This is a genomic window from Streptomyces sp. NPDC090442, assembly GCF_044769405.1.
Taxonomy (GTDB): domain Bacteria; phylum Actinomycetota; class Actinomycetes; order Streptomycetales; family Streptomycetaceae; genus Streptomyces.
The window spans coordinates 1-55,682 of the sequence record NZ_JBIVXW010000006.1; the positions used below are offsets into that span (position 1 = coordinate 1).

Consider the following 55,682-nt stretch of genomic DNA (forward strand, 5'->3'; position numbering starts at 1 on the left):
GGCCGGACGAACTCCCACTCAGCATCCGACAGTTCATGGCGACGTATCACCCCACCATGATCCACCACCCAAGATCATTTGAAGACACGACCTAGGCTGCCGCCCATGCGCCCCCTCACGATCAACGAGTCCGACCACGAGACCGTCGTCCTGGATGCCCACGCGCTGGCCGCCGACCCCGAACTGGCCGCGGAATTCCCCCGATCCGCGCACCGGATCCTCGCCGGCCTGGTCGCCGACGGCGCGCCGCTCGGCTGGGTCGATCCGCCCGGGCCCGCGGAGGTCGCCGAATTGATCGACCGGGTACTGACCGCCGCCGCGGCCGGCGACGGGGCGCTGCGCGCCGCCTACGCCGGCCGCACCCTGATCGGCCTGGGCTACTGGCTGCGCTACGCCCGCCCCACCCACCGCCCGCACGCCGACCTGGAGAAGCTGGCGGTGGCCGGCACCGCGCACCGCCGCGGCATCGGTCGGACGCTGGCCGGCGCGCTGATCGCCGACGCCCGGGCCGCCGGCATCGAGGTCCTCACCCTGGACGCCCGGGCCGACAACGCCCACGCGCTGCGGCTGTACCGGTCGTTGGGCTTCCGCGAATACGGCCGCATTCCCGGTTTCGTGGCCATCGGGGAACGCCGTTGGGACAAGGTCTGCTACCTGCTGGACTTCCGCGCGGAGACGGGTCAGGCGCCGGAGGCGACGGAGGCGTCCGAGACGGCATAGCCGGGACATGGTCGGGCCCCGGCGCCCCGTCGTGGACGGGTGCGCCGGGGCCCGGGCCGGCCGCCGCGGTCAGCGGTCAGCCGTGACTGAACTGCCGCTCGAAGGAGGCGAAGGCGGCCTCCTGCCGCCACTCGACGGCCGCCTTGGGGCTGTCCGCGAGCAGCCGCCGGCAGGCCGCGCCGGGGGTTCCGTTGCCGGGGACCTGTCCGCGGCAGGCGGCGACGGGGTGGTAGCCGTGCCGGGTCGGGTTGCCCTGCCACAGGCTGCGGCCGGAGAGGAAGGAGTACTGGAGCGAGGCGCGGGCCAGGTCCTTCAGCTCGCCGTAACCGAGGTGGTACGTCGTGGCGGCGTACTGGTACTCGTGGCTGATGTCGATCCGGGAGACGCCGGGGTCGTCGGTGGCCAGCACGATCGGCACGCCGTACGCGCGGTAGGTGTTGAAGGGGTGCTCGTCACCCTTCACGCCGAGGATCTGGGCGTTGCTGGTGAAGGGCACCTCGACGGCCACCTCACGGGCGGCCATGGTGCGCGCCAACTGCTGCCAGCCGTCCTCGTGGACGAGGTCGACGCCGTGGCCGATGCGCTCGGCGTGGGCGACGTTGACCGCCTCGTTGATGTGGAACTTCAGGTCCTCCGGCTTGACCAGGCCCGGCGCCAACTCACCCGCGTGCAGGGTGATGTGGGCCTTCGGGTAGACCTGGTGCAGATAGTTCAGCATCCGCATCTGGAGGCGGTAGTCGCTCAGCGCGCGCTCGCCGTCCTCGGGCTGGACGAGGTTGACGGCGGTGAACCGCGGGTCCCGCTCGGCCAGTCGCAGCCCGACCTCCATCTGCGTGAAGACCCGCTCGGGGCTGCTGCCGCGGGAGACCTGGGAGTTCCAGCGGACGGTCAGTCGGCAGCCGGGGGCGGCGTGCGCGGTGCCGCAGTGGGAGGTGGCGCGGAACTCGGCGTCCGCGTCGTCGGCCTCCTTGCGGGCCGTGGCGACCAGTCGGTCCAGCTTGCCGTCGGCTGCCAGGTCCCGGTGCATGCGGGCGAAGTCGGGGTGCCAACCCACCTGGTCGGCAACCTTCTTGGCCTCCTCGGAGGCGGGGGTGACCAGGGTCTCCAGATAGAACTGGTTCTGCGCGGCGATGCCGTCGGCGACCTTCGACAGCAGCTTGCCGCGGTGCCGCCAGGTCACCTCACCGAACTTCCCGAACGTGTCGAAGAAGTGGTCGTGGCCCGACCCGCCGGCCGGGAAGTCCTGCATCGACCAGGCCCGCAGCAACGCGTCGTGGAAGGTCCGGTCGGTCTTGGCGTCCGCCGCCGGCCGCTTGCCTTCGCCGCACGGCCCCGGCACCGCCGTCATCGTCTTGGTCTCGATGCACAGCTCGTCCTCGGCGGCCAGCGTGATCAGGTACTCGGTGGGTATCGCGCCGGACAGGTGGTTGTGCAGATCACCCCCCTTGGGGAGCTGCCGGAAGAAGCCGCGCAGTTGCGCCGGGTCGGAGCGGACGGACTCCAGGTAGGCGGCGGTGCGCGCCTCGGCCGGGTTCAGCGGGCGGGCCGAGGGCGACGGGGAGGAAGGGGGGTTGGCCGGCTGGGCGGCAGCCGGCACGGCGGACACTATCGACAGGGTACTGAGGGCGGCCAGACCGGTCCGGAGGACCCGGCGACGGTGCATGGCACGACGACGATCATCAATCACCGAGGTATCTTCGTCACCCGATCGAGGGATTGCGAGGACCTTTTCGGCACATTCTTCCGAACGGGTGTCTCAAGGTTGGCGCAAAGCCGACGAACCCGTTCAGTGGGGGCCGTCGGAGCCCAGGGTCGGCAGGTAGCGCGGGGCTCGCCAGGCGTGCAGGCGGTGTTCCACCGCGGCGCCCAGCGACAGCAGTCGCTCGTCCTGGCGGTTGCCGGCCATCAGCAGCAGGCCGACGGGGAGTTGGTGCACCGTTCCGGCGGGCACCGACAGCGACGGGTAGCCGGACACCGCCGCCGGCGTCGAGGACGGGATGAGGTCGGTGTCGCCCCGTTGGCAGTCCGTCGTCCAGGCGGGCGGGTTGGTCGGCGCGGCGATGGCGTCGAGGTGGTGCGCGGCCATGGTCTCGTCGATGGAGCGCCGGGACAGGTCCTTCAACTCGGCGCGCCCCGCACGGTACTCGGGGTCCGTGGTGGGCGGCGCGGCCAACGCCTTCTCGAAGAGTTCCTGGCCGGCGAAGCAGGTGCGCTCCGCCGGGTGGCTGCGGTTGAACGCGATCAGCTCGGCGAGGTTCTGCGGCCCCTTGCGGGTGGGAAGGTAGGCGTCGATGTCCCGGTGGAACTCGCTGAGCAGCGCCGGGTATTCGAGCTCGGCCAACCGCTTCTGGTAGGGCGGCGTCACCTCGACGACCTCGGCGCCGGCCTGCCGCAGCGCGTTGGCGGTCCGGGACATCACGGCGTCCACGTCCGGCCCGAGCTCGGGCAGTCGCCACAGGCCGATCCGCTTGCCGCGCAACCCGTCGGAGTGCGCCAACGGGGCCTGGACGGCGGCGGGTTCGCGCCCGCTGAGCACCGCGAAGGTGAGCGCGGTGTCGATCACGTTGCGCGCCATCGGGCCGGCGGTGTCCTGCTCCGCGGAGATCGGCACGATCCCGGACTGGCTCACCAGGCCGAGGCTGGGCTTGTGCCCGACCACGCCGTTCATCCCAGACGGGCACACGATGGAGCCGTCCGTCTCGCTGCCGATGGCCACCTGCGCCAGCGACGCGGCGAGCGCGGCGGCCGAACCGGCGGAGGAGCCGCACGGATTACGGTCCAGCACAAAGGGGTTGTGGGTCTGTCCACCCACCGCCGACCAGCCCGAAGTGGGCTTGTCCGCACGGAAGTTGGCCCACTCCGACAGATTGGTCTTGCCGAGGATCACCGCGCCCGCGTCCCGCAGCCGGGTCACCAGGACGGCGTCCCGGTCGGGCGGGCTGCCGGCCAGCGCCAGCGAGCCGGCGGTCGAGGCCAGGCCCCGGGTGTTCACATTGTCCTTGAGCAGGACGGGGATGCCGTCGAGCGGGCCGAGCGGGGCGCCGCGGCGGTGCCGGGCGTCGCTGGCTGCGGCCTGGCGCAGCGCCGTCGGGTCGGTGCGCAACACCGCGTGGATCCTGGGGTCGATGGCCTCGATCCGCGCCAGGTAGGCGGCGGTCAGGGCCGAGGACGTCAGCGAGCCGTCGGTCATCCGTGCCTGGAGTTCCGGGATCGTCACCGTGTCCAGATCGACGCCCGGCAGCGCGGGCGAACCGGCGTGCGGCGACGGGCCGTCGGCGGCCCGGGCGCGCGACTGCGGCACACCGGCACACAGCGAGCCCGCGACCAGCGCGGCGAACAACGTGATGGCGCTCCGCTTCCTCATGTTCCCCCAGCCCCTCCTGTTGCCCATGAGGGTCAGCCGACTACACGCCGGCCGCGGAGCGCAAGGGTCTTTCACGCCCCACCGTCCGGGGACGGACGGACGCGGGGCGCGCGGGCGGGTCCCCCGCGCGCGGGGCACGTACTGCCGGAGGTCTGCAGCCCCCCGACAGCGTGCGTGCGCGATCAGCTCAGCCGGGCACCGGCGTAGACGATCATCGCCGCGCGCAGGTACTCGGCCAGCCCCTCGGCGATCTTCTCGAAGTTGCCCCGCATCTGCGGGTCATCGACGTACCGCTGGGCCAGGCCCTCGTAGGCGGCCTTGTTGGGCGTCCAGAAGCGGCACACGCCCTGGTAGTGGGCCACCACCTCGGTCTGCACGGCGGGGTCGTCCGCCGGTGCGCCGGCCACCATGAACTCCGCCATGCGGATCAGTTGCGCCGTCACCTCGCGCTGCCAGCGCTCGGTGTCCTCCGCGGTCATGCCCTCGACGGCCTGCCGGGACTGCTCCCAGGCCGCCGGCCACCGCTCGCGGACCTCCGCCTCGACCTCGGCCTCGTAACGGGACGGCTCGAACCCCTCGAAGAGGTTCTCCGGCCGGTTGATCTGGACCGTCATGTCCTCGCTCCCCTCGTCCTTCTCCAGGTCGGCGATGGTGCGGGCGACCGTCCGGGCCAGCGTCTGAAGCCGGCTCCGCTCCCCCAGCAACCGCCGGTGGTGCTCGCGCAGCACGGCCACCCGGTCCCGCTGGCTGTCCAGGACCTCACGGATCTCCCGCAGTCCCACGCCCAGCTCCCGCATCAGCAGGATCTGTTGCAACCGCAGCAGATCCGCCTCCGCGTAGTACCGGTGTCCGTTGCTGCCGATCCCCGCGGGCGGCAACAGGCCGATCTCGTCGTAGTGCCGCAGCGTCCGGGACGTCACCCCGGACATCCGGGCCACCTCCGCGATCGACCAGTTCATGGTCGCTGCTCCCCTCGCCGGGCCGGTCGTTCCGGCCACACCCAAGACCGTAGGAGTTGACGCAACGGAAGCCGCAAGTCGAAACGGCGAACGGGCCGCGCGCCGGAGGAAAACGGGAGGGCGACCGGTGCCGGGTGCGGCACCGGTCGCCCTCCCTGGAGCGGTCGGTCGGCGGGTCAGGCCACCGGCGCCGGGTAGGTCGGGTACTCCACGCCGGAGACGTACTGGACGACCCTGATGACCTGGCAGGAGTAGCCGAACTCGTTGTCGTACCAGAGGTAGAGGATCGCGTTGTCGCCCTCGACCTTGGTGGCGCCGGCGTCGACGATCGAGGCGTGCCGCGAGCCGATGAAGTCGCTGGAGACCGCGTCGGGGGCGCTGATGAAGTCGATCTGGCGCTTGAGCGGCGAGGTCAGCGACACGTCGCGGAGGTGGTCCAGGACCTCCTCGCGGGTGGTCTCGCGGGCCAACTGGAGGTTGAGGATGGCGATCGAGACGTCCGGCACCGGGACCCGGATCGAACTGCCGGTGATCTTCGCTTGGAGGTCGGGCAGCGCCTTGGCGACGGCGGAGGCGGCGCCGGTCTCGGTGATGACCATGTTGAGCGGCGCGGAGCGGCCGCGGCGCTCGGACTTGTGGTAATTGTCCAGCAGGTTCTGGTCGTTGGTGAACGAGTGGACGGTCTCCACGTGGCCGCGCAGCACGCCGTACTCGTCGGCCATCGCCTTCAGCGGCGGCACGATCGCGTTGGTGGTACAGGACGCGCAGGACAGGATCTGCTCGTCCGGCTTGATCATGTCGTGGTTGACGCCGTGCACGATGTTGGGCACGTCGCCCTTGCCCGGGGCGGTCAGCACCACCTTGTCGATGCCCGGACGCAGGTGCTTCGACAGGCCCTCGCGGTCGCGCCACTTGCCCGTGTTGTCGATGAGGATGGCGTCCTTGATGCCGTACGCCGTGTAGTCGACCTCGGACGGGTCGTTGGCGTAGATCACCTTGATCTCGTTGCCGTTGGCGATGATCGCGCTGTTGGCCTCGTCGACGGTGATGGTGCCCTGGAACTGGCCGTGGATGGAGTCGCGGCGCAGCAGCGAGGCGCGCTTGACGATGTCCTCCTCGCCGCCGCCGCGGACGACGATGGCGCGCAGCCGCAGGCCGTTGCCGGAGCCGGACTTCTCTATGAGCAGGCGGGCCACCAGGCGGCCGATGCGACCGAAGCCGTAGAGGACGACGTCGCGGCCCTCGCGGCACTCGATCTTGTTGGCGCCGGTGGCGCCGGCGACCGCCTCGGCGGTGAACTCCTCGACGGACAGGCCGCGGTCGTCGGACCGGTAGGTCGCGGCGAGCATGCCGATGTCGATCTGGGCCGGACCGAGGTCGAGCGTGGTGAGCGCCTGGAGGAACGGCAGCGTCTCGGTGACCGAAAGCTCCTCGCCGGCGATCTGGCGGGCGAAGCGGTGCGTCTTGAGGATGCTGACCACCGACTTGTTCACCAGGGAGCGGCTGTGGAGCAGGACGGTGACGTCACGCTCCCGGTGCAGCTTCCCGATGAGCGGGATCATCGACTCCGCGATCTCCTCGCGGATCTTCCAGTTGGTGAACGAGTCGTCGTTGACAGTCACAGGCTTATCTCTCGATCGAGCTAGGCGGTGCTCATATGCTAACCACACGCCGTTTCGACCTTTCACGCGGTGTCCGGGTGGCCGGAATCCCGGCTTCCGGTGGAAGGTGAACCAGCCTGCAGGGCAACGGAGTTGAGGACACGGAGTCGCCCGGGAACCGGGCTTCCGGTCGCTCCGGGCATGACGCACGCCTCACCTCCGCCCGCTTGACAACTCCCCCGCACCCGACCGACCATCCCCGGGTGAACCTGTCAGACAGCCAGACAGCCGGCGACATATCCAGCCCCGCGGTGCCACGGCGCGTGAGCGCCATGGAGGCCGTGCTGAGCCATCTGCGCGGGGCCATCGAGCGCGGCGAGTACGCGGTCGGGGACAAGCTGCCCTCCGAGGCCGAGCTGTGCCGCCGCCTCGAAGTGAGCCGCCCGGTGCTCCGCGAGGCGCTGCGCGCCCTCCAGACGATGGGACTCACGGTCTCCCGCACCGGCAAGGGCACCTTCGTGGTCTCCGACGGCGCGGTGCCGGACCCCACCTTCGGCGACTACGCGGCCAGCGACCTGCTGGAGGTCCGCCGCCATGTCGAGGTCCCGGTGGCCGGCTACGCCGCGGTGCGCCGGACGCCGGAGGACCTCGACCATCTGACGCACCTGCTGGAGCGGATGGAGCGGGAGACCGACACCACCGCCTGGGTCGCCATGGACACGCTGTTCCATCTGGCGATCGCCCAGGCCGCCCGGAACCCGGTGTTCCGGCGGGTGATCGAGGAGATCCGCGACGCCCTGGCCCGCCAGTCGGCCTTCCTCAACGACGTCGGCGGGCGGCGCGAGCAGTCGAACCGGGAGCACCGGGCGATCGTCGAGGCGCTCGTGGACCGCTCCGAGCACGACTCCGTCGAGGCGATGCGGCACCACCTCGCCCGGGTCGAGACCACGCTGTCCACCATCGTGCGGACCGGCCGGGCCGGGGGCGAGGCATGAGCGCGGGGCGGCCGGTGGCCCCGCCGCCGGTACTGCGCACGCCCGGGCACGTCCCGGTCGCCCAGGTCGTCCGCGGCGGCCTCGTGGAGGGCGTCCACCACGGCTCGGTGGTGGTGCTGGCCGCGGACGGCTCGGTGGTATACCAACTCGGCGACGCCGAGGCCGCGTTCTACCCCCGCTCGGCGCTCAAGCCACTGCAGGCCGTCGGGCTGCTGCGGGCCGGACTGCCGCCGCTGGACGACCCGGCGCTGGCCCTGGTCGCGGCCAGCCACTCCGGCGGGGAACGCCACCTGGCCACCGCCCGGCGCATCCTGCGCGACGGCGGAGTGACCGAGGGCGATCTGCGCAACGTGCCCGACCTGCCCTACGGGACGGCCGAGCGGGAGGCGTGGCTCGCCCGCGGCCTGGGCCCCGATCGGCTCGCCCAGAACTGCTCAGGCAAGCACGCCGCGATGCTGGCGGCGGCGCGCGCCCGCGGCTGGCGGCTGGACACCTACCTCGACCCCGAGCACCCGCTCCAGCGCCAACTCGCCGCGACCGTCGAGGAGTTGACCGGTCAGGGCATCGCCCAGACCACCGTCGACGGCTGCGGCGCACCGCTGTTCGCGGTCTCGCTGCGGGGACTCACCCGGGCCGCGGCCCGCCTGGCGACCGCCACACCGGACACCGCCCCGGGCCGGGTGGCACACGCCATGCGGCACCACCCCGAGATGGTCTCCGGCCACGACCGGGACGTCGCCCACCTGGTCCGCGCCGTGCCCGGACTGCTGGCCAAGGACGGCTTCGAGGGCGTCCAGATCGCGGCGCTGCCGGACGGCCGGGCGGTCGGCGTGAAGATCGCCGACGGCGCCGACCGGGCCCGGATGCCGGTCACCGCCGCGGCGCTGGCCCACTGCGGCATCGACCCCGAGGTACTCGCCCCGTTCGCCACCCACCCCGTCCTGGGCGGCGGTTCGGCGGTCGGCGCCGTGCAACCGGTCGCCCCACTGCGCGACGACCGCCTCCTCCCCCGCTCCGCGGCGGCCTGACCCGCGCCGCGCTCCCCCGTACCGCCTCCCACCCCACGAAGGACCCCGTCATGACCTCCGGCCACCGCCGCGAACACGATCTGCTCGGCGAGCGCGAGATACCCGCGGACGCCTACTGGGGCGTGCACACCCTGCGCGCCGTCGAGAACTTCCCCATCACCGGCACCGCGATCTCCGGCTACCCGCACCTGATCGACGCGCTCGCCGCCGTCAAGGAGGCCGCGGCCCGCGCCAACGCCGAACTCGGCCTGCTCGCCCCGGAGAAGGCCGACGCGATCGCCGCCGCCTGCCGGGAGATCCGGGACGGCCACCTGCACGACCAGTTCGTCGTCGACGTCATCCAGGGCGGCGCCGGCACCTCCACCAACATGAACGCCAACGAGGTGATCGCCAACCGGGCGCTGGAGCTGCTCGGCCACGCCAAGGGCGACTACGCCCCGCTGCACCCCAACGAGCACGTCAACCTCAGCCAGTCGACCAACGACGCCTATCCCACCGCGGTGAAGGTCGCCACCGTGATCGCGGTCCGCGAGCTGCTGGCGTCGATGACCGTGCTGCGGGAGGCGTTCGCGGCCAAGGCCGAGGAGTTCCGGGACGTCCTCAAGATGGGCCGCACCCAGCTCCAGGACGCGGTGCCGATGACGCTGGGCCAGGAGTTCTCGGCGTATGCGGTGATGTTGGAGGAGGACCAGGGCCGGCTGGCCGAGGCGGTGACCCTGATCCACGAGATCAACCTCGGCGCCACCGCCATCGGCACCGGTCTCAACGCCCCGAAGGGCTATGCCGAGTCGGTCCGGCGCCATCTGGCGGAGATCACCGGGCTGCCGTTGGTGACCGCGGCCAACCTGGTGGAGGCCACCCAGGACTGCGGGGCCTTCGTCCACCTCTCCGGCGTCCTCAAGCGGATCGCGGTCAAGCTCTCCAAGAGCTGCAACGACCTGCGGCTGCTCTCCTCCGGTCCGCGCGCCGGACTCGCGGAGATCAACCTGCCGCCGGTGCAGGCCGGTTCCAGCATCATGCCGGGCAAGGTCAACCCGGTGATCCCGGAGGTGGTCAACCAGGTCGCCTTCGAGGTGATCGGCAACGACGTCACCATCACCATGGCCGCCGAGGCCGGGCAGCTCCAGCTCAACGCCTTCGAACCGGTCATCCTGCACGCGCTGTCGGAGAGCATCACCCACCTCGGGGCGGCCTGCCGCACCCTCGCCGAACGCTGCGTCAACGGCATCACCGCCAACACCGAGACCCTCCGGGAGAGCGTGCAGAACTCCATCGGCCTGGTCACCGCCCTCAACCCGCACATCGGCTACACCGCGGCGACCGCGATCGCCAAGGAGGCCCTGGCCACCGGGCGCGGGGTCGCCGAACTGGTCCTGGAGCGAGGGCTGTTGCCCGCCGACCGGCTCGCCGCGCTGCTGCGCCCGGAGGAGCTCGCCGGCGCGGACCGGGCCTGACCGGCGGGGCGTCGTCCGAGGCCGAGGCACCGGCGCGACGGCCGGCGTCCCCGAGGGGGAGCTGTGGTGCGGGCGCGGCACGGCGTACCGTCCAAGGCAGGGCGGCCCGCGCGATCTCTTTGTGGGTCGTGGGACCGGAGACGACGGGAGAGAGTGCCGATGCGTATCGCGCTGTGCCAGATGACCTCTTCGACCGAGCCGAAGGAGAACCTCGCACACCTCGCGGAGCTGGTGCGCCGGGCCGCGGCCGAGGGGGCCCGACTGGCGGTGCTGCCGGAGGCCGCGATGGTGCGCTTCGGGGTGCCGCTGGGGCCGGTGGCCGAGCCGTTGGACGGGCCGTGGGCCGAGGGCGTGCGGTCGGTGGCCGAGGAGACCGGGGTGACGGTGGTGGCGGGGATGTTCACCCCGGCACCGGACGGCCGGGTGGCCAACACCCTGCTGGCGACCGGGCCCGGGGTGGAGGCGTCCTACGACAAGATCCACCTCTACGACGCGTTCGGGTTCCGGGAGTCGGACACCGTGGCGCCGGGCGACCGGGTGGTGACGATCGACGTGGACGGCGTCCGGGTGGGCCTGGCGACCTGCTATGACCTGCGGTTCCCCGAGCTGTTCCGGGCGCACGCGGACGCCGGGGCGACGGTGTCGCTGCTGCCCGCGTCCTGGGGCGCGGGCCCCGGCAAGCGGGAGCAGTGGGACCTGCTGGTGCGGGCCAGGGCGCTGGACGCGACGGTGTGGCTGGCGGCGGTTGGCCAGGCGGCGCCGGACCAGGACGCCGACCCGGAGACGCCCACCAAGGCACCCACCGGGGTGGGCCACAGCGCGCTGATCGGCCCGGACGGGACGGTCCGGGCGCGACTGGGCGGCGCCCCCGGGCTGCTGCTCGGCGAGGTGGACCCGGCGGAGGCCGAGCGGGTCCGGCGGGCGGTGGCCGTGCTGGACAACCGCCGTCTGTAGCCGGCCCGTTCGGCCCCCGTCCGTCGCTGGGGTCGGCCCCTCGGGCAGGCCCAAGCGACGGACGGCGCGGGCGCTCCGGTCAGTCGTGCGCCGGGACGGTGAGCGGGGTGCCGGTGTCGTCGCCGTCGGGGTCGGACGGTGGTGCGGCGTGGTCGGCGAGGACGCCGGTGCGGTGGCGCTGGACGCACCAGTAGTAGGCGAAGCCGCCGAGCGCGACCAGGCCGACGAAGAGCACCGCGCCCCAGCGCAGGTACCAGTGGTGCGGCGGGGCGGCGTTGTAGACGGCGTCGCGCGGCCAGGCCAGGTTGACGATCATGGCGGCGCCCCAGAGGACGGCGACGGCGTTGACCGGCAGTCCCCAGCGGCCCAGGCTGAACCGGCCGCCGCCGGCCGGCTGCCATCTGCCGCGCACCCTGGCCACCAGCATCGGCGCGGTGACCAGCAGATACGCCGTGTAGATCATGATGATGCCGAGGCTGGTGACGACCGAGAAGATCTGCGGCTGACGGATGTTGAGGACCAGCACGCCCAGCGACAGCACGCCGATGATCACCGCGGGCAGGACCGGGGTGCGAAAGCGCGGGCTGAGCCTGGCGAGCCGGGCGGCGAACGGGAGGTTGGTGTCCCGGGCCATCGCGAAGGTGAGCCGGATGGCGGCGGTGTGCACGGCCAGCGCGCAGACCGTGACGGCGATCAGCACGCACCACAGCATCGCCTTGCCGACGGTGTCGCCGAGGACGTTCAACACGACGTACTGGAGGCCGTCAGTGGTCAGCCCCTTGCCGTCGAGGCTTCCGACGCTCATCAGGGCGAGCAGCAGGACCAGCCCGCCGAGCAGGAACGAGGCGATCAGCGCGCGCAGGATGGCGCGCGGGGCGTTGCGCGAGGGGTCCAGGGACTCCTCGCCGAGCGAGGCCGCGGTGTCGAAGCCGTACATGACGTAGGCGGAGGCCAGCGAGGCGGTGAGGAACGCGCCAAGATAGCCGAGGTGTTGGCCGGAACCGGTGTGGTGGGTCTGGAGGAGCACGCCGGGGCCGCGGACGACGTGCACCGCGAGCAGCACGATCAGGACGACGGTGGCGATCAACTCGACGAAGACACCGGCGGTGTTGATGCGGGCCATCAGCTTGACGCCGAAGGCGTTGACCAACGTGGTGAAGAGGATCAGCACGGTGGCCAGGACCACCGCGTTGGTCGCGGTGTCGTAGGGGCCGGTGCCGTCGCCGACGAACTGGAAGGCGCGGGATATCTGCGGGAGCGTCAGTTGGTAGGAGAGCGCGACCGCGGCCAGCGAGACGATGGAGGCGACCAGCATCATCCAGCCGGCGAGCCAGCCGACGTGCGGATTGCCCAGCTTCTTGGCCCAGTTGTAGACGGAGCCGGCGACGGGGTGGCGGGCGGCCAGTTCGGCGAAGGAGAGCGCGACCGTCAACTGGCCGACGAAGACCATCGGCCAGGACCACCAGTAGGCCGGGCCGCCATGACCGAATCCGAAGTAGAAGAGCTGGAAGGTGCCGGTGAGGATGGAGATGTAGCTGATACCGGCGGCGAAGGTGTGGAAGTTGCCGAGGGTGCGCTTGAGTTCGGGGCGGTAGCCGAATTCGGCCAGGCCGGTGTCGTCCTCGGGTGCCGGGTCCGTGCCGTGAGTTGGAGTCAAGGGCCGTCCTCCTCCGTACGCCGCCGGTGCGCGAGCTTGGGATGGTAGTCGTTGCTCCGGACGGTGCCCAGGTGCACGGCTGAGGCAGGGGGTGCGAGGCCGACGGCCCTCGACGCGCTCAAACGGACACGCCCGCCAACTGCGCGGTGACCCAGGCGTGGAAGGCCCCGATGTGGTGCTCGCTGGGTACCAGCACGCCGCCGTCGCGGTAGGCGCGGGAGTCCATGGCCGGCTGGGTGCGTTCGCAGGCGTCGAAGTCCTGGGTGTTGACGCGGTGGAACAGCTCGACGGACTTGGCGGTGTCGGCGCCGGACTCCACGACCTCGGGGAGGTACAGCCAGTCGCACTCGACCAGGGTGCGGTCGGCGGCGAGCGGGAACATCCGGTGCAGGATGACGTGGTCGGGGACGAGGTTGAGGAAGACCTGCGGGCGGACGGTCACCGCGTAGTAGCGCCGGTCCTGGCTGTCGTCGATGCCGGGCAGCCGGCCGAAGCCGGCGCTGCCGTCCACGGTGAAGCCGCGGGCCTCCTCGGCGAACTCGGCGCCGTGCCCGACGTAGTACTGGGCGGCCAGGCCGTCCGCGAACTCCGGGAGCACTTCGGTGAGTTCGGGGTGGATGGTGGCGCAGTGGTAGCACTCCATGAAGTTCTCGACGATCAGCTTCCAGTTGGCCCGCACGTCATAGCTGATGCGGCGGCCCAGGGCCAGGCTCTCGGTGCGGTAGCGGTCCAGGGCGGCGATCTCGCCCAGCCGCTCGACGGCCGCGCCGATCACGGTGTCCTCGAACGACGGCGGTTCGTCGGCCAGGCACACCCAGGCGTAGCCGAGCCATTCCCGCACCGGGACGCTGACCAGGCCGCGTTCGGTGCGGTCCAGGTCCGGCATCTTCTGGAGGTTGGGGGCGGCCACCAGACGGCCGTCCAGGTCGTAGGTCCAGGCGTGGTACGGGCATTGGAGGTTGCGGCGGACCTGGCCGGACTCCTCGGTGCACAGCCGGGCGCCGCGGTGCCGGCAGATGTTGAGGAAGGCGCGGAGCGCGCCGGCGCGGTTGCGGGTGACCAGCACGCTCTCCCGGCCGACCTGCACGGTGCGGAAGGCGCCGGGCCGGGCGAGGTCGGCGCCGCGGACGGCGCAGAACCACAACCGCTCGAAGATCAGCTCCTGTTCGCGGCGGAAGTGGTCCGGGTCGGTGTAGGCGCGGCCGGGGAGGGTGGCGATCAGGCTGGGCGCGGCGGGGGTCGGGGCGGGCGTGGGGCGGGTTTCGGCGGGCGAGGTCGTCATGGCTGCTCTCCTCGGGCGACCGGGGCGACGGAGCGGCGGGAAGGGACGAGCGGGGCGGTCCGGGGCGGTGCGCGGTGATGGCGTGACCCATCGGTCAGAGGCGCCCTAGCGGCGGATGCGGGTCATCTGCGGGTCGAAGAGCGGTTCTTGGGCGACGGTCGCGGCGAACCGCTGCCCGAAGTAGTCGAGGTGGAGGGCAGTGCCGGGCACCGCGGCGGTCGCCGGCAGCCAGGCGTAGGCGATGCACCGGCCGAGGGTGTAGCCGTAGGCGGCGGAGGTGACATAGCCGACCGGGACGCCGTCGCGGAGGACGGGTTCCTTGCCGAGGACGTTGGCGGTGGGGTCGTCGAGGGTGAGGCAGGCGAGCTTGCGGGTGGCCGTCTCCTCGCTGCGGCCCTCCAGGGCGGCCCGGCCGAGGAAGTCGCCCTTGGCGGGGCGGACGGCGAAGCCGAGGCCGGCCTCGTAGGGGTCGTGTTCGGTGGTCATGTCGTGGCCCCAGGAGCGGTAACCCTTCTCCAGGCGGAGGCTGTTGAAGGCGCTGCGGCCGGCGGCGATCACGCCGTGCTCCCGGCCGGCGGCCCAGAGCGTGTCCCAGAGCCGGAGCCCGAGGTCGGCGGTGGTGTAGAGCTCCCAGCCGAGCTCGCCGACGTAGCTCAGGCGCAGCGCGGTGACCGGGACGTGGCCGATATGGGTCCGCTTGGCCCTGAAGTAGCCGAAGGCCCCGTGCGAGAAGTCGTCGCGGGTCAGCGGCTGGACGAGGGCGCGGGCGAGCGGGCCCCAGACACCGATGCAGCAGGTGCCGGAGGTGATGTCGCGGACATGGACGTCCCCGGGGGCGTGCCGGAGCAGCCAGTCGAGGTCGGCGGGGCTGTTGGCGCCGAGTTGGAAGTGGTCGGGGGCGAGCCGGGCCACGGTGAGGTCGGAGCGGATGCCGCCGGTCTCGTCGAGGAGCAGGGTGTAGGTCACCGCGCCGGGTTTCTTGGCCAGTTGGTTGGTGGTCATGCGCTGGAGGAAGTCCAGGGCGCCGGGTCCACTGACCTCCAGGCGGCGCAGCGGCGTCATGTCGTAGAGGGCGACCCGCTCGCGGGTGACGGCGGCCTCGGCGGCGGCGATCGGCGACCAGTAGCGGGCGGCCCAGGCGTCCCGTTCGGGGAGGTCGAGCCCCTCGGCGAGCGGGGCGTTGGCCTCGTACCAGTGGGGGCGTTCCCAGCCGCCGGCCTCCAGGAAGGCGGCGCCGAGCTCCTGTTGACGTGGGTAGAAGGGGCTGGTGCGCAGCGGGCGGGGTTGTTCCAGGGGCTGGAGGGGGTGGATGACGTCGTAGACCTCGACGAAGCTCTGGGCGCCGCGCTCCGCTATGTAGGCGGGTGAGCGCTGGGCGTCCTCGAAGCGGGTGAGGTCGCATTCGTGGACGTCGGTGGCGGGGCGGCCGTCGCTCATCCACTCGGCGACGGCCTTGGCGACGCCGGCGGAGTGGGTGACCCAGACCGCCTCGGCGAGCCAGAAGCCGCGCAGGGTGCGGGACTCGCCGAGGACCGGCATCCCGTCGGGTGTGAAGGAGAAGACCCCGTTGAAGCCGTCGGCGACCCGGGAGCCGCCGAGGGCCGGCAGCAGCCCGACGCTGTCGCGCCAACTGGGCGCGAAGTCCTCGGCGGTGAAGGGCAGCGAGGACGGCATCACCGGGGCGTCGTCGTAGGCGGGGACGGTGAACGGGTCGACGGGCAGGGGGCGGTGGGCGTAGGAGCCGATGCCGATCCGGTCGACGTGTTCGCGGAAGTAGAGGTCGCGGTCCTGGTAGCGGAGGATCGGCCGACTGGCCTCCTCGCGGGGGTCGTTGAGGCCGGCGAGTTCCGGCAGTGGGGCGGTGGTGGCGTACTGGTGGGCCAGCGGCAGCAGCGGCACGTCCACGCCGGCGAGCGAGCCGATCACCGGTCCCCAGAAGCCGGCGGCGGAGACCACGTGGTCGGCGGGGAAGACGCCGTGGTCGGTGACGACGCCGGTGACGGCGCCGGCCGCCCGCTCGATGCCGGTGACGGTGTGCCGCCCGAGGAAGCGGGCGCCACGGCCCTCGGCCCGGGCCATCTGGGCGCGGCAGGCGGGCAGCGCGCGGGCCAGGCCGTCGTCCGGGGTGTACAGGCCGCCGAGGACCCTGCCCTCGTCGAGCAGCGGCCAGAGCTTCTTGCACTGCTGGGCGTCGAGGAGTTCGCCGCGGACGCCCCAGGAGGCGGCGAGGCCGGCCTTGCGGTGGAGGTCGGCCCAGCGGGCCTCGGTGGTGGCGATCTCCAGGCCGCCGACGGGGTGGAAGCAGGGCAGGCCGTCGACGTCGAGGGAGCCGAGCTTCCGGACGGTGTAGGCGGCGAACTCGGTCATGGTCTTGGAGGGGCCGGTCTGGAAGACCAGGCCGGGGGCGTGCGAGGTGGAGCCGCCGGGCGCGGGCAGCGGCCCCTGGTCGAGGACGGTGACCTCCCGCCAGCCGCGGGCGGTGAGTTCGTCGGCGAGCGAGCAGCCGACGATGCCGGCGCCGATGATGACGACCCGGGCGCGGCCGCGGTCGCGCAGCGGGGCGGTCACAGGACCACCACCGAACGCAGCACCTGGCCGTCCCGCATCTTGTCGAACGCGGCCTCCACCCCGTCCAGGCCGATGGTCTCGGTGACGAAGCCGCCGAGGTCGAGCCGTCCGCTGAGGTAGCGGTCGATCAGGACCGGGAAGTCCCGGCTGGGCAGGCAGTCGCCGTACCAGGAGGACTTCAGCGCGCCGCCGCGGGAGAACAGGTCGATCAGCGGCAGGTCGATGGTCATGTCCGGTTCGGGGACGCCGACTTGGACGAGGGTGCCGGCCAGGTCGCGCATGTAGAAGCCCTGGCGGTAGGTCTCGGGGCGGCCGACCGCGTCGATGACCACGTCCGCGCCGTGGCCGCCGGTCAGCTCGCGGACCGCCTCGACGGGGTCGGTGCGGCGGGAGTTGACGGTGTGGGTGGCGCCGAAGCGGGTGGCACCGTCGAGTTTGCGCTCGTCGATGTCGACGGCGATGACCCGGCGGGCGCCGGCGATCGAGGCGCCGGCGATGGCGGCGTTGCCGACGCCGCCGCAGCCGATCACGGCGACCGTGTCGCCGCTGCCGACCGCCCCGGTGTGCACGGCGGCGCCGTAACCGGCCATCACCCCGCAGCCGATCAGCCCGGCCGCCTCGGGGCGGGCCGAGGCGTCCACCTTGATCGCCTGTCCGGCGGCGACCAGCGTCTTCTCGGCGAACGCGCCGATGCCGAGGGCGGGGCTGAGCGGGGTGCCGTCCAACAGCGTCATCTGCTGGGTGGCGTTGCGGGAGTCGAAGCAGTACCAGGGGCGGCCGCGCCGGCAGGACCGGCACTGGCCACACGGCGCCCGCCAGGCCAGCACCACGTAGTCGCCGGGCACGAGGTCGGTGACGCCGTCGCCGACGGCCTCGACGATGCCGGCCGCCTCATGGCCGAGCAGAAAGGGGAAACCGTCGTTGATGGCACCCTCGCGGTAGTGCAGATCGGTGTGGCAGACCCCGCTGGCCTGGACGTCGACGAGCACCTCTCCGGGGCCGGGATCCGGCACCAGAATCGTCTGCGGACCGACGGGTGCGCCCTTTTTCGCCGCGACGACGGCATGGACTTCGTGTGGCATGCCCTACCCCTCAGTGTTGCGCACTGCACGACTAGTTGCGCGATGGGAGACATCTTGGGAACGGCGTATCGGTAGCGTCAAGAGGTGCGCGCTAGCGGTTTGTAAAGGGATGGTTACGCAAGCGGACGCACGGCGGAGCGCCGGCGCACGGCCCGGGCACACGGCCGCGGGGCCGGATCAACGACCCGGCCCCGCGGCCCAGTTGCCCCATCAGGCGGTCAACGGGCACCCCGCCCGGACCGCCGCTCCCCCTCAACAGGCGTACCCCATCCGCCGGGAGAGCTCCTCACCGGCGGCGACGGTGCGCTTGACCACCTCCGGCAGCCGCTGCTCGTCCAGCCGGTACGCCGGGACCGACACGCTGATCGCCCCGATGACCGAGCCGTCGTGCGCCCGCACCGGGGCGGCGACCGCGCGCAGTCCCAGCTCCAACTCCTCCACCGCCACCGCGAAGCCCCGCTCCACCACCTCGGCCAACTGATCGCGCAGCTCGACCGGCGAGGTCACGGTCCGCTCGGTCAGCCGGGGCAACTTCCGCGCCAGCACGGCCTCCCGGACCGTCGGCGGCTGATAGGCCAGCAGCGCCTTGCCGCTGGACGTGGCGTGCAGCGGCGTGCGCCGGCCGAGCCAGTTCTGCGCGGTGACCGACGCCGGCCCGCGCGCCTGCATGATGTTCACCGCGGCATCGCTCTCCAGCACGGCGATGTTCACCGTCTCGCCCAACTCGTCGGCGAGCGTGCGGCATACGGCCGCGCCCTCCTGGGAGATGTCCAGCCGCACCGCGGCGGCCCCGGCCAGCCGCAACACCCCGGCGCCGAGGTAGTACTTGCCGCGCTCCTGTTCCTGGGCGACCAGCCCGCGGTGCTCCAGCACGCCCAGCAGTCGGAACGCGGTCGACTTGTGCACGCCCAACTCGTCGGCGATCTCGGTCACTCCGGCCTCGCCGAGTCTGGCCAGGATCTCCAGCACCGTGACCGCCCGGTCCACCGACTGCACCGCGCTCGCCGCTCCTCTGGACGGCTTGCCCGCCCCCGCGTCGTGCGGCTTCGACTCCGACCTGCCTGCCGGCCGCTTCTCCGCCCGCGCCTCCGCCTTGGCCGATTCCGTCATAGATCCGTGTCACCACCCAGCTCGCCGCCACCATCCAGCGGCCCGATCGGGCCGGCTTTCCCGGAGACCGCTTGACGGGCCAGGTCTCCGACTGGATTCTGTTGCGCATAACGCTTTGTCGTGCGGATTGCGAAACTCAAGAGTACCGAACAGTAACAGGGGGGCCCAGTGATTCCCGTCTGCCACCTCGCTGAACTGCCCGCCGGCGAGTCCGTTCGCCTCGACACCGCACCTCCGATCGCCGTGTTCAACGCCGACGGAGAGCTGTACGCCATCGACGACACCTGCACCCACCAAGACGCCTCGCTCGCGGACGGGTGGCTGGAGGGGTGTCTGGTCGAATGCCCGCTGCACGCCGCTTCATTCGATCTCCGCACCGGAGCCGCGACCTGCCTGCCCGCCCGCCGCCCCGTCCGCACCCACCCCGTCTCCGTCGAGAACGGCATGGTCTACGTCCACCTCACCGCCGAGGAAGAAGGCACCGCCGCATGAAGTCGGTCACCGTCATCGGGGCCTCGCTGGCCGGGCTGTACGCCGCGCGTGCGCTGCGCGCGCAGGGGTACGACGGCCGGTTGACCCTCGTCGGGGCGGAGCCCCACCGCCCCTACGACCGCCCGCCGCTCTCCAAGGAGTTCCTCACCGCACCCACCACCGCGGACGACCCCGACCAGGACCCGGCCGCGCTGCCCGCGCTCGCCCTCACCGACGCCGAGGAACTCGCCGAACTCGACGCGGACTGGCTCCTGGGCACCCGCGCCACCGGCCTGGACACCCGCCTGCGCACCATCCGACTCGACACCGGGCGCACCCTCACCACCGACGGCGTGGTGCTGGCCACCGGCGCCACCCCGCGCCGACTCCCCGGCCCCGCACCGGTCGGCTCGCACACCCTGCGCACCGTCGACGACGCCCGGGCGCTGCGGGCCGACCTGACCCGCGGCGGCCCGGCCCAAGTCGTGGTCGTCGGCGGCGGCTTCATCGGCGCCGAGGTCGCCGCCTCGTGCTCCGCCCTCGGCCACCGGGTCACCGTCGTGGAGGCCGCGCCACTCCCCCTCGTCCCCCAACTGGGGCACGCCATGGCCGAGTTGTGCTCCCGTCTCCACGGCGATCACGGCGTCGCGCTGCTCACCGGCACCGGCGTCCGGCAGTTGCACGCCGGGGGCGACGGCGGCCGGGTCACCGCCGTGGAGCTCTCCGACGGCCGGCTGCTGCCCGCCGACGTCGTCGTCACCGGCATCGGCGTCCGCCCGCACACCGACTGGCTCGAAGGCTCCGGGCTGCCGCTCGGCGACGGCGTCCGCTGCGACGCCGGCTGCGTCACGCCGATCCCCACCGTCGTGGCCGCCGGCGACGTCGCCCACGTGGCCGGCGCCCGCGCCGAACACTGGACCAGCGCCACCGAACAGGCCGGCACCGCCGTGCACAACCTCCTCGCCGGCCGCACCGTGCGCACCCCCCGCACCGTCCCCTACTTCTGGTCCGACCAGTACGGCGTCCGCATCCAGTTCGCCGGCAGCCGGGCGCCCGGCGACGTCCCCCGCATCGTCGAGGGCTCCCCGGACGACCGCAGCTTCCTCGCCCGCTACGAACGCGACGGCCGCACCACCGCCGTGCTCGCCCTCAACCGCCCCCGCCCCTTCATGCGCCTGCGCCGCGAACTGGCCCGCGCACAGCAGCCGACCGCCACCACCTGAACACGCCGGCCCGGCACGACTACTGCGGGTCGCCCGCACCCTCCGTCGCCCCCGACGGCATCCGATCGCGCAGGACCGCCTCCACCGCGTCCGGGTCGTCGGGGGTGAGAAACGGCCGGACGTAGCGGCCGAGATCGAGGATCAGCGCGGTGGACTTGGACATCCGCCCCGGGTCCAGGCTCGCCCAGTACCGCGGGTGGCCGGTGCCCCAGATGCGGCCCTGGCCGGTCAGCATCCCCATCTCCACCCGGCGCACCGAGCGGATCGCGGTGTACGGGACGGTCTTGGTCCCCCACGGGAAGTAGTAGCCGCGGATCCGCAGCCCGTCCTGGGCACAGGTGATCCAGCGGTCCTGGTAGTAGGTGGTCGTCATGTCCGCCGTCCTCCCTTCGAAGGCGGTCAGCCTCCGGACCTGGTAACAGGAGCATACGGAGCGGGGTAACGGGAGGGACAGTTGGGACCCGGGCATCAGGGGTCCGGCCGGTCGCGCGCGCTCACGGTGGCGGAAAACCGGAGGCGCAGGAGGACCGCGGCCGCCACCATGGACTCCATGACCGCGAACGTCCCCGACACCCCCGCCGCCCGCCTCGCACCCCAAGGCCCCTGGCTGGCGCCCGGAGTTGTGGTGATCACCGGCATCCAGGCCGCCGGCAAGTCCACCGTCGCCCAGGCCCTCGCCGAGCGGCTGCCCAAGGCGGTGCACCTGCGCGGTGACGGCTTCCGGCGGAACATCGTCCGCGGCCAGGTCGGCATGGCCCCGGACGCGGGCGAGGAGGCCCACGCCCAACTCCGGCTGCGGCACCGGCTGACGGCCCTCTGCGCCGACGAGTACGCCCGGGCCGGCTTCACCGTCATCGTCCAGGACATCCTCCTCGGCGAGCACCTGGCCCGGATGACCTCCGACATCTCGACCCGCCCGCTCGCCGTCGTCGCCCTGCTGCCCACCCCGGAGGCGGTCGCGGCGCGCGAGGCCGGCCGCCCCAAGACCGCCTACGGACCGGACTGGTCCGTCCGCGACCTGGACGCCCTGATCCGGACGGAGACCCCCCGCAACCTGGGCCTGTGGCTGGACACCTCGCGCCAGACCGTACCGGAGACGGTGGACACCGTCCTGGCCCGCGCCTGGACCGAGGGCTCCGTGGCCTGAACACCGGGCCAGGAGCCCGAACTCCCCCGGACGGGACCGGTGTTGCCCTGCCGCTCCTGGGGCTCGTCGGTCCGGAGGCGACTGCTCCGGTCGGCGCCGTGGACGATCCATGCGCGGTCGCGGTGAGCCGACGCCACCGGCCAGGACGCGCGGCCACACTCCGTGCCCGCACCGTCACCCCGATCCGCGCATGCGGGGCGACCGGCCCCGAGATGGCATGATCGGAGGATGTCCGATCGCATCATCGCTGCCTGTGACGGGGCCAGCAAAGGAAACCCGGGACCCGCCGCCTGGGCGTGGGTCACCGCCGACGCCGAGGAGCACCCCACCCGCTGGGAGGCCGGCCCGCTGGGCTCGACGACCAACAACGTCGCCGAGCTGACGGCCCTGGCCGAGCTGCTGGAGGCCACCGACCCGGCACGGCCGCTGGAGGTCCGGATGGACTCCCAGTACGCGATGAACGCGGTGACCAAGTGGATCGCCGGCTGGAAGCGGAACGGCTGGCTGACCGCGGCCAAGAAGCCGGTCGCCAACCGGGAGCTGGTGATGCGGATCGACGCACTGCTGGACGGCCGCCCGGTCGAGTTCCGGTACGTCCCGGCGCACCAGGTGGACGGCGACCCGCTGAACGCCATCGCCGACCAGGCCGCCAGCGACTCCGCCACGTCCCAGCAGGCCGCCGGCACCTCCCACGGCACCCCGACCGTCCCGGCCCCGCGCGCCGAGGCGATGGAGCGCCCGGGCGCCGCCAAGAAGTCGGCCAGGCCCGCGCGCCGCGCGCGGACGGGCGGCGCCACCATCAAGGCCAAGTACGCCGGGCGGTGCGGCGGTTGCCGCGGCGCCTACGAGGCCGGCACCCAGGTCGCCAAGGGACCGAACGGCTGGGGCCACCCGGATTGCCGCTGACCCGCGGCGCGACGCCGCACGGGACGGCGTGCCGCAGGGGCCCCACCGCACGGTTCAGGTGCACGGGACCCCGCGCACGGCGACCGGGGCACCGCTCGCCGCCGGACCCGCCACGCTCCCCGGCCGGGCCCGACCGCGCCCCGCCGCCAGGGCGTAGCGGACCCGGCTGACCTCCTCCCCCATCACCTCGGCCGCCTCCGCCACCGAGTAGCCGAGCACCTCGTGCAGGACGAACGCGTCGTACTCCAGGGCGGGTTGGCGTAACCCGGAGTCGTCCCGGTTACGCAACGCCGCCCCCTCCGGGGCGGGGCCGGGGGACCGGCGCCGCTGCCGGATGCGGGTGCGCACCAGCAGCCAGGCGCAGGTCGCCGGGTTGGGTCGGCGGACGATGTCGGCCCACCGGATGGCGACCTCACCCATCGCCTCGCCCACCATCCGGGAGGCGGCCGGCTCCCCGGCATGGGCCAGGGCGTAGCCGAGGTAGCGCGCGCAGTGCAGGGCGTAGAACGCCTCGAAGGCGGGCGGCAGGGCGACCGCCGGCGGGGCCGCGGGCGCCGCGCGCCGGGCCGCCTTCTGGGCCGGCACGCGGGTGGGGGCCGGCGTCATCCGAACGCCTCGGCGCGCGGGGTGTGCCGTTCCGGCACCAACCCGCAGGTGACCGGGGCGAGTTGGGCGAGCCGCGCGTGGTCCCAGAGCGGACGGATGTCGTCCGGGCGGCCGTGCAGCGCGCCGACGACCGTGCCGACGGTCTCCCAGTCCGACACCAGGGAGCCGGACAGCAGACCGGTGAACTCCCCCTCCGTCAGCACGTTTCCGCTGGAGGTGCAGATCTGCACGGGGTCCGGGCAGGCCGCCGAGAGGTAGAGCCCGCGCAGCGCGGCGTGCAGACTGCCGGCCCGGGCCGGGCGCCGCCCGTTGGCCGCGTCCCAGAGGGGGCGCATGGCCTCCGGGTCACCGCCGCAGGCGAGGGCCATCCGGCGGGTGACCTTCCAGGAGGGACTGCGCTCGCCGGAGAGGATCCGGGAGACGTAGGAGGCGCTCACCCGCGCCTCGTCCGCCAGCGCCCGGAGGGTCTTGTCGCCGACGCGCTGGAGGTGGGACAGCGCCGAGGCCAGCGCGCTGTGCGGGTCCTGACCCGACGCCCCGCCGTCCACTCCGGCCACCCCCTGCCCCCTCCCTCGATCCATCCCGTGCCCCGCTCCGTGATCCACTCCGTGGTCCGCTCTTCCTCCGCCTTCGCCGGCGCTCTCGCCCTCCGGGCAGCCGCGGCGGTGCGGGCCCGGACGCACGGCGGTGGGCCGACGCCGCTCGACATCCGTACGGGAGACGGGCATCGGCGGGTCGGGGCGGGCGGCGGCCAGCGGGTCCGACCGGACCGTCAGCGGCGGGACCGCCGGGGTGGCGGCGAGCAGCGCCGCCCGCCGCTCGCGCCGCTGGGTCAGCTTCCGGCTGATCCGCTCCCGGGTGTACGTCCGCCCGATCTTGTCCACCCCTACGTGCAACGCCTCGGCGATGACCGCGCCCCGGTGGCCTCGGTCCCGGGCCTGCTGCACCACGGCGGCGGTGACGCACTCCAGGTCGCTGTTGAGGTCAACGACCTGCCGGAGACCGGCCAGTGCGTCACCGTCGCGTATCTGGGTCCGGAGGACGGCGATCCGGCAGGCCATGTCGTCGGCGACCTGGAGGGCCTCCTCGTCGTGGGCCCTGATGTCCGGCGTCCGCCGGGAACTGCGGATCTTGCGGAAGGCCCGGCCGCAGGCGTCGCTGCAGTACTTCCGGCGCCGGCCAGGACCGGACCCGCTCTCCACTTCATTGGGGCAACCGGCCCTCGCACAGGGGACCGGTCCGGAATCCTTAGGAGACATGAGCTGTAATCCTTCTGGGGGCAGTTGCCACCGTGAACTCGCCGCGGAAATGGGCGATGTGCGGTCTACCGGGCCGGCATCGGGGCCGGACCCCGCGGCCGTTCGGCATCGCGGCACGACCCCGGCACCGGGCCGGGTGGTCCGCCGCGGCGCCGGAAGGGCTCCGGCACCACGGCGGACCCAGGTCTCGGACCACCGTCCGAGCGCGTCATCCCGAGAACGGGCAGCTCCCCGCCGCGCCCCGTCAGCCGGCGCGTCGGTGCTGGTGGCGGAGCCGGGGCCGACCGACGCCGGCCAGTGCGAGCAGCGCGACGGCGGGCAGCCAGCGGGCGTCGGCACCGTGCACCAGGACGTTTCCCAGGTACGGAATCGCGAGGAACGCGCCCAGCGGAACGGCGAGTTGCACATCGCACCGGATGGCGAACCGGGCCCGGAACGGGGCGTCAACACGGGCGTTGACCGGGAAGTCACGCCGGTTTCCGGTTTCAACCGGGCCCCTGCGAGGGATGTTAGCTTCGTATCGCTTCAACTGGGGCTCCTTCAGGTTCCAGTGGAATGTTCGGTCAGGGGGCATCGATTCCTCCTCGATCGAGACGAGATGCGCATGAGTGGCCCTGGCTCCGGTTCCCGCCTTGCCAGGGCCACCCTCGTGTTCCGGGACCGTACATCGTCACAGAAGTCATCCACCAACGCTACGGTCGGTTAATGGCACGATTGCGATTGCCGATATCTTCCCAGTTGCGAATCCCGTGCGTCCCGCAACGCGCCCCGGCATGCGCCCTCCGATCCGGTGCCCGCCGCGATGCCCCCACTCCCCACCAACTCCCCCTCTCCCGACCTAGGGTGAGCGGATGCCGGAAACCTGGAACGCCACCTCTCCCGGGGTCCTGCGGCTGCCCTCCGGTCGCCTGATCCGCGGCCGCGGCCTGCGCCACCCGCTCCCCGACGGCCCCCAACCGACCTACGGCGTCTACCTCCTGGGCCGACAGCCACCCGAAGTCCCCTGGGAATCCATGTGGTTGCGCTGGCCCGACTTCCGCCTGCCGAGCAACCGCGAGGAGGCCCACCAGGCACTGGCCGCGGCATGGGAACGGGCGGCGGAGGAACGCGTCGAACTCGCCTGCGGCGGCGGCCGCGGCCGCACCGGCACGGCCCTGGCCTGCCTGGCCGTCCTGGACGGCGTCCCGGCCGCGGACGCGGTGGGGTTCGTCCGCCGCCACTACGATCGGCACGCGGTGGAAACCCCCTGGCAGAAACGGTACGTCCGCAACTTCCCGGCCTGACGGCAAGGGGAGGCGGCCCCTTCATCTCCTCTCCCTCCACCTCCCCCGCCAACTCCCCCTCGATCGATCTTCTTCGCGGGTGCGAAGGAGGGGGCGTTGTCAGTGGCCGCTGGTATCCCTGAGGACGTGGAGAACTTACGCAGCACATCCGCGGAGGGCGCCGGAGGAGGGCCCGCCCAGGGCAGCGGACGGGAAAAGTTTCGGCGCCGCCCCGGTCGGAGCGGCGCCGGACGCGGGCGCACGGCCGAGCGGCCGAACTCCCTTAGCGGACAGGGGACTAGGGCGCGGCGCCGGGCACATACGCGGCACCCTCGGTGCGCACGGCGTCGAGCACCGCCCGGTGGAGCGCGGCGATGCCCGTCGGCGGGATGCGTACCGGACCGCCTTCGAGGTCGTAGCGGTCCTCGGCGCCGGTGTAGTGGATGACGACGGCGGCCGTGCCGTCACCCAGGTCGGTGGTGGTGACGGTCAGGTCGCCGGTGATGACGCCGACCTGAACCGTCATCGCACCGCCGGGACCGGCCGTGACCCGGTCGGTGAGCCGGTCGCGATCGGGGGTGGTCACCGCTCGCAGGTGTCCAGCATCTCGCCGAGTTTCGCCTTCTCCGGCTCGGTGACGTTCAGGTGGTAGAGGTGTTTGACGTCGGTCCAGGCGCGGGCGTAGGTGCACCAGTAGGCGTGCCGCGGCGGGGCCCACTGGTCCGGGGACTGGTCCCCCTTCTGCCGGTTGGAGCTGGCCGACACGGCGATCAGTTGGGAGTGCACGAGGTCGTTGGCGAACGCCCGGCGCTCGGGGGTGGTCCAGTCGTCGGCACCGGAACGCCAGGCGTTGGCCAGCGGCACGATGTGGTCGATGTCGAGCTGACCGGAGACGTGGAAGACCTTCGCGTCGTACTCGCTGAACCACGTCCCGGCGATGGCCCGGCACTTCTCGTCCTGCTGGACGTTCTCGCCGTCCCGGGCGAGGACCACCTCGCGGGTGTCGCACTCCCCGTGCTGCTTGATCCAGTGCGGGAACTTCGCGCGGCTGTAGCCGTTCATCGAGTGCGGTGTCGCGACGTGCAGACCGGCGAGTTCGGTCCGCACCACGCCGACGGCCGGCGGCTTTGGAAGCCCGCTGTGCGGCTCGACGAACGTCGTGCCGGCGGGCCGTGCCTCCTGCGCCGGGGCGGGAGGCGGGGCGGGGTCGGCTATGGCGGTGGAGGAGGCGGCCGGGAGAACTGCTGCGGTGATCAGGGCTGTTGTCGTGGCTGCGCGGCGCCACCAGGCTTTGGTCAACACGCAGAGAGCCTCACCCGCCGAAACGATTCCGCAGTCCGGCCTTCACTCCTTTGTGCAGACCTTCGGCATCCGGCGCCCGGTCAGGAGCCGGGCGAGTATAAGAAGCGGGCGCAGGGTGAGGCAGGGGCCAACGAGACCCGTGTGGTGGGTGGTGATGGTCGGCGGATGGCGGCACCAGAGTTCCGGGGCTCCCCCGATGTTCCGGGGGAGCCCGGTACCGTCCGCTGCGGTCCCGGAAGACGGTGGGAGCGCGTCGTCGTTACGGGGACATGCCCCCGCCCGCTGGTTGCACCGGGAGCGCGGGAGACTCCGGCAGCGTCGGGAACGTTGGGGCCCCGCACGGCTGCGGCAGGTCGTCGCCTGCCGCAGCCACGCCGTGCCGTGCCGTGCCGCGTCGCGTCGCGTCGCGTCGCGTCGACGGGCAACGTCCTTGAGATCAGCGGCGGTTGGGGACGCGTTCCCACCAGGTGACGCAGCGCAGGCACCACTCCGCCGGGCCGTAGCGGAAGCGGGCCAGCCACCAACGGCTCGCCAGCGCCTGAACGGTGAGGATGGCCAGTGCCAACGCCATGGCGGTGCCCCAGTGGAGGGAGTGGCGCAGGCCGAGTACCGGTGCGGCCGCGACGACGAGGAGGGTCGCGGTCAGGTAGTTGGTGAGCGCCATGCGGCCGAGCGGTTCGAGGACCGCGGAGAGCGCCGGGCCGAGCGGGGTGCGCAGCAGCAGGAGCAGGGCGACCGCGTAGGCGACGGCGGCCAGGAGGCCGGCGCCCGCGGCGATCCGGGTGGCGTGCGCATCGGCGGGGTCGGTGGCGTGCTGCCACCAGACCGCGGCCGCCGCGACGGGCGCGGCCACCGCGAGTACCGCGGCGAGCCGCCCGGTGCGGTGGTCCAGGGCGCGCGGGACGCCGAGGCGGGCGACCGCGAGGCCGAGCAGGAACAGGCCCGGGATGGTGACGAGCCCGCCCGAGGCGAGCGTCACGGAGGCGACGGTGAGGCCGACGCCGCCCACCAGGACGACCGGGGTGGGCAGCCAGGTGGCGGGCAGCAGCACGAGCAACCCGAAGACCGCGTACGGGGTGAGCGCCTCGCCGGGGTGGAGGAGTTGGTGCGCCGCCCCGAGGAGGCCGAGGGCGACCAGGCGCCGTACGAGGAGCAGTCGCGGCCGGTCCGAGCGGCGGGCGGCGCCGTCGAGGAAGAGCGCGAAGCTGATCCCGAAGAGGAAGGAGAAGATCGGGAAGAAGCGTTCCTGGACGGTGAGGTCCAGGAACGCGCGGACCGGGTGCAGGACGCCGGGCCGCGGCCCGAAGAGCATGTCGGTGATCTGCGGGATGTTGACCAGGAGGATGCCGCACAGCGCGAAGCCGCGGAGGGCGTCGAGGGCGCGGATGCGGTGCGCGCCGGGCGTCGGCGTCCGGGCCGGTGCGGGCGGCGTTGCGGTGGTGGACTGCTGCATGCCCCCACGGTCGGTCGGCGGGGGTGTCCCGGGCCTCTGCCGTTCGGCCAGAGCTGCCCCGCGGCCCTCGGCCGATCGGCCGAGGCGGTCAGCGGGACCGCACCGCGCCCGTTTCCCAGGCCCAGGCGGCGATCTCGACCCGGTTGCGGACGCCCAGCTTGGTCTGGATGCTGCCGAGGTGCGTCTTCACGGTGCCGAGGGAGACATAGAGCTCCTGGCAGATCTCCTGGTTGGTGCGTCCCCGCGCCACCAGCCGGGCGACGTCCATCTCCCGTTCGGTGAGCGGCCCTTGGAACCCTTCGGACCCTTGGGGCCGGTGGAGGCGCCCGGCGTCGTCCGTGGCGCCGGCGGCGGTGCCGGGGTGCGGCCCCAGCCGTTCCAGGAGCCGTACCGTCACCGACGGGGAGACCAGCGCGTCGCCGCGGGCGGCGGCCCGGACGGCCTCCACCAGGAGGCCGGGGCCGGCGTCCTTGAGGAGGAAGCCGCAGGCGCCGCCCTGGAGGGCGCCGTAGACGTAGTCGTCCTGGTCGAAGGTGGTCACCACCACGACCCGCAGGGGGTCGACGGCGTCCGGTCCGGCGAGGGCCCGGGTGACGTCCAGGCCGTCCAGCTTGGGCATCCGGATGTCCACCAGGCAGACGTCGGGCCGCAGCCGCCGGGCGACCTCCACACAGGCCGCGCCGTCGGCGACCTCGGCGATGACCTCGATGTCCGGTTGGGCGTCGAGGATCAGTTGGAAGCCGGTGCGGACCATCTCCTGGTCGTCGGCGATGAGGACGCGGGTCGCGCGGGCCCGGTGCGCAGGCTCCGGCTCGGGCGGGGAGGTGGGGGAAGCGCTCACGGCTCCGATCGTGTCACGCTACCGCCGGCGTCCGGCCCGTCACCGGCGTCGGGGGCGTCACCGGTAGCGGAGGCATCACCGGTGTCCGGGCTGTCGCCGGCGCCCGTCCCCCCGGCGGGCCCCTGGCCCAGTACGGGGAACGACGCGGTGAGCTGCCAGCCGCCCTCCGGCGTCGGCCCGGCGGTCAGCGCACCGCCCACCGCCTCGGCGCGCTCGCGCAGCCCGACCAGCCCGAAGCCGCCGCGGCCGCCGGCGGGCGCGGTGGCGCCCCGCTCGCCCGACGGGCCGTTGCGCACCTCAACGGTCAACTGCGACTGCGGGCTTGGGAGGGCGGCGCGAATGGCGACCGTCGTCGCCCCGGGCGCGTGCCGGCGCACGTTGGTCAGCGCCTCCTGCACCGCGCGCTGGACGGAGGTCTCGACCTCGGGGGCGAGGCGGGCGCGGCGGGCGTCGGCGGCGATCCGGACCGTGACGTCCGGGCCGCCGCGCCGCGAGAAGTCGGCGGCCAGTTCGGCGAGCGTGGCGTACAGCTCGCCGGGGCGCACCCCGCGGCCCTCGTCCTCGCGCAGTACCCGCACCAGGCGGCGCATCGAGTCCAGCGTCTCCAGCCCCGCCCGCTCGATGCCGCACAGCATCGCGTCGACCTGCTCGGGGGCGGTGGCACGGATCGTCCGGGCGGCCTGGGCCTGGACGACGATGCCGGTCACGTGGTGGGCCACGAAGTCGTGCAGATCGCGGGCGAGTTCCAGCCGTTCGCCCTGGCGGACGGCGGCGACGGCGCGGGCCCGGCGGGCGTCCAGGGCGCGCAGGTAGACACCCAGGCCGAGCACGGCGCCGACGGCGAGAGTGAGGACGAAGGCGTAGTTGACGAGGTCCCCGTAGTACCGCATCCGCAGCGGGCCCCCGACGACGGCGGTGCCGAGCGCGACGCACAGGACGACGGCCGCGCGCGGCGGTTCGGCCCGCCGGGCGGTGACCAGGAGGATGCCCAACAGCGCCACGGACTCCGGCAGGCCCCACGTCCCGGCCGCGCTCCGGGTGGGCAGGGCGACGAGCGCGAGGGTCACCGCCCACGAGCCGGCCGCCGCGAGCGCGGCGCGGCGCGGCACCGTCAGCCGCCGGTGGGGCACCAGCAACAGCGCCGCGAAGAACGGCGCGGTGGCGAGCGGGACGAAGTCCGCGACGGTGTGCGGGTATCCGGTCAGCGGCTGGACGCTCGCCCAGTCGGCGAGCCAGAACAGGACGAGCAGCAGGGACAGCGCGCCGGTGGCCGTCCACCGGGCGCGGCGCGGAAGGGGTGCGTGAGGTTCCACTCCGGCAGGTTACGGAAGCGACGGCCCGCAACGGCTCAGCCGAACGGCCGACCCGCGGCCGGCCGGCAGCCATCGCGTCCGCCCCCCCCCGCAGGCGATTTCCGGACATGATCGCCGGATCTGGCTGCGGTAGCCGGACGGCCGGGCGCGATCGTCGGACGTGCTGGCCCGACCTGGCCGCTGTCGGGACAGCCAGCCGAACGAAACGGTCCGCGCCCGCCGCCACGCTCGGCACAGACAGGCCCCGGACCGAACACGGCCGGGGCCCCAGCCCCACCCCGCCCCCAATGAGCCGCGGACGACGCCCCGTTCCGCGGCGGCGAGGCGGCGGTCGCCGACCGAGTTCGGCCGGATCGGTGGAGGTGACCAGCAGTTATGCGCGAAGGTGGGGAAGACGGTTCCCGGCCCGGTCCGGGGTGGGCCGCTTCACGGAGTCGAAAGAGGGACGGGATGGACAGCGGGACGGGCATGGGCACGGGCGCGGTGACCAGCCGGCAGCGCGGTGACCGACCGCCGCAGGCGCAGGCCGCGTTCGGGGTCGGCGTGATCGTGCTGGATGCGGACGGACGGGTGCTGCTCGGCCGGCACCGGGCGGGGACGTGGGAACTGCCCGGCGGCAAGGTCGACCCGGGCGAGGGCGTACGGTCCGCCGCGGCCCGCGAACTGCGCGAGGAGACCGGGCTGCACGCCGAGCCGGACGACGTCCGGGTCTTCACGATGCTGCACGACGACGTCCACGGTCTGCACCGCATCACGATGGCGGCCCTCGTCACCCGCCACGAGGGGACGCCGTACGCGGCGGAGCCGGAGCTGGTGAGCGCGTGGGAGTGGCACTCCCCGACCGCGCTGCCCGGCCCGTTGTTCACGCCGTCGGCGCAGGTACTCGCCGTGTGGCGGCCGGAGTTGGCGATCGTCGCCCCCGCGGCCCACCGCCTCGACGTACTGAGCGTGGGGATGACCTGACGGGTGAGCGGCGAGGGCCTGAGGGGGAGCGTGCCGGCGCGGGCGCATCGTGCGGGCCCGCGCGGTCATCCCTCCGCCCCGGGCGCCGGCGGGAGGGCCAGGCACAGGGTCTCCAGCGCCCCGGCGAAGGCGTGCTCCGGCGGGGTCCCGTAGCCGAGGACCAGGCCGTCCCGGGCGGGCAGCGGGCCGTCGGGGTGACGGTAGGGGGCGAGGCCGTTGACGGCCAGGCCCAGGCGGGCGGCGGCCCGGAGGGTCTCCGGCTCGGTGCCGGGCGGGAGTTCGAGGACGGCGTGCAGTCCGGCCGCGATGCCGGTGACCGTGACGTGCGGGGCGTGTGCGGCGAGAGTGGCGACCAGTTGGTCGCGACGGCGCCGGTATATCTGGCGGGTGCGGCGGAGGTGTCGGTCGTAGCCGCCGCTGGCGAGGAAGTCGGCGAAGGTGAGTTGCTCCAGGGCGCCGCACCACAGTTCGCGCGGGCCCTTGGCGGCGAGGAGGGCGTCGACGAGGTGGTCGGGCACCACCATCCAGCCGAGCCGGAGCGCGGGGGACAGGCTCTTGCTGAGCGAGCCGAGGTAGACCACCCGGTCTGGGTCGAGTCCCTGGAGGGCGCCGACCGGCTCGCGGTCGTAGCGGTACTCGCCGTCGTAGTCGTCCTCCAGCACCAGTCCGCCGGTGGTGCGCGCCCAGTCGACGACGGCGGCGCGGCGCTCGGGGTGGAGCGGGCCACCGATGGGGAACTGGTGGGCCGGGGTGAGGAGTACGGCGGCCGCGCCGGTTGCGGGCAGTGCGGAGACCTCGGCCCCGTGGTCGTCGACCGGGAGGGGAACCAGGTCCCGGCCGGCGGCGGTGAGCAGCGAGCGGTGGAAGTCCAGGCCGTAGGACTCGACGGCCACCGGGCCGCGCAGCACCGACCCGAGCAGGGACAGCGCCTGGGCCACCCCGGTGCAGATGACGATCCGGTGGGGCGCGGTGTGCACGCCCCGGGCGCGGGCGAGGTACTCGGTGAGCTGGGTGCGCAGTTCGAGCCGACCGTGCGGATCGCCCACGCCGAAGGCGTCGTTGGGGGCGGCGGCCAGGGCACGACGGGTGGCGGCCAACCAGGCGGCGCGGGGGAATTCCGCGGCGTCCGGGGAGGTGGGGGCCAGGTCGTGGGTCGGGCGCCGGGGCGGCGGCGCGGTGCGGTGGGTGCGCTGCGGCGGGAGCGGGGTGCCGCGGCGGGCCACCCGGGTGCCGGAGCCCTGCCGTGCGGTCAGCCAGCCCTCGGCGACGAGTTCGCCGTAGGCGGCGCCGACGGTGTTCGGGGCGACGGCGAGGTCCTTGGCGAGGCTGCGGTACGGGGGCAGTCGGGTGCCTGGCGCCAGCCGGCCGGAACCGATCGCCTCGCGCAGCGCGCGCATCAGCCGGTCCCGTTTGGAGCCGGGGCCGCTCAACTCCAAGTAGAGGTCGGCGCCCAGGGGCGTGACGGTCTCCGCGGGCGGCTGCTCCACCATGCCCACAACCGGCCCGTCACCGCCCTCGCTACCGCCCCCCGTTCCCACTCCCGCTCCCCCGCGCATTGCCCCAACGATCCGCCAAGGAAATGCACCATACCGTGGGGCTCATCGCCGCCTAACGTTGGCGACATGACCGCGAACGAGACAGTACAGACAAACCAGACCCGTCAGGCAGGGGGAACGACTGAGGTGGCCGCGACGGCTGACGCAGCCCAGCCGGTGCGGATACCCCAGCGCATGGACTTCCCCCGGGTCGCCCCGAAGGTCTTCAAGGCCGTGCTCGCCCTGGACACCGCGGCCCGCGAGGGCCTGGACCCGGCGCTGCTCGAACTGGTGCAGATCCGCGCCTCACAGGTCAACGGGTGCGCGTACTGCATCGATTACCACGTCGGCGACGCCCGCCGGGCCGGCGAGCGCGAGGAGCGGATCGACCAGCTCACCGCCTGGCACGACGCCAGCCTCTACACCGCGAAGGAGCGCGCCGCGCTGGCCCTCACCGAGGCGGTGACCCGGCTCCCGGAGGGCGTGCCGGACGCGGTGTACGACGAGGCCGCACGGCACTTCGGGGAGGAGGAGCTGGCGCAGTTGATCGCGCTGATCTTCACGGTGAACACCTGGAACCGGATGAACGTCACCACGCGCCGGACGCCAAGCGCACCCTGAGCCCGCCGGTCCGCACCACCGGGGAGGGGACCGGTGGTGCGGGCGCCCGACGGGCCGCGGTCGGAAAACGGCCTGCGGCGCCCGAACGGCCGGTGAATCATGGGGACATGCAGACGACCTCGACGCACCTGGCGATACATCGCCTAGACCTGGGGTACTTCGTCCGGCCGGCGGTGGAGACCGGCGGCCCGGAGCCCCGCGTGGAGCCGGCTTTGGCCTACCTGGTGGAGCACGACCGGGGCCTGCTCCTCTTCGACACCGGCATCGGCGCCGCGGACCCGGAGACCGAGGCCCACTACCGCCCCCAACGCCGCCCGCTCCAGGCCGCGTTGACCGCCGTCGGCGCGTCGCTCGCCGAGGTCTCCCTCGTCGTCAACTGCCATCTGCACTTCGACCACTGCGGCGGCAACCCGCTGCTGGCCGGAAAGCCCATCGTGGTGCAGGAGGTGGAGCTGGCCACCGCGCGCCGCGGCGACTACACCATCGACGAGCTGATCGACTTCCCCGGGGCGCGCTACGAGGAGGTCGCCGGTGAGGCCGAGATCTGGCCGGGCGTCCGGGTCGTGCCGACGCCCGGCCACACCGACGGGCACCAGTCGCTGGTCCTCCGCGGCCCCGACGGCACGGTCGTACTGGCCGGCCAGGCACACGACTTCGCCTCGCACTACGCCAGCGCCGACCTGGCCCGCCGGGCGGCCCGCGACGGCGTGGCGCCGCCGCTCCCCGCCTACTACCCCTGGATCGACCGGCTCGCCGCGTTCGACCCGCGCCGGGTGTACTTCGCCCATGACGCCTCGGTCTGGGAGCCACCGCGCACCCCGTGACCACGGGCGGTCACGGGCGGCCGCGGACCCGGCGCGGGGGCGCGCCCCGCCCCCTCCAGCCCCACCACCCCACTCCCGCGCCGATACCCTGCACCATGCCCACCAACGCCACCCACCCCACTGGCCCCATCGATCCCACTCCCCGCACCCTCATCCACCCCGTCCCCTACTACTCCCAGTGGGCCTCCCCGGAACTCGTCCCCGCGATCATCGCCGGCACCGTCCAGGCCGCCGCGGACCCCCGCTGGCCGGAATACGGGGCCAACAGCCCCGAGGAATACGCCTGGTGGTCCTGGCGGCTGTGCGGGATGGCCTGCCTGCGGATGGCCCTCGCCTTCTGGCGACACCCGGTCCCCACCGCCATGGACCTCGCCACCGCATGCCTGGACGCCGGCGCCTACGTGCGCCACGAGGACGGCCTGCACGGCTTGGTCTACGCGCCGTTCGCCTCCTACGTGGAGCGCCGCTGGGGCCTGTTGGCGCAGTCCCGCCCCGAGCTCCCCCGGGAGGAGCTCCCCGCCCTGATCGGCGCCGGCCGGCTGGTGCTGCTCTCCGTCCACCCCGCCATCCGGGACGCCGACCCCGAACCGCCGCACCGGGGCGGCCACCTGGTTCTGGCCGTCGGCGTCACCCCGGACCACGTGGTGGTCCACAACCCCTCCGGATTCCCCGGCCGTTCACAGGAGTTCGCCCACGTCGACTGGCCCACGCTGGACCGCGTATACGCCGGACGCGGGGTCGTCCTGGGGCTCCAGGACCAGACACGGCGGACCCCTCCGCCCCGGCCGTCCCACCCCAAGCCCACGCCCCCGTAAGGAAACTGGGCGATTCGCAGGGCAACCACCTCACCTCTGGTGATTGCTTGAGCAAGCAGTGACGTTACGTCCGTGATCGAACAGCGACACGAGTGACGACGCGAGGCGATACCCGACGGCCGCGTCGCCGCCGCGCCCGCCGGCGACGCGGAGGACCGGCGCTGGTGCATGGCGGTGCGGTTGCTGGGCCGGGTGGAGAAGCGCCTGGACGAGACGTTGCAGCGCCGCCGCGGCCTGCCGCTCTCGGAGTACCGGGCACTGTGCGCGCTCAGCCGCCCGGACAGCGGCCCCGCGCTGTGGATGGGCGAACTCGCCGACCGGATCGGACTGCAGGACGGCACGGTGACCCGCCTGGTCGGCCGGCTGGAGACCCGGGGGCTCGCCCACCGGGCCGCCGCCCCCGGTGACGGACGCGCGGTCGCCGCCAGCATCACCGAGGCCGGCCGGCAGCGCTACACGGAGGCCACCCCGACCTATCGGGCGGCCCTCGGCGCATCCCCAACGGACGCTCCTTTGGGACCTGGGCGTGCGCGCGGGCACGGACCCGAACGCCACCCTCGCCATCGACCTCGGCTGCGGCCCCGGAACCCAGACCCTGGCGCTGACCGGCCTCGGCTTCGCGCCGGTCGTCGCCGTGGACACCAGCGAGCCCCTCCTCGCCGAGCTGACCGCGGCCCACGCCCGTACCGGCGGCGCCCCGGACGCGATCCGCCCCCTGTGCCGGGACATCCGCGGCGCGCTCCCGGAGGCGATACCCCCGGCGTCGGTGACGGCCGTGCTGTGCAGGGGCGACACCCTGACCCACCTGCCCGCCGAGGACGACGTCAGCGGGCTGCTCCGCGACGTGGCCCGCGCGCTCCGACCGGACGGTCACTTCGTCGCGACCTATCGCGATCTGACGGCGGAACTGCACGGCACCGAGCGGTTCCTGCCAGTCCGCAGCACCGACGACCGCCTGTTGACGTGCTTCCTCGAATACGTCGACGGCGACACGGTGCTGGTCCACGACCTGCTGCACACCCACGCGGCGGCCGGCTGGGAGCTGCGCACCAGCAGCTGTCCGAGGCTGCGGCTGGCCGCGCGCTGGGTGGCCGACCGGTGCCGGGCCGCCGGCCTGGAGGTCCGGCACGACGAGGTCGGGCCGCGAGGGCTGCACGCGCTGCACGCCGTCAAGCCGTGAGGCGACGGTACCCGGTGCCGGCGTCCCCTTACGGGTGATGGTCAACTGCTCACGTTTCAAGGGAAGATGGGGTCAGCGCGTGACACGGGGCGCTGCCGCATGGCGCGGAGCCCCGCACTCGTAAGTGTCGCGCGCCGGGCCGGGCGGTCGGGCGCACCCGCCCCGCGCACCGCGGTCCACGCGAGGGAGGGCGACACCGGCATGCAGGACAGCGACGGCCCGCGGAAGTGGCACCGGCGCATCCCGTTCGGGGCGATCGGCCTGACCCTCGCGTTCACCGTCAGCATCGCCGGCATCGCCTGGGCGGTCGACCTCGACGAGACCGGCGTGGAGGTGGCACCGCCCAGCACCGACACCCACCACCCGGCCGGCTCCCCCGCCCCGCCCGCCCTCCCCCTCACGCCCGGCCCGCACTCCATCACCCCCGCCTCGCACGGCATGTGACGCACCGTCGGGCCCGGCTCCCGACGCGTGCCCCCACCGGCATATGACACACCCGGCGCGCCGCCCGCGGCAGTTGACGCCGTCGTGGTACACGGCCCCGGCGCCCCGGCGCGGCGTGTCGTTCTGCCCGCACCCGTCCTGAACTATTGGGGCAAAAGGTACGTAGGCCCGCACAGGTCACCGGGCCCGCCGTCAGCCGCCGCACCCATCGCAGCAGAACGAGGGCACGCTCCATGGAGATGCACAAGCCGACCGCACCGGCCGCCCCCAAGAACCCGGGACTGAGACGCGACATCGGGCTCATCGGGCTGATCTGGACCTCGGAGGGGTCGATCATCGGGTCCGGATGGCTGTTCGGGGCGCTGTTCGCGGCGCAGGCGGCGGGCACCGCGGCGCTGGTCTCCTGGGGCATCGGGGCCGTCGCCATCGTCATCCTGGCGTTCGTCCACGCCGAGCTGGGCGCCATGTACCCGGTCGCGGGCGGCACCGCGCGCTTCCCGCACTACGCGTTCGGCAGCGCCGCCGGCGCGTCCTTCGGCTGGTTCTCCTGGTTGCAAGCGGTCACCGTGGCGCCGATCGAGGTCATGGCGTCGCTGAACTACCTCAGCGTGCACGCCCCTTGGGTCCAGACCGGCAAGAACCATCTGACCCCGGCCGGCTACGGACTCGCCGTCGCCTTCATGGCGTTCTTCGTCCTCGTCAACTTCTTCGGCATCCGCTGGCTGGCCCACACCAACAGCGTGGCGACCTGGTGGAAGCTGGCCGTTCCGGTACTCACCATCGTGGTGATGGGCTCCGCCGTCTTCCACCAGGACAACTTCGGCTACCAGGGCTTCGCGCCGTTCGGCGTCCGCGGCATGCTCTCCGCGATCAGCACCAGTGGCATCATCTTCGCCCTCCTCGGCTTCGAGCAGGCCGACCAGTTGGCGGGCGAGAGCCGCGATCCGGCCCGGGACATCCCGCGCGCGGTCCTCGGCTCGATCCTCATCGGCGTGCTGGTGTACGTCGCGCTGCAGGTGGTGTTCATCGGGGCGCTGCCGCACACCGCGTTCGCGCACGGCGGCTGGGCCGACCTCTCGTTCAGCGGCAAGGCCGGCCCGTTCGCCGGCCTCGCCACCACCATCGGCCTGGGCTGGCTGGCCACGCTGCTCTACGTCGACGCGGTCATCTCGCCGTCCGGGACCGGCCTGATCTATGTGACGGCCACCTCCCGGATCTCCTACGGGCTGTCCCGCAACGGCTACGTCCCGGTCGTCTTCGAACGCACCACCCGGCGCGGTGTGCCGTGGTTCGGGCTGCTGGTCGCCTTCGTCATCGGGCTCGTGGTCTTCCTGCCGTTCCCCACCTGGCAGAAGCTGGTGGGCTTCGTGACCTCCGCGAGTGTGCTGATGTACGCCGGCGCCCCGCTCGCCTTCGGTTGCCTGCGCAAGCAGGACCCGGACCGGCCGCGCCCCTACCGGCTGCCCGGTGGCCTCTTCTGGGCCCCGGTGGCCTTCATTGTCGCCAACCTGATCATCTATTGGGCGGGTTGGGACACCCTGTGGCGCCTGGGCGTGGCGATCGTCCTGGGCTATCTGCTGCTCGGCGGCTCGGCGCTGCTCCGCCTCAACCCCAAGGTCCCGCACCTGGACTGGAAGCACGCGCAGTGGCTGCCGGTGTACCTGCTGGGCATGGGCGCGATCTCCTGGCAGGGCGGCTTCTGCAGCACCGGCCCGGCGTCCAGGGTCTCCTGCGGCGCGACCGACGCCCTTCCCCTGTGGTGGGACATCGCCCTGATCGCCGCGTTCAGCCTTGTCATCTACTACTGGGCGCAGGCGGTGCGGCTGCCCGACGAGGAGACGCGGGAGTACATCGGCTCGGTGGAGGTGGTGACCGGGATGTGACCACCGGGAGCCGCAACCGGACGGCAGGCTTCCACCGCCTCCCGCCGCGCACCCAGAAAGTGCCCGTGGCGCGGCCCGCATTGGGCCCGTGACGCGGTGGGGCGGGACGTGCGGGCGGCGCGCCCGGTGGCGGCGGACGGGGGTGGCCGGCGCCCACGGCTCCGGCCGGCAGACGGCCGGTGGGCCGTTGCACGCCACGGGGACGACCTGGGCGTACGCGCGGCCCTCCCCTATCGTCACCGGCAACGACCGGGCGGGGCCGGGACGAGGACGGGCTCGGGCATGAGGACGGACACCGCCACGGGCACGGGATCGGGAGGGCGGATGGGCGCGGCGGACGGGTCCGAGGGGTCGGGGCGGAACGGCCGGTCGGAGCGACGGGCAGACCGGGACCGGACGGACCGGGTGGACCGGGTGGAGCGCAACATCCGGACGGTGGAGGACGTACTCAGGCTGCTCGACGGCCTGTTCGCGCCGGAGGCGGATCGCTGGACGGCGGGCGGCGCCTCCTGGTGGGACGGCTTCTACGCGGACCGCGACCGTTCGGTGCCGTTCTTCGTGGCGAAGCCCGACGAGAACCTCGTCTCGTACCTCGACCGCGGATTGCTCACCGGCGGCCGCGCCCTGGACCTGGGCTGCGGACCGGGTCGCAATGCGCTGCATCTGGCCTCGTCGGGCTTCGAGGTGGACGCCGTGGACCTCTCGCCGGCCGCCCTCGCCTGGGCCGGGGAGCGCGCCGGCACGACCGGCGTCGCGGTCCGCTTCCACTGCGGGGACGCCTTCGCCAACCCCACCGCCCCGGACGGCACCCCGGCCGGCGAACTCGTCGGCCCGTACGACCTGATCTACGACTCCGGCTGCTTCCACCACCTGCCGCCGCACCGCCGCATCAGCTATCTCGCCCTCCTGGACCGGGCGCTGGCTCCCGGCGGCCACTTCGGCCTGAGCTGTTTCGCGGCCGGCGCGATGGGCTCCGAGCTCGCGGACGCCGACCTCTACCGCGGGTCCGGCCTGCGCGGCGGCCTCGCGTACACCCCCGAGTCGCTGCGCACGCTCTTCGCCGACCTGACCGAGGTCGAACTCCGCCGGATGCGCGACGAGCCGCCGGAATCCCCCCACTTCGGGGAGCCGTTCCTCTGGACGGCCCTCTTCCGCCGGGACGTCGCACCGTAGCCGGCCCGTGGTCACGCCACGGTCGCGCCGTAGTCGCGAGACGCCCAACACCACGGAATTTACCGGGATTTACCCCCTGTTAAGCCCGGCTTCCCGCCGCCCCGAGGAGCGCACCGCGCGGCCACCCGCCGCCGAATGCACCGACACACCGCATGCTTTCGTAGTTGCGCAAATAAGCGGAGTAGTGTCTGGCTGTCGTGGCTGCGTCCGGACAGGAGGCCAAGGTTGAGCGCCATCAGCTTTCCCGTGCGCGGGACCACCCGCGCCAAGTCGGTCTGGGGCAGAATCCTCGGCCGGGGATCCCTGGTCCGCCGGCTCGACTGGATGCTGTTCGGCGCGGCGTTCGCGCTCTCCGCGATCGGCGCGCTGCTGGTCTTCTCCGCGACCCGCGGCCGGATGGAACTCAACCAGGGCGACCCGTACTTCTTCGTGCTGCGGCACCTCATCAACACCGGCATCGGCCTCGCCCTGGGGGCGCTGACCCTCTGGTACGGCCACCGCCGCCTGCGCGACACCGCGGCCATCCTCTACGTGGTGACGGTGCTGCTGGTGGCGCTGGTGCTGACGCCGGTCGGGGCGACCATCAACGGCTCCCGGCGGTGGATCGTGATCGGCGGCGGAATGTCCATCCAGCCCGCCGAGTTCGTCAAGGTCGCGATCATCATCGCGATGGCGGTGGCGCTCACCTCGCGGGTGGACGCCGGCGATCTCTCCCAGCCGGACCAACGGGGCATCATCCGGGCCCTCGCCCTGGGCGGGGTCCCGGCGGCGCTGATCATGCTCACCCCGGACCTCGGGCAGGTGCTGGGCATCGCGGCGATCGTGCTGTGCATGCTGATGGCCGCGGGCGCGCCCAAGCGGTGGGTGCTGGGCCTGCTGGGGATCGGCGTGGTCGACTGCCTGGCGGTCTGGCAGTTCCACCTGCTGGACCAGTACCAGATCAACCGGTTCGCCGCGTTCGCCGATCCGGCGCTCGACCCCTCGGGCGTCGGCTACAACACCAGCCAGGCGCGGATCGCGATCGGTGCGGGCGGGCTCACCGGCTCCGGGCTCTTCCGCGGGGCCCAGACCAACGGCCAGTTCGTGCCGGAGCAGCAGACCGACTTCGTCTTCTCGGTCGCCGGTGAGGAACTGGGCTTCATCGGCGCGAGCCTGATCATCGCCCTCATCGGGGTGGTGCTGTGGCGGGCCTGCCGCATCGCGCGGCAGTGCCCGGACCTGTACGGCACGGTCGTCGCCACCGGCATCGTGGGCTGGATGGCCTTCCAGGCCTTCGAGAACATCGGGATGAACCTCGGCATCATGCCGGTCACCGGGCTGCCACTGCCCTTCGTCAGTTACGGCGGATCGTCGATGTTCGCGGGCTGGGTCGCGATCGGACTGCTGCAGTCGATAAAGGCACAGCGGGTGATGTCGGCCTGAGCCGCCGCGCCACGGCCCCGGCGGGTGTGGAACCCGCCGGGGCCGACCCGTGCCACCCGCTCCCCCGCCGGCGGGCGGCTACTCGGCCGCGAACAGGGCCCGAAGATGACTGCCGTTGGCGACCACGAGGACGCCGAGCAGCGCGAGCCCGCAGACGCCCTGCTCCAGCTTCAGCCACAGCGGGAACGGACCGGGGACCGCGACGATGACGGCTATCGCCACCACCATCACCGCGGAGACGATCCGCAGCCTGCGGTAGGCGCCCCGGGAACCGCGGGCCGCCCGGACGACGAAGGTGAACGACAGCAGGGCGCTGGCGACGACGATGCCGACCCGGACCCAGACCGCTTCGTTGACGACGGTCGCGTCGCCGCGGAGCACGAAGAGGGCCGCCAGGGTGAGCACGCTGAGCGCGAGGTAGCCGCCGATCAGCAGCTTCATTCCGTGCAGGGCCTTGCGGCTGCGCGGTTCCCGCAGCGCTTCGGCGGGAACCGCGGCGGGGCGCGGGCTCCGGGCGTTCATGATGGTCGTCCCTTCTGCTTCCTCGGAGGGGCGACCGCGCCCCTCCGAACGGTCCCCACCAGCATCTCGGCACCCCGCCGGCCGTTCATCGACCGCTCGGACGACTCCCAACCCCCGTTGTCTCAGGGCCCGGTGAGGACCAACCCCTACGGGCGCCCCCGTCGCGTCTCGGGGTTGTCTCCTAGGGGCCGAGGTGGGCCCCGCCGCCATCCGCCGGTTCTACGACCGCGGTTCGTACCGGATCGGGGCCGACCGCCCCGCCCCGGACCGGGCCGGGCCGGTCGTCCTTCCCCGCCTGGGACCTTCGCCCCTTCACCCGGTACCGTTCGGCGCTGTCGGACCGGGCCGTGAACGGGCACGAACGGCCTGGTGGGAGCGCGTTCCGGGCGGTCCCGAGGCGGTTTCGGGGAGCAGATTTGCCCCGGGCCGGGGGCGGTGTGCGACAGTTGGCCCCTCCGGTCGACCGGGCGTTTCGCCATGGGCGGCGGCGGTCGCCGGATCTCTTGATATCCCCCATCCCAGAACGACGGCTCCGGCACGTGCCCTGCGCGCATCCGGCCCGCCCACCTGCCCATTTCCCCGAGCGATTCCTTCCCAGAGAGCGATGCAGGCGACGACCCTTCTTCCCCGGAACCCGGATCTGTTCACCCAGGGCCTGGAGCGGCAGTCCGGCTCCGCGCTGCTGCGCTTCGGCGCCGCGCGGCCGCGACCGGCCGGTCGGATCAACTGGTCCGGTGACGGTGCGGTGGCGTGGCTCGACGAGCCGCGCGGCCATGTGTGGAGCGTCGGCGAACCGGCCGCCGCGGCCGGCCTCGTCCTCCGCGCGGCCCACCAACTCCCCGACACCGTACGGGAGTTCACAGGCCCACGGGGCGTCGAAGAGCTGCTCGGCCGGCATCTGCCGGTGACCGACCGGATCCCCTGGGTCTTCCGGTGGACGCTCGACGAGCCGCCGGTCCACCCGACGGAGGAGCGGGTGGTCATGCTCGACGAGACGCACCACGACGAGCTGCTCGCCTTCCTCAACGTGCACAGCCCGGACCACTCGACCGGGCCCGGCTCCGCCGACGTCAGCCTCTGGGTCGGGATCCGCGGCGCGGCCGGGCACCTGGTGGCCTGCGGCGCCCTGAGCAGCCTGCGGGACAACGGCGCCCCGCTGATGGCGTCGGTCGCCACCGACGCGGCCGAGCGCGGCCAGGGGCTCGGCGCGGCCCTGACCTCGTGGCTGACCCGGTACGCGGTCCGCCGCTACGGCTTCTGCACCCTGTGGCAGTTGGCCGACAACGCCCCCGCCGAGCGGCTCTACACCCGCCTCGGCTACCGCAACGAGGACCCCTGCGTGGCCGCACGGCTCATCGGCCGCTGACCGCGCGGCTCATGGGACCGTCACCGCCCGCTCAGTGGGCGGTGACCGCTGGGGTGGGACCGTGGTGCGCCCCGTGCCGGAGGCGGTCCCGCAGTCGGCCGGCGCGGCGACCGGTGGTCTCCGGCCGGAGCGGCGGGCAGGCGTCGGTCAGGAAGAACGTGTAGGCCAGGACCTGGAGCACCCAGCGGTCGAACGCGAGCAGGGTGGTGAACTGGCGCCGCGGGTAGTGCCCGGTCCACAGCAGCACGGCGGCGGGCGAGGTGAGGACCAGTACCACCACGGCGGCCAGCGCCAGCAAGGCCGACAGCCCGCCGATCCACCACACCAGTCGGAACGCCAGGCCGAAGAGCACCAGCCCGACGAGTTGCGGGAGCGCCCGCAGCCGTGACACCAGGAGCGCCGGCCCGCGGGGCAGGTGTTCCGGGCGGTCGATGTGGAGGCGTGCCGGGTAGTCGGGCACGGCCCCCAGGCTGAAGGGCGGGTAGCGGTCGGTGGCCAGCGCCCCGTACGAGTAGAAGACCACCCGCCAGGCCCAGCGGAGCGCGCCGGTGGTGAAGGCGAACAGCACGCGCGGGTAGCGCCCGGTGACGAGCAGCGCCGGCAGCGCCAGGGTGGTGGCGAGCAGGAAGCCGAGGGCCAGGGCGGTCAGCAGGACGTGGTGCGGCGCCAGGAGCAGCCATTTCACCGCCCAGAGCCAGCGCGACAGCGGTTCGTCCAGCTCCGCCTCCACGCGGACCGGACGGTACTCCGTCGTCATCGTCGCCATGACCGTGCGTCCCTTCCGTCACGGTGCCCGGCACAGCCGGAGGGCTCCCGAGGGCGCCCCTCTCCTCCAGCGTGACCGACCCCGGCCCGTTTGGACAGGCCCTTCGGGCGGCCCGCGCACGGCGAGCGCACGACCGGTCGCGCCCCCGGCCCACTCCCACGGGCCGGGGGCGCGACCCGGAAGTCAGTCGCGGACCGTCTGCTCCGGGATGGCCGGGCGGGCGGACTGCTTGGGCTCCGCGCCGTGGGCGAAGCCGCTGGCGTCGTCGGCGTCGCGGTGCGGGCGCTGCTGGGCCTGGAGGCGCGGCAGGACCCGGCGGAGGTCTTCGAGGAACAGGTCGCCGAGGTCGTGCCCGAAGCCGTTGCGGACGACGACGCGCAGGGCGGCGAGGTCGGTGCGGTTGGCGGGGAAGGTGTAGGCGGGCACCTGCCAGCCGCGTTCCCGGAGGGCGGCGGAGACGTCGAAGACGGTGAAGTTGGTGACGTCGTCGCTGACCCGGAAGGCGAAGACGGGCAGTTCGCTGCCGTCGGTGAGGAGGGTGAACGGGCCCATCTCGGCGACCTCGGCGGCGACCCGGGTGGCCACGTCCCGGCTGGTCTGCTGGACGGCGCGGTAGCCCTCGAAGCCCAGGCGCAGGAAGTTGTAGTACTGGGCGATGACTTGGGCTCCGGGCCGGGAGAAGTTCAGCGCGAAGGTCGGCATGTCGCCGCCGAGGTAGTTGACGTGGAAGATCAGGTCCTCGGGGAGGGCGTCGGCGTCCCGCCACAGCGCCCAGCCGACACCGGGCATCACCAGGCCGTACTTGTGGCCGGAGGTGTTGATGGAGGCGACCCGCGGGAGCCGGAAGTCCCAGACCAGCTCGGGGTCGAGGAACGGGGCGATCATCGCGCCGGAGGCGCCGTCCACGTGCACCGGCACGTCGATGCCGGTGCTCTCCTGGAAGTCGTCGAGGGCCGCGGCGAGTTCGGCGACCGGCTCGTAGGCGCCGTCGAAGGTGGAGCCGAGGACCGCGACGACGCCGATGGTGTTCTCGTCGCAGAGCTTGACGGCCTCCTCCGGGGAGATGATGAAGCGGTCGCCCTCCATGGGGACGTAGCGCGGCTCGACCTCCCAGTAGTTGGCGAACTTCTCCCAGCAGATCTGGACGTTGATGCCCATGACCATGTTGGGGCGCTCGGTGGACTTGCCCTCGGCGCGCCGGCGCTGCTGCCAGCGGCGCTTGAGCGCCAGCCCGGCGAGCATCGCCGCCTCGCTGGAGCCGGTGGTGGAACAGCCCACCGCGGCATGGGAGTCGGGGGCGTGCCACAGGTCGGCGAGCATGTGCACGCAGCGCGACTCGATCTCGGCGGTCTGCGGGTACTCGTCCTTGTCGATCATGTTCTTCTCGGCGCACTCGGCCATCAGCCGCTGGGCCTGCGGCTCGGCCCAGGTACTGACGAACGTGGCGAGGTTCAGCCGGGCGTTGCCGTCCAACATCAGCTCGTCGTGGACGATCTGGTACGCGGTGTCCGGCTCCATGCCGTCGGCCGGCAGCTCGTACCGGGGGACGTGGAGCGGCTGCCGGCTGAAGACCGGGTTGACGGTGAGATTGCGGCTGGCGTCGCGGTGCTGGTGCGGGCGCTTCAGTGGCATGGAGCATGTCCTTCTCTGGTACGTGCCGGACCGTGCGGCGGACGGTCCGGTCGACCCTCCCGCCCGGCCGGGCCGTTCCGCGCGGCGGCCAGGTTAACGGCTGTCTCTGTGCGGGGGGCGTGGGGTTGCGATATCGGGGCGCGTGAGGGGAGCGCTTCCGGACGGATGCGGCGTTCTGGGTGGATACGAGCCGCACCCACACCCGCCGTAACCGCCGCCCTACGGACCGGAATCGCGCCCCCCGGGTCAACTCCCCCGCTCGGCGCGCGTGATCGGCCCGGAGCTGCTGTGCTGGTGGCAGGAGGCCGTTGCACCGTTGCCCCAGTGCGCAGCAGGGCCGGCAGGTGGCCGGGCCGACGGCACGCGGCAGGCACGCAGGGAAGCCGGGACGGCACCGCCCCGGAGCGAGAACGGCCGGAACGCGGCGCGGCGGCACGCGACGCGGGTCCACGGCACGCGGGATCCGGCGCACCGCGCGCCCGCGCCGGCAGTGGGCAGGCGGGAGAGATCCAGATGAGCAGCTACCGAGTCGCGCAGGTCGGCGCCGTCGGCGCGCCCTTCGAGATCGTCGAGCGTGAGGTGCCGCGGCCGGGACCGGGGCACGTCCGGATCGACGTGGACGCCTGCGGGATCTGTCACAGCGATGCGATGTTCGTCGGCGGCGCGCTGCCGGGCGTCCGGTTCCCGCTGGTCACCGGCCATGAGATCGCCGGGCGGATCGCGGAGGTCGGCGAGCACGCGGACAGCCGGTGGCAGGTCGGCGACCGGGTCGCGGTGGGCTGGTTCGGCGGTAGCTGCCACCACTGCACGCCCTGCCGGGAGGGCGACTTCATCGTGTGCGAGCAACTGAAGGTGCCGGGCTGGGCCTACGACGGCGGGTTCGGCGAGGCGGTGATCGCACCGGCCGACGCGCTGGCCCGGATACCCGAAGGACTGGCGGCGGCCGACGCCGGACCGATGGCCTGCGCGGGCGTGACCACGTACAACGGGCTGCGGCGCAGCCCGGCCCGGCCCGGCGATCTGGTCGCCGTGCTGGGCCTCGGCGGCCTGGGGCACCTCGGTGTGCGGTTCGCGGCCGCGATGGGTTTCGAGACGGTGGCGATCGCCCGCGGCGCCGACAAGGCGGACTTCGCCAAGCAACTCGGCGCGCACCACTACGTCGACAGCACGGCGGGCACCCCCGTGGCGGAAGCGCTCCAATCCCTCGGCGGCGCCCGGGTGGTGCTGGCCACGGCCGCCAACTCCGCCGCCATCTCCGCGACCGTGGACGGCCTGGCGCACCGCGGCGAACTGGTGGTCATCGGCGCGGACGTCGAACCGCTGACCATCTCCCCGGCCCAACTCCTCATGCAGGGCCGGGTGGTCCGCGGCCACCCGTCGGGCACCGCCCAGGACGTCCAGGACACCATGGAGTTCTGCGTCCTCCAGGGCATCCGCCCGATGATCGAGACGATGCCGCTGGACCACGCCAACGAGGCGTACGGCAAGATGCTCGCCGGGACGGCCCGGTTCCGGATGGTGCTCACACACACGGAGGCCGGTCGGGCGCGCTGAGGCGGAGGACGGCCGCGTCGGGGGCCGTTGCGTTCCGGAGCCGCGCGCCCGGCGTCACGCCCCCGCGCGAAATGCCCGCCGGTAGGCGCCCGGTGTCGTGCCGAGCGCCCGCAGGAAGCGCCTGCGGAGGTTGGTCGCCGACGAGAGGCCGACCCGGCGGGCGACGGCCTCCAGGGGGAGGTCGGTGGACTCCAGCAACTCCCGGGAGGCGGCGATCCGTTGGGCGAGCAGCCACTGGCCGGGGCTCGCGCCCAGTTGGTCGGCGAAGCGACGGGCGAGCGTACGGGCCGACACACCCTCGTGCGCGGCCAGTTCGTCGACCGTGAGGGAGGCGTCGAGCCGCGCGGTGGCCCACTCCAGGAGGGGCGCCAACGAACCGTCCAACTGGACGGGGTGCGGCGGCGCCGCGAACTGGAGCTGGCCGCCCTCGCGGTGCGGCGGCATGACCATGCTCCGGGCGACCTGCGCGGCATAGCCGGCGCCGTGGTCGGCGCGGACCAGATGGAGGCACAGATCGACACCGGCCCCGGCACCGGCGCTGGTGGCGATGTCCCCGTGGTCCACGTAGAGCACGTCCGGGTCCACCTGAACGGCCGGGAAAATTCCGGCCAGTTGGCCGGCACGCGCCCAGTGGGTGGTCGCCCTTCGCCCGTCCAGCAGCCCGGCGTGCGCCAGCGCGAACGAACCGGTGCAGATGCTCGCCATCCGCGCCCCGCGCGCGTGCGCCCGGCGGAGCGCTCGGACAACGGCCGATGAGGGCGCGACCTCGGGCGGCAGCCACCCCGGAATGACGACGGTGTCCGCCCGGTCGAGCGCGGCCAGCCCGTGCGTCACGAGCATGTCGTACCCGGCGAGCGTGGGCACCGGCCCCGGTTCCTCCGCGCACACCTCGAAGGCGTACCGCACCGCGACCCCGTGCCGCTCGACCCCGAAGACCTCGGCCACACAGCTCAGTTCGAAGGTCGACTGCGGCGGGTGGACCAGCGCGACGACACGGTGCACGGCAGTCATGACAGGAAAGTACCGCAGGATGTCTTTTCTGACACTCGGCCGATCGACCCCGCCCCGCGAGGCTGTGCCCATGACGACGAACCACTCCACGCAAGGGCTGCCCGGCCGCGGAACGACCGCGAAGAAGACGACGTCGGACGACACGACGGCGAGCGGGAACACCGGTGGCCAAGCGGCCGGTTACGCGTGGGCCGCCGTGGCGGACGCGCCGGTCCGCCAGTTGTTCCCCGGCATCCGGCTGCGCTCGCTGTGGAGCGGGGAGAACGGCGCCACGGCCCACGTCCTGGAGATGGCCCCGGGATCGCACTGGGAGGGCGTGGACGTCCACGAGCCGGGCCCCGAGGAGGTGTTCGTGGTCTCGGGCGTCTTCAACGACGGCGAACGGGACTATCCGGCCGGCTCGTTCCTCCACGCCCCCGCCGGCTCCTCGCACGTCCCGCAGACGTCGACGGGCTGCACGCTGTTCGTCTTCTACCCGGAGGGATAGCGCGCCCGCCGCACGGCACCCCTCACCCACCAGCCGCCGCCCGAGCTCCTGCCGCTCGGGCGGCGGCGTCGTCATGGCCGCCCGTAGCCGCCCCTGTCCGCCGCGAACGCGGCATCCGCGCAGCATGACACCACCACTGACACCATCACTGGCACCACTCTCGGCGCCACCCCTGCTGCCCCAATTTTCCGCTACACAACGGCCACACCGCGTCACCGAAGCCCCTCCAACACCCGCCCCACCTGCCATGGAGCCCAACCCGCACCCCCTACCTGACGCCACCCCGACACACGCACGACGCCACCCATCTCCACGTGGCGCCAAACATGTGCCATCATGGCGTCACGCACCTCGCGGGGATCGGCGGCATCGGCATCCATCACGCCTGCGCCCCGCCAACTGCCGCAGCAGTGACAGCACTTCACGAGCGCCACCCCACGCACCAACACGCACCCACCCGCACACCCACCCCGAGAACGGACCTGCCGTTATGACTCGTAGGAACGGGGCGACCCGGGCGACCACCGCCCCCACCGCGACCCCAGCCACCCCTCCCCGCCCCACGGCGATCTCGGCCACCGGCCTGACCAAGTCCTACGGGGACAAGCTGGTCCTCGACGGCATCGACCTGGACATCCCCGAGGGCACGATCTTCGCCCTGCTCGGCCCCAACGGCGCCGGCAAGACCACCACCGTCCAGATCCTCTCCACCCTCATCCCCGCCTCCGCCGGCCAGGTGCGCGTGGCGGGCCACGACGTGGCCCGCGACCCCGATGCCGTGCGCACCGCGATCGGCGTCACCGGCCAGTTCGCGGCGCTGGACAACCTCCTCAACGCCCGGGAGAACCTCCTCCTGATGGCGGACCTGCACCACCTCGACCGCCGCGAGGGCCGCCGGCGCGCCACCGAACTGCTGCGCCGCTTCGACCTCACCGACGCGGCCACCAAGCCCGTCGCCACCTACTCGGGCGGTATGCGGCGCAAGTTGGACCTCGCCATGACCCTGGTCGGCACCCCGCGCATCATCTTCCTCGACGAGCCGACCACCGGACTCGATCCGCGCAGCCGGCGCACGATGTGGGAGATCATCCGCAGCCTGGTCGCCGACGACGGCGTCACCATCTTCCTGACCACGCAGTATCTGGAGGAGGCCGACCAACTCGCCGACCGGATCGCCGTCCTGGACCAGGGCAGGCTGGTCGCGGAAGGCACCGCGGACGCCCTCAAGCGCCGCATTCCCGGCGGCCACATCCGCCTCCGGTTCGCCGACGCGCGGGCCCTGGAAGCGGCCGCCGCCCTCTTCGACGCCGTCACGCCGGACCATGACGCGCTCACGCTCCAGATCCCCGGCGACGACAGCCTCCCCGCCGTGCGCGCCGTCCTCGACGCCCTGGACGCCGCCTCGGTCCCGGCCGAGGCCCTCACCGTGCACACCCCCGACCTCGACGACGTCTTCCTCGCCCTCACCGGCCGATCCCAGCACGGACAACAGCCGCCGCACCCGTCTCACTCACCCCAGTCGCCCAACGCCCCGATGGAGAACGCCCGATGAGCACCCCCACCTACGCGCTGCGCGACTCGATGACGATGCTGCGGCGCAACCTCAAGCACGCGCGGCGCTACCCCGCCATGACGGTCTCGGTCGTCGCCATGCCGATCCTGATGTTGCTGCTCTTCGTCTACGTCCTCGGCGGGGCGCTCGGCCACGGCATCGGCGTACCGGGGGCGACCAACGGCCGTGCCGGGTACGTCAATTACGTCGCACCGGGCATCATCCTGATGGCCGCGACGTCCGGCGCCATCGCCACCGCGGTGTCCGTGTGCACCGACATGACCGAGGGGATCATCAACCGCTTCCGCACCATGGCGATCTCCCGCGGCTCGATTCTCACCGGGCACGTGGTCGGTAGCGTCATCCAGACCATGGTCAGCCTCACCCTGGTCATCGGGGTCGCGCTGGCCGTCGGCTTCCGACCGCACGCCACCCTCCTCGGCTGGGTCGCCGCGATCGGCCTGCTCGCCCTGCTCGCCTTCGGCCTCACCTGGCTGTCGGCCGCGATGGGCCTGGTCGCCAAGACCGTCGAATCGGCGAGCAACGCGCCGATGCCGCTCACCCTCCTGCCCTTCCTGGGCAGCGCGTTCGTCCCGCCGGAGTCGATGCCGGTCGGCATCCGCTGGTTCGCCGAGTACCAGCCCTTCACCCCGATCAACGAGACCCTGCGGGGCCTGCTGATGGGCACGCCGATCGGCGGCAGCGCGCTGGCAGCCGCCGCCTGGTGCGTCGGCCTCGCCCTGGCCGGCTACCTCTGGGCCCGCGCGGTCTTCCGCCGCAATGCCACCCAGCGCTGACCCCAACGGCCCCACAACCCAGCAACCCAACACAGCAAAGGACTTACGCATCCCATGCAGAACGAATCCTCGACACCCGCCCCGTCCACCTCACCCATACTGCCCTCAACCCCCGTCACATCGAAGGCCGTTGAGCCCACGCACCCCGAACCCGAGCCGCTCGCCGGGCTGCCGGTCACCCGCCCCAAGGGGTGCCCCTTCGACCCGCCCGCCGAACTGGCGGAGCTCCGCGCGGAACAACCGCTGCGCCGGATGCGTTACCCAGACGGCCACGTCGGCTGGCTGGCCACCGGCTACTCCGTCGCCCGCGCGGTCGCCGCCGACCCCCGCTTCAGCTCGCGCTACGAGCTGATGCACACCCCCTTCCCGGGCACCGAGGGCATCACCTTGCCGCCGGCCCCGGTCGGCGACCTCACCGGCATCGACCCGCCCCACCACACCCGCTACCGTCGCATCCTCATGGGCAAGTTCACGGTCCGCCGGATGCGCGAACTGACCGCGCGGACGGAGCAGATCACCACCGAGCACCTCGACGCCATGGAGCGCCGGGGCCCGACGGTGGACCTGGTGACGGCGTTCGCCCACCCGCTGCCGGCGCTGATGATCTGCGAGTTGCTCGGGGTGCCCTACGCCGAGCGCGCCCGCTTCCAACAGCACGTCACCGCCCTGTCCGACACGGGGGTGACGATGGAGGACCGGTTCGCCGCCTGGGACGCGCTCCAGGAGATCATCCGGGAGCTGGTGCTGGCCAAGCGCGCCCGGCCCACCGACGACCTGCTCAGCGATCTGACCGGCAGCGATCTCACCGACGAGGAACTCTCCGGCGTGGGCGCCTTCCTCCTGGCCGCGGGGCTGGACACCACCTCGAACATGATCGCGCTGGGCACGTTCGCCCTGTTGTCCCACCCGGAGCAGGCCGCCGCCCTCCGCGCCGAACCGGACCTCGCCGACCAGGCGGTGGAGGAGCTGATGCGGTACCTCACCATCGCCCACACCGGGGTGCGGGCGGCCCTGGAGGACGTCGAGCTGGACGGCCGGTTGATCAGGACCGGGGAGTCGGTCACCGTCTCGCTCCAGGCCGCCAACCGCGACCCGGCCCGCTTCCCCGACCCCGACCGCCTCGACCTACGCCGCAGGGCCACCGGCCAACTGTCCTTCGGCCACGGCATCCACCAGTGCCTGGGCCAACAACTGGCCCGCGTGGAGATGCGGGCGGCCTTCCCCGCGCTCCTCACCCGCTTCCCGACGCTGCGCCTGGCCGTCCCGCCGGAGGAGGTGCCGCTGCGCACGGACCCGACCATGCACGGGGTGCAGAGCCTCCCCGTCACCTGGGACGCGGCATAGCCCCGGCCCGCCCCCGGATACCGGGTGTGCCCACCGCAGCCCTACGGGCGGGGGCACACCCTGGGCATGTCGGGCGCGCTCCCGCTCCCCAACGGCCCTTCGGATGCCGTCACATGCCCGCAGACGTCCTCAGACACCGAAGGGCGCCGCGTAGCGGATCACTCCGCTCGGCACGGGGCGGGACGCGTCCAGGGCGAGAGCCATCAGCGCCTCGTCGGGGGCCTCGAACGGGGCCCGGATGCCGAAGCGCGAGGCGGGCACGAAGCCGAACCGGGGGTAGTAGTCGGGATGGCCGAGGACCACCACCAGGTGCTCGCCCTTGTCCCGGGCGGCATCGAGCGCGGCGCGGATGGCCGCCGTTCCGGCGCCCCGGCGCTGATGCGCCGGCAGCACCGCGCACGGGGCCAGGGCCAGGGCCGGCCGGTCGTCGATGTGGCAGCGGGTGAGCAGGGCGTGCCCGGCGAGGCTGCCGTCGGGTGCCTGGGACACCAGCGAGAGGCCGTCGATCCAGGCGTCGCGGTCCGCGCGCAGGGCGTCGACCAGATCCGCTTCCTCGGCGGTGGGGAACGCGGCGAGGTTGATCCCGCGGACCGCGGCGACGTCCTCGGGCCTCTCGGGGCGGGTGGTCCAGGTGGTGCTCATGGGGTTTCCGTTCTCGCGTGGATGCGGGAACCGGGCAAAGAATCGATCCCGGTCAGCGCAGCAGCCGCCGACGCTAACACCCTCGCCACCGGCCCCACCAAGGATTTTCCCGCCGGCACTCCGCCAGCCCACCCGTCACGGCGCTCGCTCAGCAGCCGCAGTCACAGTCACAGCAATCGCAGCTGTCACAACAGTTGCAACAGTCACAGCAACCGCTGCAGTCGGCGTTGCCGCAGTCACAGCAGTCGCAGGCGTGGACGCAGCCCTCGCGCTTCTTGCCCGACCACGGCCCCTCGAACTCCGAGGCGCAGCACGCCTTGCAGGTGCAGCACAGCCCGACGGCGAGCGCGCAGCCGGCCCAGAAGCCCCGGGGCTTCTTCGGCCCCCGCGGAACGTGCGGCGGCTGCCAGCCGCCACCGCCACCCGGGCCTCCCGAACCGCCCCCGTAGCCACCGCCATGCCCGCCGGGCGGGACGGGCCCCCCGCCGGCCGGCGCCTGCGGGTGGTTCAGGTTCTGTTGCCCCCCGTTCCCGTAAGGATTCCCGTAAGGGTTCCCCGCACCGCTCCCGTACGGGCCCTGACCATACGGGTTGTCGCCATACGGATCGCTGCCATACGGGCCGTTGCCGTACGGGCCGTTGCCATGCGGAGTCCCGCCCTGGCCGTCGTACGGACCCGGTGCCCCGTGCCCCTGGTGGGAGCAGGTCGAGCTGCCGAAGGCGCGGTCCACCGAGCGGCGCAGCTCGTGCGCCAGCAGCACATGCACCAGGGTCGGGTCGGTGAACTCCACGTCGCGCAGGGCGAGTCGGATGCCGTGCAGCGCGTCGTCACACAGGCGACGGGCCTCGGCCAGTCCGGCGCCGGTGGCGGTGATCGGGTTCCAGGCGCCCTCGGCGGCGTCCGCGGCCCGGTCCTCCACCGCGTCGAGGAGGTGGGCGAGCCGGCCGAAGAGCCGGCCGGCCTCGGCCAGCGGCGCGGCGTTCCCGGACCGCCCGGCCAATACCGCGGTGTGCGCGAAGGCCGCGGCGGTGGCGGTCTCGGTCGGTTCGGTGATCGCGGTCAGCGGCGTGCCGGGCCCGGCCAACCGCTCGATGCCCACTTGGCGGTCGACCGCGTCGACGAGGACGGCGGTGTCGAAACCGAGCGTCGCACCGGTGCGCGCGCCGGCGCGGTCCCACCCCGCGGCGACCCGGCGGGCCGCGGCGGCCATCGGACGGCGGCGCAGCATCCCGTTACCGTCGGCGACGTGGTCGCGGATCTTCGCCGAGGCGAGGACGAGGGAGACCGACGCCGCGAGCCGCGCGCCCTCCCCCTGGGCGACCGAGGCGGTGCGCATGCCGCGCAACGGGCAGGGACCGGCGGTGCGCCGCCGGAGGTCCGCCCGCCCGGACTGGGCGTCGGTGAGCACCGACACGATCAGTCCGTCGTAGTTGGTGACGACCCGGGCGAATTGCCCGTGGTCGGCGCGCAACGCCAGGCAGAGGCCGCAGAGATGGGCCATCCACTCCGTTTTCAGTCCCTGGGACAGTCGATGCGCGCAGGGCCTGACGATTCCGAACATGTAAGAACAACCCCCGCGTGACATGAGCATGGGCAGGCAACCGCGGCTGGGAATGCTACCCACCACCCTCGTGACCTGCGCACACGCCCCACGCGCCGGACACCACCCCGGTCAGCTCCCCCGAGCCTCCCGTTCACTCGATCTGCTGATACCGCCGCCCCATCCCCGATGGGAACATGACCGCGCCGCGGTGCGAGCGGCCGGGTCGCGGCGGGGTCGCCAGTCAACCCGCAGTCTTCTCCCGGACTTTGGAGAGCCATGAAGGCGATGAGGTACCTGGCCGCGTTGGGCGTCGCGGGTGCGGCGCTGGGGGCCGGCGCGGTCTCGGTCGCGGCTCCGGTCGGCCCGGGGGCGGCCTCGGCGACCCACAGCGTCGTGCTCACGGGCCGGGACAACGGCCGGACGCTGACCGTGCGTTCCGGGGACGTGGTCGAGGTCCGGCTCACCGGCGAGCGCGGGCCCGGCACCACGTTCGCCTGGAGCGTGCCGGCGTCGAGCGCCACCGCCGTGCTCAAGCGGACGGCGGCGGGCACGACGCCGACCGGCGGTGCCGCCGCGCGGTTCGTCGCGACCGGGCAGGGCACCGCCGCCCTCACCGCACAGCGGACCTGTCACGCCTCCCCCGGCCACGTCTGCCCGCACGTGGTGCTGCCCTGGAGGGCCACGGCCCGGGTGGGGTGAACGGGCCTCAGACCCTGGCCAGTTGGCGGGTCGCCGCGTCCACGGTCTGGGTGAGGAGAGTGGCGATGGTCATCGGACCGACGCCGCCGGGCACGGGGGTGATCAGGTCGGCGACCGCGGCGGCCGACGCGAAGTCGACGTCGCCGACGTTGCCGGGGTTGTAGCCGGCGTCGATGACGACGGCACCGGGCTTGAGCTGGTCGCCGCGCAGGAACCCGGCCCGGCCCACCGCGGCGATCAGCACATCGGCCTCCCTGGTGAGGCCGGTGAGGTCGACGGTGCGGGAGTGGCAGTAGGTGACGGTGGCGTTGCGACCGAGCAGCAGCATGCCGACCGGCTTGCCGAGGATG

At 73.1% G+C, this 55,682-nt stretch carries 52 protein-coding genes and 1 pseudogene (1 of these 53 running past the window's edge); 27 read left to right on the forward strand and 26 right to left on the reverse strand.

Annotated elements, in window-relative coordinates; genetic code table 11:
• Positions 1 to 105 precede the first annotated feature (105 nt).
• Entirely contained in the window at positions 106 to 720 is a 615-nt protein-coding gene (locus tag ACIQU6_RS06550) for a GNAT family N-acetyltransferase (protein WP_403480510.1), read from the forward strand.
• Between the two features lie 76 nt (positions 721 to 796).
• Here the strand turns inward: ACIQU6_RS06550 and ACIQU6_RS06555 are convergent, their stop codons facing one another.
• From ACIQU6_RS06555 to ACIQU6_RS06570, 4 genes are all read right to left on the reverse strand, one after another.
• Positions 797 to 2,383: an adenosine deaminase gene (locus ACIQU6_RS06555; protein WP_403480511.1), complete on the reverse strand. Its 1,587-nt coding sequence runs from the start codon at positions 2,381 to 2,383 to the stop codon at positions 797 to 799.
• A gap of 123 nt (positions 2,384 to 2,506) precedes the next feature.
• Entirely contained in the window at positions 2,507 to 4,084 is a 1,578-nt protein-coding gene (locus ACIQU6_RS06560; protein WP_403480512.1) for an amidase family protein, read from the reverse strand.
• 182 nt (positions 4,085 to 4,266) lie between these two features.
• Complete coding sequence (locus ACIQU6_RS06565) at positions 4,267 to 5,043, reverse strand: MerR family transcriptional regulator (RefSeq protein ID WP_403480513.1); 777 nt, start codon at positions 5,041 to 5,043, stop codon at positions 4,267 to 4,269.
• 176 nt (positions 5,044 to 5,219) lie between these two features.
• A complete protein-coding gene (locus tag ACIQU6_RS06570; RefSeq protein ID WP_403480514.1) occupies positions 5,220 to 6,665 on the reverse strand; it encodes a glyceraldehyde-3-phosphate dehydrogenase in 1,446 nt (481 codons plus the stop codon).
• Positions 6,666 to 6,907: 242 nt separating this feature from the next.
• On the opposite strand from ACIQU6_RS06570, the gene ACIQU6_RS06575 reads away from it, so the two are divergent.
• The 4 genes from ACIQU6_RS06575 (at position 6,908) to ACIQU6_RS06590 (ending at position 11,075) form a co-directional block, all read left to right on the forward strand.
• On the forward strand, positions 6,908 to 7,639 hold the full coding sequence (locus tag ACIQU6_RS06575; protein ID WP_403480515.1) for a FadR/GntR family transcriptional regulator: 732 nt from the start codon (positions 6,908 to 6,910) through the stop codon (positions 7,637 to 7,639).
• Entirely contained in the window at positions 7,636 to 8,667 is a 1,032-nt protein-coding gene (locus ACIQU6_RS06580; protein WP_403480516.1) for an asparaginase, read from the forward strand. The genes ACIQU6_RS06575 and ACIQU6_RS06580 overlap by 4 nt, the downstream gene beginning before the upstream one ends.
• Positions 8,668 to 8,717: 50 nt before the next feature.
• Entirely contained in the window at positions 8,718 to 10,121 is a 1,404-nt protein-coding gene (gene aspA / locus ACIQU6_RS06585; RefSeq protein WP_403480517.1) for an aspartate ammonia-lyase, read from the forward strand.
• A 159-nt stretch (positions 10,122 to 10,280) separates the two neighbouring features.
• Positions 10,281 to 11,075 (forward strand): carbon-nitrogen hydrolase family protein, encoded by a 795-nt coding sequence (locus ACIQU6_RS06590; RefSeq protein WP_403480518.1) that lies wholly within the window; start codon positions 10,281 to 10,283, stop codon positions 11,073 to 11,075.
• A gap of 79 nt (positions 11,076 to 11,154) precedes the next feature.
• On the opposite strand, the gene ACIQU6_RS06595 is transcribed toward ACIQU6_RS06590, so the two are convergent.
• From ACIQU6_RS06595 to ACIQU6_RS06615, 5 genes are all read right to left on the reverse strand, one after another.
• Positions 11,155 to 12,732, reverse strand: a complete 1,578-nt coding sequence (locus ACIQU6_RS06595; protein ID WP_403480519.1) for an APC family permease — start codon at positions 12,730 to 12,732, stop codon at positions 11,155 to 11,157.
• 118 nt (positions 12,733 to 12,850) lie between these two features.
• Complete coding sequence (locus ACIQU6_RS06600) at positions 12,851 to 14,014, reverse strand: aromatic ring-hydroxylating dioxygenase subunit alpha (RefSeq protein WP_403480520.1); 1,164 nt, start codon at positions 14,012 to 14,014, stop codon at positions 12,851 to 12,853.
• Positions 14,015 to 14,119: 105 nt separating this feature from the next.
• Positions 14,120 to 16,582: an FAD-dependent oxidoreductase gene (locus ACIQU6_RS06605; RefSeq protein ID WP_403480521.1), complete on the reverse strand. Its 2,463-nt coding sequence runs from the start codon at positions 16,580 to 16,582 to the stop codon at positions 14,120 to 14,122.
• The gene (locus ACIQU6_RS06610) at positions 16,579 to 17,664 is read right to left on the reverse strand and encodes an S-(hydroxymethyl)mycothiol dehydrogenase (protein ID WP_403480522.1); all 1,086 of its coding nucleotides are present in this window, start codon (positions 17,662 to 17,664) and stop codon (positions 16,579 to 16,581) included. Before ACIQU6_RS06610 ends, ACIQU6_RS06605 begins: the two co-directional genes overlap by 4 nt.
• 252 nt (positions 17,665 to 17,916) lie before the next feature.
• Positions 17,917 to 18,660, reverse strand: coding sequence for an IclR family transcriptional regulator (locus ACIQU6_RS06615; RefSeq protein WP_403480655.1), 744 nt, complete (start codon positions 18,658 to 18,660; stop codon positions 17,917 to 17,919).
• A 282-nt stretch (positions 18,661 to 18,942) separates the two neighbouring features.
• Here ACIQU6_RS06615 and ACIQU6_RS06620 point away from each other — a divergent pair, with 282 nt between their 5' ends.
• On the forward strand, positions 18,943 to 19,266 hold the full coding sequence (locus ACIQU6_RS06620; RefSeq protein ID WP_403480523.1) for a bifunctional 3-phenylpropionate/cinnamic acid dioxygenase ferredoxin subunit: 324 nt from the start codon (positions 18,943 to 18,945) through the stop codon (positions 19,264 to 19,266).
• A complete protein-coding gene (locus tag ACIQU6_RS06625; RefSeq protein WP_403480524.1) occupies positions 19,263 to 20,468 on the forward strand; it encodes an NAD(P)/FAD-dependent oxidoreductase in 1,206 nt (401 codons plus the stop codon). Before ACIQU6_RS06620 ends, ACIQU6_RS06625 begins: the two co-directional genes overlap by 4 nt.
• A 19-nt stretch (positions 20,469 to 20,487) precedes the next feature.
• On the opposite strand, the gene ACIQU6_RS06630 is transcribed toward ACIQU6_RS06625, so the two are convergent.
• Complete coding sequence (locus ACIQU6_RS06630; protein WP_403480525.1) at positions 20,488 to 20,841, reverse strand: hypothetical protein; 354 nt, start codon at positions 20,839 to 20,841, stop codon at positions 20,488 to 20,490.
• Between the two features lie 177 nt (positions 20,842 to 21,018).
• On the opposite strand from ACIQU6_RS06630, the gene ACIQU6_RS06635 reads away from it, so the two are divergent.
• Positions 21,019 to 21,615, forward strand: a complete 597-nt coding sequence (locus ACIQU6_RS06635) for an AAA family ATPase (RefSeq protein WP_403480526.1) — start codon at positions 21,019 to 21,021, stop codon at positions 21,613 to 21,615.
• Between the two features lie 228 nt (positions 21,616 to 21,843).
• The gene (locus ACIQU6_RS06640) at positions 21,844 to 22,521 is read left to right on the forward strand and encodes a ribonuclease H (RefSeq protein ID WP_403480527.1); all 678 of its coding nucleotides are present in this window, start codon (positions 21,844 to 21,846) and stop codon (positions 22,519 to 22,521) included.
• A gap of 54 nt (positions 22,522 to 22,575) precedes the next feature.
• On the opposite strand, the gene ACIQU6_RS06645 is transcribed toward ACIQU6_RS06640, so the two are convergent.
• The 3 genes from ACIQU6_RS06645 to ACIQU6_RS06655 all read right to left on the reverse strand — a co-directional run bounded on the left by ACIQU6_RS06645 (position 22,576) and on the right by ACIQU6_RS06655 (position 24,792).
• Positions 22,576 to 23,127, reverse strand: coding sequence for a sigma factor-like helix-turn-helix DNA-binding protein (locus ACIQU6_RS06645; protein WP_403480528.1), 552 nt, complete (start codon positions 23,125 to 23,127; stop codon positions 22,576 to 22,578).
• On the reverse strand, positions 23,124 to 24,386 hold the full coding sequence (locus tag ACIQU6_RS06650; RefSeq protein WP_403480529.1) for a helix-turn-helix domain-containing protein: 1,263 nt from the start codon (positions 24,384 to 24,386) through the stop codon (positions 23,124 to 23,126). Before ACIQU6_RS06650 ends, ACIQU6_RS06645 begins: the two co-directional genes overlap by 4 nt.
• 244 nt (positions 24,387 to 24,630) lie before the next feature.
• Entirely contained in the window at positions 24,631 to 24,792 is a 162-nt protein-coding gene (locus tag ACIQU6_RS06655; protein ID WP_403480530.1) for a hypothetical protein, read from the reverse strand.
• Positions 24,793 to 25,237: 445 nt separating this feature from the next.
• On the opposite strand from ACIQU6_RS06655, the gene ACIQU6_RS06660 reads away from it, so the two are divergent.
• Complete coding sequence (locus ACIQU6_RS06660; RefSeq protein ID WP_403480531.1) at positions 25,238 to 25,669, forward strand: protein phosphatase; 432 nt, start codon at positions 25,238 to 25,240, stop codon at positions 25,667 to 25,669.
• A gap of 277 nt (positions 25,670 to 25,946) precedes the next feature.
• Here the strand turns inward: ACIQU6_RS06660 and ACIQU6_RS06665 are convergent, their stop codons facing one another.
• The 5 genes from ACIQU6_RS06665 to ACIQU6_RS06685 all read right to left on the reverse strand — a co-directional run bounded on the left by ACIQU6_RS06665 (position 25,947) and on the right by ACIQU6_RS06685 (position 30,557).
• Positions 25,947 to 26,234, reverse strand: coding sequence for a hypothetical protein (locus ACIQU6_RS06665; protein ID WP_403480532.1), 288 nt, complete (start codon positions 26,232 to 26,234; stop codon positions 25,947 to 25,949).
• Positions 26,231 to 26,947 (reverse strand): HNH endonuclease family protein, encoded by a 717-nt coding sequence (locus tag ACIQU6_RS06670; RefSeq protein ID WP_403480656.1) that lies wholly within the window; start codon positions 26,945 to 26,947, stop codon positions 26,231 to 26,233. The genes ACIQU6_RS06665 and ACIQU6_RS06670 overlap by 4 nt, the downstream gene beginning before the upstream one ends.
• Positions 26,948 to 27,386: 439 nt before the next feature.
• A complete protein-coding gene (locus tag ACIQU6_RS06675) occupies positions 27,387 to 28,403 on the reverse strand; it encodes a DUF418 domain-containing protein (RefSeq protein ID WP_403480533.1) in 1,017 nt (338 codons plus the stop codon).
• Between the two features lie 88 nt (positions 28,404 to 28,491).
• Positions 28,492 to 29,157, reverse strand: coding sequence for a response regulator (locus tag ACIQU6_RS06680; protein WP_403480657.1), 666 nt, complete (start codon positions 29,155 to 29,157; stop codon positions 28,492 to 28,494).
• An 83-nt stretch (positions 29,158 to 29,240) separates the two neighbouring features.
• The gene (locus ACIQU6_RS06685; protein ID WP_403480534.1) at positions 29,241 to 30,557 is read right to left on the reverse strand and encodes a sensor histidine kinase; all 1,317 of its coding nucleotides are present in this window, start codon (positions 30,555 to 30,557) and stop codon (positions 29,241 to 29,243) included.
• Between the two features lie 450 nt (positions 30,558 to 31,007).
• Between ACIQU6_RS06685 and ACIQU6_RS06690 the strand changes: the two genes are divergently transcribed.
• A complete protein-coding gene (locus ACIQU6_RS06690) occupies positions 31,008 to 31,520 on the forward strand; it encodes an NUDIX hydrolase (RefSeq protein WP_403480535.1) in 513 nt (170 codons plus the stop codon).
• 65 nt (positions 31,521 to 31,585) lie between these two features.
• Here ACIQU6_RS06690 and ACIQU6_RS06695 read toward each other — a convergent pair whose 3' ends face one another.
• A complete protein-coding gene (locus ACIQU6_RS06695; RefSeq protein WP_403480536.1) occupies positions 31,586 to 33,010 on the reverse strand; it encodes a PLP-dependent aminotransferase family protein in 1,425 nt (474 codons plus the stop codon).
• 240 nt (positions 33,011 to 33,250) lie between these two features.
• Here ACIQU6_RS06695 and ACIQU6_RS06700 point away from each other — a divergent pair, with 240 nt between their 5' ends.
• The 9 genes and pseudogenes from ACIQU6_RS06700 to rodA all read left to right on the forward strand — a co-directional run bounded on the left by ACIQU6_RS06700 (position 33,251) and on the right by rodA (position 41,417).
• Positions 33,251 to 33,676: a carboxymuconolactone decarboxylase family protein gene (locus ACIQU6_RS06700; protein ID WP_403480658.1), complete on the forward strand. Its 426-nt coding sequence runs from the start codon at positions 33,251 to 33,253 to the stop codon at positions 33,674 to 33,676.
• Positions 33,677 to 33,783: 107 nt separating this feature from the next.
• Positions 33,784 to 34,500 (forward strand): N-acyl homoserine lactonase family protein, encoded by a 717-nt coding sequence (locus tag ACIQU6_RS06705; RefSeq protein ID WP_403480537.1) that lies wholly within the window; start codon positions 33,784 to 33,786, stop codon positions 34,498 to 34,500.
• A 95-nt stretch (positions 34,501 to 34,595) separates the two neighbouring features.
• Positions 34,596 to 35,315 carry a C39 family peptidase gene (locus ACIQU6_RS06710; protein WP_403480538.1) on the forward strand — a complete coding sequence of 240 codons (720 nt, stop codon included), beginning with the start codon at positions 34,596 to 34,598 and terminating at the stop codon, positions 35,313 to 35,315.
• A gap of 168 nt (positions 35,316 to 35,483) precedes the next feature.
• A pseudogene (locus ACIQU6_RS06715) lies at positions 35,484 to 35,723 on the forward strand (MarR family transcriptional regulator); the annotation flags it as partial.
• A 118-nt stretch (positions 35,724 to 35,841) separates the two neighbouring features.
• Entirely contained in the window at positions 35,842 to 36,495 is a 654-nt protein-coding gene (locus tag ACIQU6_RS06720) for a class I SAM-dependent methyltransferase (protein WP_403480539.1), read from the forward strand.
• Positions 36,496 to 36,696: 201 nt separating this feature from the next.
• Positions 36,697 to 36,939, forward strand: a complete 243-nt coding sequence (locus tag ACIQU6_RS06725; RefSeq protein ID WP_403480540.1) for a hypothetical protein — start codon at positions 36,697 to 36,699, stop codon at positions 36,937 to 36,939.
• Positions 36,940 to 37,172: 233 nt separating this feature from the next.
• Positions 37,173 to 38,822 (forward strand): APC family permease, encoded by a 1,650-nt coding sequence (locus ACIQU6_RS06730; RefSeq protein ID WP_403480541.1) that lies wholly within the window; start codon positions 37,173 to 37,175, stop codon positions 38,820 to 38,822.
• Positions 38,823 to 39,236: 414 nt separating this feature from the next.
• Entirely contained in the window at positions 39,237 to 39,995 is a 759-nt protein-coding gene (locus ACIQU6_RS06735) for a class I SAM-dependent methyltransferase (RefSeq protein ID WP_403480659.1), read from the forward strand.
• 225 nt (positions 39,996 to 40,220) lie between these two features.
• The gene (rodA, locus tag ACIQU6_RS06740; protein WP_403480542.1) at positions 40,221 to 41,417 is read left to right on the forward strand and encodes a rod shape-determining protein RodA; all 1,197 of its coding nucleotides are present in this window, start codon (positions 40,221 to 40,223) and stop codon (positions 41,415 to 41,417) included.
• 78 nt (positions 41,418 to 41,495) lie between these two features.
• On the opposite strand, the gene ACIQU6_RS06745 is transcribed toward rodA, so the two are convergent.
• Positions 41,496 to 41,939, reverse strand: a complete 444-nt coding sequence (locus tag ACIQU6_RS06745) for a hypothetical protein (RefSeq protein WP_403480543.1) — start codon at positions 41,937 to 41,939, stop codon at positions 41,496 to 41,498.
• Positions 41,940 to 42,543: 604 nt separating this feature from the next.
• Here ACIQU6_RS06745 and ACIQU6_RS06750 point away from each other — a divergent pair.
• Complete coding sequence (locus ACIQU6_RS06750; RefSeq protein WP_403480544.1) at positions 42,544 to 43,305, forward strand: GNAT family N-acetyltransferase; 762 nt, start codon at positions 42,544 to 42,546, stop codon at positions 43,303 to 43,305.
• Positions 43,306 to 43,336: 31 nt separating this feature from the next.
• Here ACIQU6_RS06750 and ACIQU6_RS06755 read toward each other — a convergent pair whose 3' ends face one another.
• On the reverse strand, positions 43,337 to 44,071 hold the full coding sequence (locus ACIQU6_RS06755) for a DUF4389 domain-containing protein (protein WP_403480545.1): 735 nt from the start codon (positions 44,069 to 44,071) through the stop codon (positions 43,337 to 43,339).
• A 183-nt stretch (positions 44,072 to 44,254) separates the two neighbouring features.
• A complete protein-coding gene (locus tag ACIQU6_RS06760) occupies positions 44,255 to 45,703 on the reverse strand; it encodes a glutamate decarboxylase (protein ID WP_403480546.1) in 1,449 nt (482 codons plus the stop codon).
• 513 nt (positions 45,704 to 46,216) lie between these two features.
• Here ACIQU6_RS06760 and ACIQU6_RS06765 point away from each other — a divergent pair.
• Entirely contained in the window at positions 46,217 to 47,257 is a 1,041-nt protein-coding gene (locus ACIQU6_RS06765) for an alcohol dehydrogenase catalytic domain-containing protein (protein WP_403480547.1), read from the forward strand.
• A 54-nt stretch (positions 47,258 to 47,311) separates the two neighbouring features.
• Here ACIQU6_RS06765 and ACIQU6_RS06770 read toward each other — a convergent pair whose 3' ends face one another.
• On the reverse strand, positions 47,312 to 48,268 hold the full coding sequence (locus ACIQU6_RS06770) for a GlxA family transcriptional regulator (RefSeq protein ID WP_403480548.1): 957 nt from the start codon (positions 48,266 to 48,268) through the stop codon (positions 47,312 to 47,314).
• 196 nt (positions 48,269 to 48,464) lie between these two features.
• Here ACIQU6_RS06770 and ACIQU6_RS06775 point away from each other — a divergent pair, with 196 nt between their 5' ends.
• The 4 genes from ACIQU6_RS06775 to ACIQU6_RS06790 all read left to right on the forward strand — a co-directional run bounded on the left by ACIQU6_RS06775 (position 48,465) and on the right by ACIQU6_RS06790 (position 52,448).
• Complete coding sequence (locus ACIQU6_RS06775; RefSeq protein ID WP_403480660.1) at positions 48,465 to 48,755, forward strand: cupin domain-containing protein; 291 nt, start codon at positions 48,465 to 48,467, stop codon at positions 48,753 to 48,755.
• 490 nt (positions 48,756 to 49,245) lie between these two features.
• Entirely contained in the window at positions 49,246 to 50,307 is a 1,062-nt protein-coding gene (locus ACIQU6_RS06780; RefSeq protein ID WP_403480549.1) for an ATP-binding cassette domain-containing protein, read from the forward strand.
• Entirely contained in the window at positions 50,304 to 51,104 is an 801-nt protein-coding gene (locus ACIQU6_RS06785) for an ABC transporter permease (protein ID WP_403480550.1), read from the forward strand. The genes ACIQU6_RS06780 and ACIQU6_RS06785 overlap by 4 nt, the downstream gene beginning before the upstream one ends.
• Before the next feature lie 54 nt (positions 51,105 to 51,158).
• Positions 51,159 to 52,448: a cytochrome P450 gene (locus ACIQU6_RS06790; protein ID WP_403480551.1), complete on the forward strand. Its 1,290-nt coding sequence runs from the start codon at positions 51,159 to 51,161 to the stop codon at positions 52,446 to 52,448.
• Between the two features lie 129 nt (positions 52,449 to 52,577).
• Here the strand turns inward: ACIQU6_RS06790 and ACIQU6_RS06795 are convergent, their stop codons facing one another.
• Positions 52,578 to 53,090, reverse strand: a complete 513-nt coding sequence (locus tag ACIQU6_RS06795; protein WP_403480552.1) for a GNAT family N-acetyltransferase — start codon at positions 53,088 to 53,090, stop codon at positions 52,578 to 52,580.
• Positions 53,091 to 53,238: 148 nt separating this feature from the next.
• The gene (locus ACIQU6_RS06800; protein ID WP_403480553.1) at positions 53,239 to 54,651 is read right to left on the reverse strand and encodes a DUF5685 family protein; all 1,413 of its coding nucleotides are present in this window, start codon (positions 54,649 to 54,651) and stop codon (positions 53,239 to 53,241) included.
• Between the two features lie 258 nt (positions 54,652 to 54,909).
• Here ACIQU6_RS06800 and ACIQU6_RS06805 point away from each other — a divergent pair, with 258 nt between their 5' ends.
• A complete protein-coding gene (locus ACIQU6_RS06805; protein ID WP_403480554.1) occupies positions 54,910 to 55,332 on the forward strand; it encodes a hypothetical protein in 423 nt (140 codons plus the stop codon).
• A 7-nt stretch (positions 55,333 to 55,339) separates the two neighbouring features.
• Here the strand turns inward: ACIQU6_RS06805 and ACIQU6_RS06810 are convergent, their stop codons facing one another.
• Positions 55,340 to 55,682 carry the 3' end of a bifunctional 5,10-methylenetetrahydrofolate dehydrogenase/5,10-methenyltetrahydrofolate cyclohydrolase gene (locus ACIQU6_RS06810; protein WP_403480555.1) on the reverse strand. The gene runs 524 nt beyond the window's last position, so 343 of the gene's 867 nt are visible here — the last part of the coding sequence; the start codon falls outside the window, past its right edge; the stop codon is at positions 55,340 to 55,342.

Bases quoted from the DNA above. Each gene is read 5' to 3' on its own strand.
- ACIQU6_RS06555 (WP_403480511.1), bottom strand. From the start codon at position 2,383: ATGCACCGTCGCCGGGTCCTCCGGACCGGTCTGGCCGCCCTCAGTACC.
- ACIQU6_RS06730 (WP_403480541.1), top strand. From the start codon at position 37,173: ATGGAGATGCACAAGCCGACCGCACCGGCCGCCCCCAAGAACCCGGGA.
- ACIQU6_RS06610 (WP_403480522.1), bottom strand. From the start codon at position 17,664: ATGCCACACGAAGTCCATGCCGTCGTCGCGGCGAAAAAGGGCGCACCC.
- ACIQU6_RS06680 (WP_403480657.1), bottom strand. From the start codon at position 29,157: ATGGTCCGCACCGGCTTCCAACTGATCCTCGACGCCCAACCGGACATC.
- ACIQU6_RS06580 (WP_403480516.1), top strand. From the start codon at position 7,636: ATGAGCGCGGGGCGGCCGGTGGCCCCGCCGCCGGTACTGCGCACGCCC.
- ACIQU6_RS06760 (WP_403480546.1), bottom strand. From the start codon at position 45,703: ATGCCACTGAAGCGCCCGCACCAGCACCGCGACGCCAGCCGCAATCTC.
- ACIQU6_RS06710 (WP_403480538.1), top strand. From the start codon at position 34,596: ATGCCCACCAACGCCACCCACCCCACTGGCCCCATCGATCCCACTCCC.
- ACIQU6_RS06785 (WP_403480550.1), top strand. From the start codon at position 50,304: ATGAGCACCCCCACCTACGCGCTGCGCGACTCGATGACGATGCTGCGG.
- ACIQU6_RS06795 (WP_403480552.1), bottom strand. From the start codon at position 53,090: ATGAGCACCACCTGGACCACCCGCCCCGAGAGGCCCGAGGACGTCGCC.
- ACIQU6_RS06590 (WP_403480518.1), top strand. From the start codon at position 10,281: ATGCGTATCGCGCTGTGCCAGATGACCTCTTCGACCGAGCCGAAGGAG.
- aspA (WP_403480517.1), top strand. From the start codon at position 8,718: ATGACCTCCGGCCACCGCCGCGAACACGATCTGCTCGGCGAGCGCGAG.
- ACIQU6_RS06725 (WP_403480540.1), top strand. From the start codon at position 36,697: ATGCAGGACAGCGACGGCCCGCGGAAGTGGCACCGGCGCATCCCGTTC.
- ACIQU6_RS06660 (WP_403480531.1), top strand. From the start codon at position 25,238: ATGCCGGAAACCTGGAACGCCACCTCTCCCGGGGTCCTGCGGCTGCCC.
- ACIQU6_RS06690 (WP_403480535.1), top strand. From the start codon at position 31,008: ATGGACAGCGGGACGGGCATGGGCACGGGCGCGGTGACCAGCCGGCAG.
- ACIQU6_RS06770 (WP_403480548.1), bottom strand. From the start codon at position 48,268: ATGACTGCCGTGCACCGTGTCGTCGCGCTGGTCCACCCGCCGCAGTCG.
- ACIQU6_RS06695 (WP_403480536.1), bottom strand. From the start codon at position 33,010: ATGGTGGAGCAGCCGCCCGCGGAGACCGTCACGCCCCTGGGCGCCGAC.
- ACIQU6_RS06550 (WP_403480510.1), top strand. From the start codon at position 106: ATGCGCCCCCTCACGATCAACGAGTCCGACCACGAGACCGTCGTCCTG.
- ACIQU6_RS06625 (WP_403480524.1), top strand. From the start codon at position 19,263: ATGAAGTCGGTCACCGTCATCGGGGCCTCGCTGGCCGGGCTGTACGCC.
- ACIQU6_RS06700 (WP_403480658.1), top strand. From the start codon at position 33,251: ATGGACTTCCCCCGGGTCGCCCCGAAGGTCTTCAAGGCCGTGCTCGCC.
- ACIQU6_RS06675 (WP_403480533.1), bottom strand. From the start codon at position 28,403: ATGCAGCAGTCCACCACCGCAACGCCGCCCGCACCGGCCCGGACGCCG.
- ACIQU6_RS06640 (WP_403480527.1), top strand. From the start codon at position 21,844: ATGTCCGATCGCATCATCGCTGCCTGTGACGGGGCCAGCAAAGGAAAC.
- ACIQU6_RS06805 (WP_403480554.1), top strand. From the start codon at position 54,910: ATGAAGGCGATGAGGTACCTGGCCGCGTTGGGCGTCGCGGGTGCGGCG.
- ACIQU6_RS06705 (WP_403480537.1), top strand. From the start codon at position 33,784: ATGCAGACGACCTCGACGCACCTGGCGATACATCGCCTAGACCTGGGG.
- ACIQU6_RS06645 (WP_403480528.1), bottom strand. From the start codon at position 23,127: ATGACGCCGGCCCCCACCCGCGTGCCGGCCCAGAAGGCGGCCCGGCGC.
- ACIQU6_RS06565 (WP_403480513.1), bottom strand. From the start codon at position 5,043: ATGAACTGGTCGATCGCGGAGGTGGCCCGGATGTCCGGGGTGACGTCC.
- ACIQU6_RS06780 (WP_403480549.1), top strand. From the start codon at position 49,246: ATGACTCGTAGGAACGGGGCGACCCGGGCGACCACCGCCCCCACCGCG.
- ACIQU6_RS06750 (WP_403480544.1), top strand. From the start codon at position 42,544: ATGCAGGCGACGACCCTTCTTCCCCGGAACCCGGATCTGTTCACCCAG.
- ACIQU6_RS06765 (WP_403480547.1), top strand. From the start codon at position 46,217: ATGAGCAGCTACCGAGTCGCGCAGGTCGGCGCCGTCGGCGCGCCCTTC.
- ACIQU6_RS06790 (WP_403480551.1), top strand. From the start codon at position 51,159: ATGCAGAACGAATCCTCGACACCCGCCCCGTCCACCTCACCCATACTG.
- ACIQU6_RS06630 (WP_403480525.1), bottom strand. From the start codon at position 20,841: ATGACGACCACCTACTACCAGGACCGCTGGATCACCTGTGCCCAGGAC.
- ACIQU6_RS06600 (WP_403480520.1), bottom strand. From the start codon at position 14,014: ATGACGACCTCGCCCGCCGAAACCCGCCCCACGCCCGCCCCGACCCCC.
- ACIQU6_RS06745 (WP_403480543.1), bottom strand. From the start codon at position 41,939: ATGAACGCCCGGAGCCCGCGCCCCGCCGCGGTTCCCGCCGAAGCGCTG.
- ACIQU6_RS06650 (WP_403480529.1), bottom strand. From the start codon at position 24,386: ATGTCTCCTAAGGATTCCGGACCGGTCCCCTGTGCGAGGGCCGGTTGC.
- ACIQU6_RS06755 (WP_403480545.1), bottom strand. From the start codon at position 44,071: ATGGCGACGATGACGACGGAGTACCGTCCGGTCCGCGTGGAGGCGGAG.
- ACIQU6_RS06800 (WP_403480553.1), bottom strand. From the start codon at position 54,651: ATGTTCGGAATCGTCAGGCCCTGCGCGCATCGACTGTCCCAGGGACTG.
- ACIQU6_RS06560 (WP_403480512.1), bottom strand. From the start codon at position 4,084: ATGAGGAAGCGGAGCGCCATCACGTTGTTCGCCGCGCTGGTCGCGGGC.
- ACIQU6_RS06635 (WP_403480526.1), top strand. From the start codon at position 21,019: ATGACCGCGAACGTCCCCGACACCCCCGCCGCCCGCCTCGCACCCCAA.